Below are 44,223 nucleotides of genomic sequence, written 5' to 3' on the forward strand. Positions count from 1 at the left end.
GAGGCCCGGCTTCAAGCCGAACTCGATCGGCGCCAACAGATCAATGCCGCCATGTTGCGCATCCAACAGCGCGTGGAACGCAATTGGCTTAAGCCTCAGTCGTACCATGCCGGCCTATCTTGTATAATTCGAGTTCGGCTTGCTCCCGGCGGTAAAGTACTCGAGGCGACAGTGATTCGTTCGAGCGGCAACGCTGCTTTTGATCGCAGTGCGGAAGTGGCGGTGCACAAGGCATCGCCCCTGCCTATTCCAAGCGATCCGGAAGCATTTGCCGCCTTCCAAGAGTTCAACTTCTTGTTCAAACCCCAAGGTTGATGGAGAACATGCTTAAGTCTTTGCGCTCCGGCGCGTGTCTGATCTGGCTTCTTACAATCGGTTTCTGGAACTTAGCCCACGCGGTTTTGACGATCGAGATCACCAAAGGCATAGAAGGGGCGATTCCGATCGCGGTCGTGCCCTTTGGCTGGCAAGGATCTGGGCAATTGCCGGTGGAAATCGCGCAAGTGGTGCGCGAGGACCTAGCTCGCAGCGGCCGCTTCAAACCGCTGCCTCCCGACGACATGCTCACTCGACCGACATCCCCCGAGCAAATTCTATGGCCGTCTTGGAAGCTACTGGGCCAGGATTACCTGGTGATCGGCCAAGTCCAGCCCAACGGAGCCGACTCCTTCGCCATCGAGTTCCACCTCTTGGACGTATACACCGGCCAGGAACTAGTAAGTTATCGCTTTCCTGCGGCCAAAGATTTAAGGCGCGTGGCGCATAAGATCAGCGACATGATCTACGAGAAGATCATCGGCGAGCCGGGCATCTTCGCCAGCCGCATCGCCTATGTCACGGTGGTCCATCAAGGCCAGCGCAAGCTGTACAAGCTCCAGGTAGCCGACGCCGACGGCTATAACCCGCACACGATAGTCGTCTCGCCCGAGCCTTTGATGTCCCCCGCCTGGTCGCCGGACGGCAAGAAGCTGGCGTACGTGTCCTTCGAGGCCAGGCGCCCGGCCATTTACATCCAAACCTTAAGCACCGGCGCGCGCGACCAGGTCGCCCAGTTTCCTGGCATCAACGGCGCACCGTCTTGGTCCCCAGACGGGAGCAAGCTGGCGCTGACCTTGTCCAAAGACGGCAATCCCGAGATCTACGTGCTCGACTTGGCTTCACGCCAGCTTAGGCGCTTGACCGAAAGCGCCGCGATCGACACCGAACCGGCGTGGTCGCCGGACGGGCGATCCATCGCGTTTACTTCCGACCGCGGTGGCAGCCCGCAAGTGTATCTCATGCCAGCCTCAGGAGGCGCACCGCGGCGCCTGACTTTCCAAGGCAACTACAACGCCCGCCCGGTCTTCTCCAAAGACGGCAGCCGTTTGGCGTTCGTGCACGGCGGAAGCGGATACAAGATCGCGGTCTTAGACCTCAAAAGCAAGGCCATGAACGTCTTGACTTCAGGCCCCCTGGACGAATCCCCGAGTTTTGCGCCCAACGGCCGTATGCTCTTGTACGCCACCGGCGGCGAGGGGCGCAGGCAACTTGCCGTGGTCTCGATTGACGGGCAAGTGCAACAGCGCCTGCAAACGCAGGAAGGCGACGTCCAGGAGCCGGCGTGGTCCCCGTTCTGACAATCGATGCAAGAGGAGTAAGCGATGAAAAAACTGACGTGGTTTGTCTTGCTGTTGGCAATCGCGCTTTCCGCTTGTCGCAGCCCCGCGCCCAAGCAAGCGGCTGGCGCCGCCCCGGGAACAGCGGCGGCAGCCAAGGGCTTAGGCGAGGAGGAGACAGGCGGCGCCTTTGGGACGGAGGAAGAAGGCGCCTATGAACCGGGCGGCGCCGGCGGTTTGGGTGGCGGCGGCTACGCTGGACCCCAAGATGCAGGCCCCAGAGAAGGGCTTTTGGGTAAACGGGTGATCTATTTCGATTTCGACAGCGCCCAGATTCGCAGCGAATTCGTGCCGATCATCGAGGCCCACGCGCGCTATTTGGTCGCGCACCCTGAAGCCAAGGTCGTTCTCGAAGGGCACACCGACGAACGCGGTTCGCCCGAGTACAACATCGCCTTGGGCGAGGCGCGAGCCAAATCGGTGGCCAAGTTAATGGAACTCCAGGGAGCTTCGAGCAATCGGATCAACCTCCTCTCGTACGGCGAGGAAAAGCCGGTCGCGACGTGCCACGATGAGTCTTGCTGGAGCCAGAACCGGCGCGTCGAGATCGTCTACCGCGAGTATTGATGCGCATGCGCCGGCTGGGGTGGATTTTCGGGCTGGGGATGGCCTTTCTGGCCCAGGCGGGAGAAAAGGATTTGGAAGCGCGCGTGCAGATTTTGGAGCAGCGGCTTTCCAGCCGCGCGCTGGTGGAGCTGGTGCAGCAGCTGGATCAGCTCCAAGAAGAAATAAAGCTCATCCGCGGCCAGCTCGAAGAAATGCAGCAGGCAAGCGAAGACTGGGAACGCCGCTACGCGGATCTAGAGGCCCGCCTGCGCCGGCTGGAAGGCGCTCCTGCCCCAGCCACTCCTCAGGTCGGTTCGCAAACGCCACCAGAATCTGCGGCCCCAGGCCCGTCTGAGGCGCCGGCCGAGCAGCCCGCCCCGGCTTTGCCGGAAGACCCGCAGCAGGCCTACCAGAAAGCCTACGAGACTCTGCAGGCGGGTCTATACGACGAGGCGATCTTAGCGTTTTCCGCTTTCCTCAAAGCGCATCCCGACAGCGAACAAGCCGGCGATGCTTGGTATTGGCTGGGAGAGGCGTACTACGTCAAGCGCGATTTCGTCGGCGCGCGCCAGGCTTTTGAGCAAGTGATCGAGCGCTTCCCCGACCACGCCAAAGCTCCGGACGCGCTGCTCAAACTGGGTTATGTGGCGATCGACTTAGGGGATTGGCAGGCGGCGACCCATCACCTCAACGCCGTGATCGAACGCTTCCCCGGAACACGGGCCGCCGAGTTAGCGCGCGAACGCCTGGGCCGAATCCAATCCGAAACCGCTCGATAAGCTCTTGACTACCTTACGGGTTACGGAAATCTTTGCCTCCCTGCAAGGCGAGTCTCGCAGCCAGGGTTGGCCGACGGTGTTCGTACGCCTGACCGGCTGTCCCCTGCGCTGCGTGTGGTGCGACACGGCCTACGCTTTCCACGGCGGCAAGCGTATGTCTTTGGCCGAGATCCTCTTGCAAGTGGAGGCTTTTGGCCTGCGTCACGTCACCGTTACCGGCGGCGAGCCGTTGGCGCAACGGGGATGCCTGGAGTTGCTTGCGGCTCTAACCGACCGCGGCTTTGAAGTCTCGCTGGAAACCTCGGGAGCCTTAGATATTTCCGCCGTGGACGAGCGCGTGATCAAGGTGATGGATCTAAAACCCCCAGGTTCTGGCGAAGTCGGGCGCAACCGCCTGGAGAATTTAGCCTTCCTAAGCCCTAAGGACCAGGTAAAATTCGTGATCGCCGACCGCAACGATTACGAATGGTCCAAGGCCATGCTCAAAACCCACCGCTTGGCAGAGCGCTGCGAAGCTTTGTTCTCGCCGGCAGCCGGCAGATTGGAGCCGCGCGTGCTGGCGGAATGGATCTTGGAAGACCGCCTGCCGGTGCGCTTTCAGGTGCAGCTGCATAAAATTTTGTGGGGAGAGGAACCGGGACGTTGAGATGAACGCATCGCCCAAACCCGCCGTCGTTTTGCTCTCGGGCGGAATCGATTCGTTTACGACCTTCCTCATCGCCAAAGCGCAAGGGTTTCTCTGCCACGCCTTGAGCTTCGATTACGGCCAAAGGCAGCGCGCCGAACTCAAGGCGGCGGCGGCCATCGCCAAACAGTACGGCGCGGTCGCGCACAAAATCATCCGGATTGGCCTGGAGGCCATCGGCGGTTCGGCGCTGACCGACCCGGCCATCGCCGTGCCCGAGGCGCCGACCGAAGGGATCCCCGTCACCTACGTGCCGGCGCGCAACACCGTGTTTTTGGCCCTGGCTTTGGGTTATGCGGAGGCGCTCGGGGCCTTTGACATTTTCCTCGGGGTGAACGCGATCGACTACTCCGGCTACCCCGACTGCCGCCCTGAGTACATTCAAGCGTTTGAGCATCTAGCCAACCTAGCGACCAAAGCCGGGGTCGAAGGCGGACGGTTTCGGATCCACGCCCCGCTCATCCATCTGCGCAAATCCGAGATCATCCAGACCGGTTTAAAGCTCGGCGCGGATTATTCGCTGGCCGTCTCCTGCTACGCCGCAGACGATCAAGGCCGCGCCTGCAGCCGGTGCGATGCCTGCCGCTTCCGGATCCAGGGCTTTGCCGAAGCCGGAGTTTCCGATCCGACGCGCTATAGAGCTTAGCGCCGCCACTCGGCAATAAGCTTTAGGCACTCCTTGCGCACCGGGCACGGCTTGCGGCACAGAAACCGGACGTCGGTGCGGAAACAAACCGGTTTTTTGTCTTCGACCACAGGAGCTGGTTTAAAGGCCAAGGTAGGCTTCATGGACAAATCCTGGGAAAGGGAGTTGCTTTTTTACTTGCAATAGATGTACCAATTTTTGGCCTTGGGGATTTCGGCGTCCCTGCCGAGGATACGTTTCCTGAAAGCGCGTACGCCGGCCTGATTTAGTGCGGCATTTGCCTTAAGTTAAGGCAAATGCCTCAATGTTTAGAACGCCAGCCTCACCCCGCCGAACCCGGCGATGCGGCTTGTCGCAAAACCCAACGCCTCCTGATAGCGCTTGTCGAACAGGTTGTCCAGCCGCCCGAAGACCTCAAGGTATTGGTTTACGCGGTAGCTCGCCGCCAGGTTGACCAGGGCGTAACTGGCCAGGCGCACGCGCCGGGCCGGAAAGGCGTTGAAATCAAGATCGTCGCGCGTCCCCACCGCCAGCACGTTGAGGTGCAGGTGGGCGTTCTCCCAGAGTTTGAGATCGGCGTCGAAACTGCCCTTGTGGGAGGGGCGGCGCAGCAAGCGCTTGCGGTTCGGATCGTCGGTGCGGGTGTAGGTGTACGTGCCGCGCAAAGTGAGAAAATCCAAAGGCCGAACCTCGCCGTAGACTTCGACCCCCTCGCTTTCGGCAAAGCTACGGTTGACATAACCTTGGCCGAAGACAAAATCGATCAGATTGCGAAAATCGTTGCGGAAGTAGGTCGCCCCAAAGAGCGCGCGTTCGCCAAACAAAGTTTGGTCGATTCCCACCTCCCACCCGCGGCTGGTCTCCGGTTTTAAGGCCGGATTGCCGACCGGTCCGAAACCGGTATCGGGCGCAAATAGTTGAAACAGCGTCGGGGCTTTGAATCCCTTGCCGTAACTTGCGCGCAGCTTGGTGCCGGTCTCCGGCAAAAGCACCGCTTGCGTCAGGCGCCAGGTGACCTTGTCGCCGAAGTTTGCCGGATCGTCCTGGCGGAGGCCGGCGGAAGTGATGAAGCGCTCCAGCCACTTGAGGCGGTTTTCCAAGTAATACTGACGGGTGCTCATCCCACGCCGGGCGAGTTGGTCCGAGCGCAGGATTTCGAGCTCGTCGGCAAAGCCTACGAGCAAATCGTCTTCGGGCAGAGGATGGAAGGTGTTTTGGAAGTCCAGGCGCAGCTTTTCGCCTTGGAAGCGGGTGAAGCTGGAAAAGGGGTTGGCAGGATCTTCGGGGTTCCTGAAATTGCGGTCGATGAACGTGTGGGCAAGCTGCAGCTTCGGCTCCCACAGGCCATCGAACAGCGTGAGCCTGCCGCTTAGGCTGGAGAACACTTGGTCAGTGAAAGCGCGCGCGTTGGGGTCGTCGCACCGCGCCCCGCCGCAGTTGTCGACATCGGCCTCGGCGCGGCTGTAGCGGGTGGTGCCGTCCAGGGTCAAGCGTTCGCTTGGCGCAAAGCTAATCTTAGCCGAGACGGTGGTGTTGCGGTAGCCGTCGTCCTCGCGGTTGCCGGCAAAGTGGCGGTCGGCGGCGGAAAAACCGTGGGATTTGAGCTGCGAGGCCGTCAGGCTATAGCCAAAGGCGTCCAGCCGGCCAGAACTTTCGCCCAGCACGCGGTAGGTGCCAAAACTCCCGCCCTCGGCGCGCAAGGACGCTTTAGGTTTACCTTGACCCTGTTTGGTGAAGATCTGGATCACCCCGCCGATCGCGTCGGCCCCATACAGGCTACTTTGCGGCCCGCGCAAGATTTCGATGCGCTCGATGGCGTCCACCGTCAGATGGGCAAAATCAAACAGCCCGCCGGGATTGGCCGGGTCGTTGGCCTCGACCCCGTCGATGAGCACCAAAACGTGGTTGGAGTTGGCCCCGCGCAAAAACACCGAGGTCTGCTGGCCCAAGGGGCCGAGCCGCACCACGTCCAGCCCCGGCACCACGCGCAGGGCGTCGGCGACGGTATAAATCTGCCTGGCTTTTAGGTCTTCGGCGCTCAGGACGGTCAGACTGCTGCCAAGCTCGCGCCAGGGGGTCTTAAGGCGCGTGGCGGTCACGGTCAGGGTATCCAAAGTCGTCGCAGGGACGGAATCGGCCCACGCGGGGGCGACAAAGCCCACCCCCGCCAGAAGTAAGGCAAAGCGATGCATGGTTTCCTCCTTGCTGCGCCCGCCGCACAGCTTGAAGTTAAGGACACGGCAGAATCTGTCACCTACCGCCGGGCCGGTCTCCGGGCTCGTGAGCGGGAAATTCCCCAAAAGGCCGCCTTCCCAGGCGCAAAGCCCAGTGGCGTCTTGGCCTTGGTTAACTCACCTACCGTTGCGGGGGCAGCGCAGGCTTTAGACCTGACTTCCCGTTTCACCCTGTAAGGGCACCCGGCGGCGGAGATATTGTAAGCGCGGCGCGTTTAGACTCAAGCGGCGCCAAGCCCAGGAGGCGACCAAGATCAAGGCGGTATAGACCAAGGGAGCGAGAAGATACGGGCCAAGGTAAGGGAGGATCGAAAGCGCATAGGTTCTAAACCCGGTCGTGGCGAAATACCCCGAGAAGGCATAGAAGCTCAAGTTAGAAATCAAAAAAGCGAGCAAGGTCGAACCGGCGAGGATCCCAAAGATCGCGCCTGCACCACCTAACTTGCGGCCCAAACGCCCGCCGAGCCACAGCGTAGCGTAGGTGGGAACCAGAAACAAATACGCCGGCGTCACGCACCAGCCGCTCACCCCCCCGTAGCGGATGGCCAGCCAGTCGATCAGCCCGGCAGCCGCCACCAGAGCAACAAAGCCCCACCGCGGGGAACCCGCCAATCCCGCCAAGAAAAAAGCCGCCAGCGAGGCGTCCGGCAGGGTTTGCACGCTCCCGAAGTGATGAAAACGAGTGGCGGCCATCAGCGCCAAAGGCCCCCAGAAAGACCCAGTCCAAACTTCGACCAAGCGGGTCCGTTGCACGGCCAATCTCCGACTACAATTAAAAGTAAGCTTCATCATAATCGATTCGCCTGGGCAAGCAAGATGTTTAAAATCGGATGGATTGTCACTTTGGCTTTGGTCTGGCTGGCCTCCGCTTTAGCCGAGACCGCTATTCTCCCGGTCCGCCACCGCCTGCCCGGCGAACTGGTCCAAGCCCTTGCGCCCACCTTGGCAAAAACCGAGCGTTTGGTCGCCGTGCCCGAAGGCCTCTTCGTTCAGGCCAGCCCGGCGCGGATCGAGGAACTCAAAGGGCTGATCGCCGCTTTGGACCGCCCCCCAAAGCGCCTGACCGTCACCGTGCTGCAGACCGACCGCTTCAGCCTGGAAGAACTCAACGCCCAGGCGGGCATCGAGGCCGACCAAAACGCGCGCGCCCAAGCCAGGGTATACGAGACGCGCTCGCAAGGCAGCCTAGGCGCTAAGCAGCGCCTCGAGACCACAGAAGGCCAGCCGGCGTTCATCGCCGTCGGCCAAGAATTTGCAGTTCCCGTCATCCATTTATTCGGACCGCAGGCGGTCGGCGGCATCGAGTATCTTCCGGCCACCACCGGTTTTCAGGTGATACCTAAGTTGATCGGCTGCCGGGTGCGGCTTGAGATCTCCCCTTGGGCAAGGCGCCCTGGAGGCTTGGGCGGCGAGCTTGCGGTGCACGCGGCCAAGACCGTTCTCGAGGCCCCGCTCGGCCGCTGGGTGGAATTGGGCGCATCGGGGCTGGACGAAGACTTAAGCTCCACCGAAATTCCCGCCCACCGCTACCAGACCCAAGCGCGCTCTTTGCGCCTGTTCGTCAAAGTCGACGCTCCCGGAGGATGCCAATGAACTCCACCCTCAACCCCATCGGCAAGCTTTTAATCGAGCAAGGCGCGATCGCGCCGGAGCAGTTGCGCTACGCCTTGAAAGTGCAAGCCAAGCTGGAGGGATCTTATTCCCTGGTGCAAGTGCTCAAAGAGCTCGGCTACTTAAGCGAAGACCAGCTGCGCCAAGCGCTGCGTCAAGCGCCAAGCGCCCTCCCGCTAGGCGAGCTGTTAGTGGAGCTGGGGCTGATCCGGCCGCGCGAGCTGGAGGCCGCGCTCCAGCTCCAACAAGAGCCGGAAAACGCCGGCAAGCGCCTCGGGGAAATCCTGGTCGAAAAGCATTTCTTGCCTGAAGCCAAGCTCGTCGAGGTGCTCGCCGACCAACTCGGATTTCAGGTCGAAGAGCTCGAATTCACCGCGCTCGACCGCGGCCTGCTGGTCAAGATCACCCCCGAATGGTGCCAGCAACACCGGGCCGTTCCCGTCAGGACGCAAGACGGCCGGGTTGTCGTAGCGTTCCAAGACCCCTTAAACGCCAAGGCGCGGGACGAGGCCGAACGCGTCTTCGGCGCGGTGATTCCGGCGATCGCCACCCGCCGCGCCCTGGAGGCGGCGATCGCCGCCTTTGCCGCCAGCCGCAGGTTGCAAAAGCAACCCAGCGTCGAAGACGAGGCCACCGCGGTGCGCCTGGTCAACGAGCTGATCCTGAAAGCGCTCGAAGCGGGCGTCTCCGACATCCACATCGAACCCATGCGCAGCCAGCTGCGGGTGCGCTGGCGCCAGGACGGGGTGCTGATCGTGCACAAGGAACTGCCGCTCGAGCTGTTGGCGCCGCTCTCGGCGCGTCTGAAAGTGCTGTGCCGCGCCGACATCACCGAGCGCCGAAGGCACCAAGGGGGCGGGTTCGTGTTCGAAGACCCCAAAACCGGAGCAAGCTGCGACGTGCGGGTTTTGTTCTTCGTCACCGTGTTCGGCGAGAAGATCGTGCTTAGGCTGCTGGCGCGCAAGGCCGAGCTTTTGGACATCCGCGAGCTGGGCATGGCGCCCAAGATTTTGGCGCGCTTTCAGGAGGAAGCCCTGGACATTCCCAGCGGGGTGATCCTGATCACCGGTCCCACCGGTTCGGGCAAGACCACGACCTTGTACGCCTGCGTGCAGTACTTGAACGACCCGGAGCACAGCATCATCACGGCTGAAGACCCGGTCGAATACGTCATCGACGGCATCGGCCAGTGCTCGATCAACCCCAAGATCAACCTGACTTTCGAGGAAACCTTAAAGCACATGGTGCGCCAAGACCCGGACGTGATCGTGCTGGGCGAGGTGCGCGACCGGTTCTCGGCCGAGACCGCCATTCAAGCCGCGCTCACCGGCCACAAGGTGCTCACCACCTTTCACACCGAAGACTCGATCGGAGGCTTGCTGCGCCTGATGAACATGGAGATCGAGACCTTCTTGATCTCCTCGACCGTGGTCTCGGTGCTCGCGCAACGATTGCTCAGGCGCGTCTGCCCAAGCTGCGCCGAGCCCTATAAACCTACGCCGCACGAGCTTGGGCGCATGGGGCTCAAAGGAAGCGATACGGCGGGCGCCGAGTTCCGCCAGGGCAAAGGCTGCAGCCGGTGCCACTACAGCGGCTACCTCGGGCGGATCGGGGTGCACGAGCTGTTGGTGCTCAACGAGCCGGTCAAAGAAGCCATCCTGGCCAAGAAGACTTCCTCGGAAATCCGCAGGATCAGCGTCGAGACCTCCGGGCTGATCACCCTGCTCGAGGACGGCATCGCCAAGGCAGCGCAAGGCTTGACCACCCCGCACGAAATCTTAAGGTGTCTGCCGCGCCTGGGCAAACCCAGGCCGGTCAAAGAAATCCTGCGTTTGGTGGGAACTTTGGGAGAGAAGTGAAATGGAAGAAAAACCCCTAACCGAGCTTCTGGAGGAGCAGTTTGCCGCCTTGAGCAGCAGACTGCCGGTGTTCCATCCGGTGGCGTTGGAGCTGGAACGCCTCAAGAACGACGGGCGCGTCAGCATGGAGCAAATCGTCGCGGCGATCGAAAAGGATCCCACCTTAGCGGCCCAAGTCCTGCGCTTGGCCAACTCGGCCCTGTACCGGGGACTGGCCAAGGCCGACACCTTGAGCCGCGCGGTGCTGCGCTTGGGGATGAAGCGGGTAGTGAGCTTGGCGTTTGCGGCCTCCCAAAGCCTGGCGTATCGCGGTGAACGGCCGCCGTATCGGGAAATGCTCAGGCAGCTTTGGACGCGCACTTATCTTAGCGCCTGCGGCGCGCGCTTTCTGGCCGAGCGCCTCGGCCAAGGCGAGCGCGCCGAGGAAGCGTTTTTGGCCGGCCTGTTCCACGATCTAGGCGAGCTGTTCGTGCTGCGCGCGTTGGAGTGCCTGAGCGCAAAGACCGGAGAATTGACCCCAGCGCTGATCGAGGAAGCGGTGACGGCTTTGCACCCGCAGTTTGGCGCCAAGCTCATCCTCCAGTGGAACCTGCCGGAAGAATACGCGCGCATCGCCCGCGATCATCATCTGGAAGAACTGGCCGAAAGCGACTGGCTCATGGCCTGCGTGCGCCTCATGGACCTTGCCTGCTTAAAGCTCGGAGTCGGACCGGAGACAAAGGGCGAGGTTTCCCTGGCCGCCACTTCGGAGGCCGAAGCCTTAGGGCTCAAACCGATCACCCTGGCGCAGCTTGAGGTGTTCCTGGAAGAGCTTGCCGCAGACGCTCGCGGTTTAGCGCCAGCCACTGCAGGCCAAGAATCGGGATCCCCGAATTGATCCGGCCGCTTTCCACCATCGCAAAGGCTTCCTCGAAGCCAAATACGTGCACCCGAATGTCCTCGCCCTCGGCGTCTAGGCCGTGAATGCCTCCGGCTTGGGCGGCGTCCACCCGGGCATAGAACAAGCTGATCTTCTCCGAAGAGCCGCCGGGGCTGGTGTAGAACTCGGTAATCAACCTAAGCTCGATAGGACTGAGGCCGGCCTCCTCGAGCAGTTCGCGGCGGGCGACTTCTTCGGCGGTTTCGCCTTCCTCGATCGCGCCGGCGACGATCTCCAGCATCCATTTGGGATCGGCCTGCGGCAAGGCGCCGACCCGAAACTGCTCGATCAGCACCACTCGATCGGCGATGGGATCGTAGGCGACCACCGCCACGCAGTTGCCGCGGCAGAACAACTCGCGCGTGAGCACCTTGCTCCAGCCGCCGCGGAACAGGGTGTGGCGCAGCTTGAACCGGATAAGCCGGAAGAACCCCTGGTAGGCGACTTCTTCCGCTAGGATTTGGTAAAGATAGTCTTGGTTTGGCATCGCGTTCCTCGTGCGGGTTCAGACCGGACCGGGCAGGACGACTTCCCAACAGGCGCCGCCTAAAGGGCCATCAATATAGCGCAGCGTGCCGCGGTGGAGGCGGATGAGCTCGGCGACCACCGCCAGGCCGATGCCATGGCCCGGAATGGCCTCATCAGCGCGGATGCCGCGCTTTACCACTTCGCCGCGTAGATTTTCTGGAATCCCAGGACCGTCGTCTGCCACCGTCAGGCGCAAGCCGCGGCCCTTAGAGGTTTGGACGACCGCAACCGCCACTTGGCCGCGGCACCATTTGTAGGCATTATCCAGCAAATTGCCGAGCAGTTCATACAGATCGCCCTCTTCCAGAAAGCACTTGGCGGCTTTATCGCCTTTTAGAACGCAGCGCGCCTTTTTGTCGGCGTAGACTTTGTCCAGACTGGCGCAGATCCGCTCCAGCACCGGCCAGACCGGGATCGGCGTCAAGCGGCCGCCGCCGCGCACCGCTGCCCGCTGCAGCTGATAATCGACCAGCATCTGCATACGGTCGAGCTGCTCGCTCAAAATCGCCTGAACCTGCGGCGGCAACGGCTGATTCTGGCACAAACCCCGAAGCACCGCCAGCGGCGTCTTTAAACTGTGGGCCAGATCCGCCAGGCGCGCGCGGTAGCGTTCGAGATGGGCACGTTCGTTGCGAAGCAGAGCGTTGAGGTTGCTCACCAGGCTCGAAAGTTCTTTGGGATAAGGGCCTTCCAGATAGGTTTTGCGCCCCGTTTCGATCGCCTCCAGATCGGCGGCGACGGCGCGCAAGGGGCGCAGGCTCCAGCGCAGGACGCCGGCCTGAAGCGCGAGCAAGAGCAGGCCGCACCCCCCCAGCCAGCGCCATAAAGTCAGGCGGAAGCGGTCGACCTCGCGGGTGAGCGCGCCGGCGTCGGCGGCGACCGCCAATACCAAGGGAAAACGCCGGCGCCGGACAGTCTCCCAGGTGACGCCGTAATACAACACCCACAAGCCGGGCTCGCCGCGCTCGCGGACGAACAGGATTTTTCCCGGCCCCACGCGCTGGGGGGCCAGGTCGATCGCCAACGCCGAAGGGGAGCGCCAGAGAAGCTGGTCGCGCATGAAGATGAAACCATACAACCCCGACCCCGGGCTGGCGAAGCGGGTCTCCGGTAGGGTAAGGGAAAGCTTGAGCCGGCCCTTGCGGTCCAGATCGAGGGCGGCAAGCAAAGCGTAGACGTGAACTTTGAGCTGTTCCTGCATGGCTTTGCGGGCGGCCTCGCCGAAAGCGCGCTCGAGCGCGATGCCGGTCAGCCCCAAGAAAGCGATGAGCACGAATCCGGCGGCCAGCAGCAGGCGAAGTTGCAGGGAACCGCGGATCATGAGGGGGCAAGCGCCCAGCGGTAGCCGCGCCCACGCAAGGTCTCGATGGGTTTCAACGTCCCTTCCGGGTCGAGCTTCTTGCGCAGGCGGCCGACGAACACCTCCAGCACGTTGCTGTCGCGTTCAAAATCCTCGGCGTAAAGGTGTTCGGTCAGTTCGGTTTTAGAGATCACTTTACCGGGATGAAGCATCAAGTATTCCAAGACCTTGTACTCGTAGGCGGTCAGCTCCACTGGATTGCCCTCAAGACGCACTGTTTGCGCGACCGTATCCAATTCTATCGGCCCGTGGCGGATGATGGGGTGGGCTTGACCGGCGGCGCGCCGGATCAGGGCGTTGATTCGGGCCCATAGTTCCTCGTAATGGAAGGGTTTGACCAGATAATCGTCGGCCCCTGCCTCCAGCCCCTCGACCTTCTCCTGCCAGCGCCCGCGCGCGGTCAAAATCAGGATCGGGAAAGCTCGATTCTTAGCGCGCCACGTCCGGATCAAGTCCAGGCCGGAGCCGTCCGGCAGACCCAGATCGACCACGGCCACGTCGATCGGCCATTCCTCGCCTAGATACCGCCCTTCGCCGGCGGTCAACGCAATATCCACGGCAAAGCCCTTGCGCGCAAAGAAGCGCTGGAGCTGCTCGGCCAAGGGGCGCTCGTCCTCGACGATCAAGATCCGCATAGTTCATCCTCGCGATTTCCTACCCACCCTACTAGAATCGAGCGCTTGGACAATAACCCAACTTCTGCGCTTTACGCTATGCTGTAGGATAGTTCATAGCGATAAGGGGTGAATATGTTGGAATCAAACGGCGAGCGGCGCCAGTTTATGCGGATTAAGACCGGGTGTAAAATGACATATCGCTTCCCTCAGTCCGCCGAGGTCTTTGAGGCCACGTGCCAAAACTTAAGCGGCGGCGGGATCTCGTTTGTTTCTCCCCGTCCCATCGAGATCGGCAAAGCCTTAGAGATCAAAATCGCGCCGGCCAATCCGATCACTCCCCCCTTGGAAGCGTTCGTGGAAGTGCTTCGGGTGGAGGAACGCGACGGGGAATACGAAGTCGCGGCAGCGATCAAAGGCATCAAGAGCGAGGGCTAGTAAAAAAATCATGGGCAGGTATTTTGTCACCAAGGAGGTCCGGTTCTGCTACGGCCACCGCTTGCTGAATCATCCAGGCCGGTGCCGGCATCTCCACGGCCACAGCGTCAAGGCCGCGGTGACCGCATCCGCCGATCGCTTGGACGAACGCGGGATGGTGTGCGATTTTGGCGAACTCAAACAGGCGGTGGCCGAGTTCGTAAAGGAGAAGCTCGACCACACCCTGCTCTTGCACGAGGCCGACCCCTTGGTGCCTTTGCTGCGCGCAGCCGGCGAACGCTTCCTCGCGCTGCCTGAGCACCCTACCGCCGAAGTTCTGGCACGGCTGATCTTCGAGCACGTTCGGGCCAAAGGCTACCCGGTGGTCGAAGTGGCGCTATGGGAAACCGACGATTCTTACGCCTGTTATCGCGAGCCATTTTTACGCCATGCCTCGCCTGAAGCCCGCCAATAAATTCCGCAGCCTGCAGGAAATCTGCGAGTCGAACTACCGCAAGCTGCTGCGCCTGATTCCCCACCTGCCGCGCCTGTCGCAGAGGGCGGTGGCGCAGTTAGGAAACAAACCAACGCTGCACCTCGAACTGAAGGATAGAGGAAGGTACACTATGACCTTAGAGCTCAGCTACTGCCTGCGGCACGGCTCCCAGCCGGTGTTCGAACCGGCGCTGAAGTTTCGGGTGTATCTGGACGCGCGGATGGTGGAGGCTTTGGGCGATTGCGAACGGGCGATCCAACCGACGCCGGCCGGCCCGGAAGCTCTGGAGCGCAAATGGCTGCTTAATTATTTCTTAGCTAAATGGTTGGATCACTGTTTGTATCACGGCTATCGGTTCGCGGCGGTGGACGATCCGGCGTATGCCGATGTCTAGCGGGGGCAAGATGCAGCGTCGCCAATTCGTCAAACGGCTCGGGTTGAGCGCGCTGGCCGGCGCCGCCTTGGCGGCGCCGGCGGTGGTTGGGGCAGACCGGCCACTGCGCTGGAAGCTGGTGACCGCCTGGCCGAGGAATTTTCCGGGACTTGGCACCGGCGCCAACCGTCTGGCGCAGCTGATCACCGAGATGAGCGGCGGCCGGATTCGGGTTAGGGTGTTCGGCGCAGGGGAACTGGTGCCGGCGTTCGAGGTGTTCGATGCGGTCTCCCGCGGCACCGCGGAGATGGGACACGCCGGCGCTTATTACTGGAAAGGCAAGGGCGAGGCGTTTCAGTTTTTCTCGGCGGTGCCGTTTGGTTTGACGGCCGAAGAGGTCAACGCCTGGCTGTATTATGGCGGTGGGATGGCGCTTTGGCGCGAGCTTTACGCCCGCTTCGACCTGATACCGGCGGCGGCTGGCAACACCGGAACCCAGATGGCCGGCTGGTTCAACCGCGAGATCCGCTCCCTGGAAGACTTAAAAGGCCTCAAGATGCGCATCCCAGGCCTGGGCGGAGAGGTGCTCAAGCGCGCCGGCGGCACCCCGGTCAACATCCCCGGGGGCGAGCTGTTCACCGCTTTGCAGTCGGGAACCATAGACGCCACCGAGTGGGTGGGGCCTTACATTGACCTCGCCTTTGGCCTGCACAAGGCGGCCAAATATTATTACTATCCGGGGTGGCAGGAGCCGGGGTCGGTGATCGAGTGCTTTATCAATCGCCCGGCGTTCGAGCGCCTGCCCAAAGACCTGCAGCAGGTGGTGCTCGCCGCGTGCCAGGCCGCCAATTTAGACATGCAGGCCGAATTGACCGCGCGCAACCAACAGGCGCTGGAGACCTTGGTGAACCAGCATAAGGTGCAGCTCAAAGCGCTGCCGGACGAAGTGCTCAAGAAGCTCAAGGCGCTTTCCGAGGAGGTGGTCGCCGAGATCGCCGCCCAAGATCCTTTGGCGGGCAAGGTGTACGAGTCCTTCCGCCGCTTCCGCAGCCAGGTTTCGGCCTGGTCGGCGATCTCGACCCAGGCGTTCCTGCGCGCGCGCAGCTTGTAGCTCAAGCGCTCTGTTTAAGAAAGGTCAAGGCTTTTTCTAAAGCGGCCTTTTTGGCTTTGAGCTGTTCGCGGAAGTCTTGCGAATCGGTATCGGCGATCTCGTAGCGCAGATCCGAGAGGTAGCTTTCTAAGGTCTCGATGAGGTAGGCTTTCTCGGCCTCGTTTAGATCGAGCTGAATCATAGCGGTATTTCCTGTTCGATTGGAGTCGACACGTCTTTTTACCGCCCCAGAACTGGAATCGTCAACCGCAGCGAATGGGCATGAGAGAGAAACTAAGCGCGATCGTCGTGGAAACCGGCCCCGATCCTACGGCCTGTATCGTCTGGTTGCACGGCCTAGGAGCGGACGGCCACGATTTTGAACCCCTCGCTCGCGAACTCAAGCTGCCGGGCGCGATCCGCTATGTTTTCCCCCACGCGCCGATGCGGCCGGTCACCATCAACGGCGGGATGCGGATGCGGGCCTGGTACGACATCGTCTCCCCCGACCTTAGGCGCCACGTGGACGCCGCGGGTATCCGCCACTCGCAAGAGCTGATTCAAGCTGTGATCGAGGACCAGATTGCCGCCGGCATCGACCCCGGGAGGATCGTTTTGGGCGGCTTCTCCCAAGGTGGTGTGATGGCGCTGGAAGCCGGAGCCAGGCAAGAGCCGCCCTTGGCCGGCGTCGTCGCTTTGTCGGCTTATCTTGCGCTGCCCGAGGAGTTTCCGCAGGCTTCCCCGCACGCGCCGCCGATCTTGATGGCGCACGGCGACCAGGATCCGATCGTGCCGCTGGCTTTGGCCGAACAGAGCCGTCTGATTTTGGAGCATAAGGGGTATCGGGTGAGTTGGCGGGTTTTCCCCATGCCCCACTCGGTCTGCGCCGAAGAAATCGCTTGGCTTAACCGGTGGCTTGAGGCGCGTCTTTATTGATTCAAGCGCTGTTCGACCTTGCGCTTGTAGGCGAGTAGACAAGCGGTGTGGAGCAGGTCGGGGTGGGTCAGGCCAAGGACGCGGGCAGGCACGTTAAGATCGCTCACATAGCAAGGGTATTGCTCGCCGCTTTGGCGCAGCTTACGGATATAGCGCGCGGCCTCGGCGAAAACGCGCTCGCCCAGCTCTAGGGAGGAGAATACCCGCTCGTTGCACACCAAGGTAAACCTAGGCGGGCCGCCGGCGAGTTCCTCGGCGTACACCCGCACCTGAATGGCAGGCTCTTGGGGTTGAGGGGGATGCGCTGCTTTCATCTGCCAACTCTTAGGCTTGGCCTCGAGCCACGCATATTCGACGGCGCCGCCGGCCGGGTAGCGCCGCGCCAGCGCTTCGAGCAGTACGGCGTAGCGCTGCAGCACGATCTGCGGAGGAGCGCCGGGGCAGTTTTGCCGGTACAGCGCACCGCGCTCGTCGAGCACGAACACTTCCGTCCCGTTGGCGTAAGGCCTTAAAAACAACTGCACTTTGCCGGGACGGTTGTGGCGATACAGAAAAGGCAGCGGAGAATCTTGCATGGCCTGCGGGTCGAAAACCACCGGGGTAAAGTCCGCGCGCGCTGATCCCAAACTCTCTTCCAACGCCGCCTCGTCTTCGCACGGCCACCAGATTAGGCGCCCCTCGCGCAGGCAAAACACGTACAGACAAACCCCGCCGCGCAGGACAAACCAGCTCGCCGGATTCGCGCGCAAGACCTGACTTAAGTTTTGGTACAGATCGAGCACGCGCAAGGCCAAGGCCGGAGAAGAAAAACAGTGCGCTGCAAGCGCCATCTCTGCGCCGCCTTGTTCGTACAGGCGGCATAGGCAATCGAGCAGTCCTTCCAGCCCGTGGTAGCGATCGACCTGGATTTCCTCCCAAGAGTTGATGCTTAAGAGCTCCACATGCTGCACCAAGGCGCGGCGTTCGGCGCCGTAGCTTAAAGGGTCAAAGCGCTCGCTGGCGATGGAAAATCCGCCGCGCTGCGGGCGGGTGGGCGCGGCGAGGTTCAGAAACAGAGCGGCCGCTTGCAGGCGAGGCGGCTGACGATAAGCCGAAAGCGGCGCTTTTGACCGCTTCTCCAGCAAGCGGCGCACGTTCTGGTTGAGAAACCGCAACTCGGAAGTCGTCAGCGGCAGCGAGCCAGGATGCAGGGTCCACTGGGTTCCTGGGCGGTCGATCCCGTTCACCTGCGCCCAGGCGATCACTTGAACAAGGTGACTGGCCTGATACAGCGGGCGGCCGGCGTCCGCGTCGTCGCCGCGCTCGAGCCGCCAATACCAGCGGCCATCTAAAGCGCGCTCTCGGCGCACGCTCAAGGCAAGTTCAGGAAGACCGCCCTCCGGCACCAACCGCACGACGTCCACCTTGTTCGGACGCCGCTCTAGAGTCGCTTGCAGTTTGCGCCCGAGCAACAGCAGATCCTCGCCGGCAGGTTCGGCAAGGCCGTGTTGGAAGACGAAACGGCGCAGGCGCTGATAGTCTTGTTCGAGCGCTTTGACCAGAATCTGCCACTCTTCATCGGCTTGTTCGATCCGCTCAAGGCGGGCACCGGCCGAGCTGGCGAAGTTTTCCAACCCCAAGGCGGATAAAAGCGCTTTCCACTTGGAGCGGTGCTCGGGATGGTTCAGCGCCGGCGCGATCTTGTTGCCAAAACTGCGCCGCAGCAGCGGCAAAAGCTCGCCGCGCCCTCGCGCTAAGGCGCTTTGTTCGATGCGGCGGTACAGGCAAAGATAAGGGTCGAGCCGTTCGGCTTCCAACCGCCCGGCATACACTTCCGCCTTGATCCAGGCAGCAAGCCAATTCGGCTGTGGGTAAGCGGCGGCGTAATCGAGCAAGAGTTCGAGTTTAAGCAGTTCCTTATAGGGCGAGCTCAGCGCCTTGTACAAATGCCACAGGCCGGCGCTGACAAATTCTTCAGCCGGCACCCGCTCTAGCCCTCCCAGATCGATAACCGAGTCAGGATCGACAAACCGCCGCGCGAGCAGGTAATCGGCGTATCCGCGGTAGCGGTTTTCCTGTTCCGGCGGCACCAACCACCACAGCAGCTTGCCGCCGGCCAGATGCACCGCAGTGCGGTAGAACTCTTCCAAAAGCAGGCCGTGTTGGGTAGTGCCTGAGCTTTCCGCAGATAAAGGCTCCAACCGCCCTTGGCGGAAACCTTCAGGATCGACGAGAAAAAAATGCACCTTAAGCCCCTCCGTGCCCGCCCAGCTTGCGATGTCCTCGCACTTGGCGCGCAACTCCGCGCGCTCCTCTTCCTTGAGATCAGAGCGGTGGCAGACCCAGACGTCCAAATCGCTATGGTATGAGTAGGCGATGCTGCCGGCGCTGCCCATCAGAAACAAGCCGCGGATGGGAGGCGCCAGAACGGCTTTGCGCCGGTAGGCGAATCCTGGAGCCAGGCGCTGGGCCGCTTTGTGAGCGGTGCGGCTTACGGAGTAGGCGTTTATCCCCGCCGGGGCTTGGCCGCTACGGTAACCGGGCAGAGCCGGATGGTTGCAGTGCAACAGCAGCGGCAAAATTTCCAGGCAATCGCGTTGCCGCGGCGTCAGCCAAGCGCTTAAGTGGAGCAAGCGCTGCCGGTGAAGCTGAAGAAAGCGGCAGACCAATGCGCGAAGGTCCTTGCGGCTGATTTCCCCGCCGGGAGCGGCCAAGTGAATGGGAGGGTGAGATTGAGGCGCCAAGGGTCAGGACAATAAGGCGCTCAAGTCTAAGTCCTGATCTTCTTGCGCGCGCTTTAAGAGTTTACCCGGATCGTCGCCTTTTTCCCAGGCGGCAACGCCGCACCGGACTTTCTCGCCGTCCTGAAGCTGGAAAGCGGCGCGATCGCTCAACAGCTTGACCGCCAGTTGCTTGGCGTCGTCCAGCGAGGTCTCCGGCAGCACCAGCAAAAAGGTATTTGGCTCGAGCACGCCGATTTCGTCCGCCCAGCGCAGCTTGTCCTTGAGCGCCCGACCAAACGCCCGCAGCCGTTCCTGCCGGTACTCGGGCGCACCCTCGGCCTCTAGGGTTAACCGGATAACGGCGAGGGGATTGGCATAGCGGCGGCTGCGGCTGATCTGCCGATCCAACTCTTTGCGGATCGCCCGCTGATTCAGCAGGCCGGTGACCGGATCGGCGGTTTCCAAGCTCGCAAGGCGAGCGCGCAGCTCCGCGACGGTTTGCCTTAGCTCGATTGCCTCGGTGAGGTCTTGAAAATAGAGGACCTCGCCTGCGGCGAGAGCCACAAGGTGGCGCTGCAGCCAGCGCGGGCCGGCAGCCGTGGAGACTTCCACCAGCGTCCCTTGCCAGGCGGCCAACGGGGAGTCTAGCAGCGGCCGGCCGATCAGTTCGGCCTTGGTTTGACCCACGAGTTCCGCAAGCGCCTCGTTGAGCCAGGCAATGCGCCCTCTCTTGAGGACCAACACCCCGATGGGGGCCTTCTCCAACGCGACGACCAGATCATCCAAAGTAGCGGACATCGCTTCCTCTCCCACCTGACTGGATACTCACAGTATGGCACAATCGGCCAAGCTGAGATCAAAGGCTTAACCGGCGGCGGGCCTCCAGGATAGCTTGCCGGACCTGAGCGGGAGCGGTGCCACCGTAGTGGGCGCGGGAAGCTACCGACCCTTCCAAGGTCAAGACATCATAAACGTCCGCGTCGATTTTGTCCGACAAGCGCTGCAACTGCTCCAGGCTCAGCCCGGCCAGATCGCCGCCTTGCGCAAGCGCCAGGCGGACGGCGCGGCCGGTGATCTCGTGCGCGTCGCGGAACGGAACGCCCTTGCGGACCAGATAATCGGCCAGATCTGTGGCGGTGGCAAACCCACGCTCGGCGGCCCGGCGCATGTTCTCGCGTTTAGGCTGAAGATTAGGCACCAGATCGGCGAAGGCGCGCAGGCAGCTCAACACCGTATCTACAGCGTCGAACAGAGGTTCTTTGTCTTCCTGGTTGTCCTTGTTGTAAGCCAAGGGCTGGGCCTTCATCAGCGTCAAAAGCGCCATCAGATGGCCGTTGACGCGGCCGGTCTTGCCGCGGATGAGTTCCGGCACGTCCGGGTTTTTCTTCTGCGGCATGATCGAACTGCCGGTGCAGAAAGCGTCCGGCAGTTCGACGAAATCGAACAAAGGCGAAGTCCACAGCACCAGCTCCTCAGCCATACGCGACAGGTGGGTCATTAGTAGGGCGGCGCAGGCTAGAAACTCAATGGCAAAATCGCGGTCAGAGACGGCGTCTAAGGAGTTTGCGGCCGGCCGTTCAAACCCCAACAGCGCGGCGGTGTAAAACCGATCGATGGGAAAGGAAGTCCCGGCCAGGGCAGCGGCCCCTAAGGGCATCACGTTGACCCGCCGCCGGCAGTCGGCCAAGCGCTCGGCGTCGCGGCTTAGCATCTCAAACCAAGCCAACAAATGATGGCCGAAAGTGATCGGCTGGGCGACTTGGAGGTGGGTAAATCCAGGCAGGATGGTTTCCGCCTCGCGCTCGGCCACGTCCAAAATCGCGGTCAAAAGGCGCTTGAGTTCGGCGCCGATCCGGTCGATCTGATCGCGTAGCCACAGCCTCAGGTCGGTCGCCACCTGATCGTTACGCGAGCGGGCGGTGTGGAGTTTTTTACCGGCCTCGCCGATGAGCTCGGTAAGGCGCGCCTCGATGTTCATGTGCACGTCTTCCAGCGCCACCGACCAGGAAAACTCCCCACGTTCGATTTCGGAGGCGATCTGCTCCAGACCTTGGACGATCGCCTGGCACTCGGCTTGGGTCAACACGCCGACCTTGCAAAGCATCTTGGCGTGGGCAACCGAACCTTGAATGTCGTAGAGTGCAAGGCGCTTATCGAAGCCAACCGAGGCGGTAAACTCCTCGACGAAGCGATCGGTGGGCTGGGCGAACCGCCCGCCCCAGGGTTTGTCGGTGTCTGCCATGGCGATAGGCGAAAGCTTCAGAGGCAGCCATTATAACCAGCCGTCTGGACGTAGGGAACCTAGAGGCCGCTCACGGCCAGCTGCGCGCGAAATCAAATTCGATCAGGCAGTTGGACATTGGTCGCTGCCGGCATCGTGCTGTTTGATCAGGCGTCCCTGGTGGAGCTTGAAAATTTTGGCGACTGTGAGCTCGGGATAGATGAGCACGTAATATTTCACCGTTCCGTCAGACTTACTCGAACCTGCTCAGACATGTCCGAAGCTGACTTCCTGCTTCATCGAAGCTGGTTTCACTCCGATCGCAAGATCAAGGTTCGCGCATGCGCACCCAGCCGAGCTTGGGGATGCGAATGCGCGAGCCTTCGACGCGGAACTGTTCATTAGTAAGCGTAAAGCGGTCGTGCTTGCCCTTTTTGCGCAACTTCGGATAACGTGTGCGACCAACAATGCGTCGCCCAGCGGAAGAATCGCCTGTTGCGGAGTGCATTTAGTGACTTCCAGCATCCAGGGAAATCGCTCGCGCTTGATCGCGTTGAGTTACCGACATAGCGCCGCTTCGGTAGGTTTGGGTAAAGCTGGGTTGGCTTTCCATGCCTCATACTGCCTGCCCCATTCGACCCGCGTCCAGTTGTAGGCAAAGCGCGCCACGCCGCACGCTTTTTCGAGAATAGGTTGCTTGTACGTTATTGGGCGCAAGCGCAATCTTGTGAGCAAGGATCATGTTTGCGCCTACTCAACCGCCTTCCTTACGCCCTCGATGAGCTTTTAGTTCTTGCAGGATCGGCTGCCGTAGAGCCTGGCGCTAAATACCGTGATGATCTCCAGCACGTCCTTGGCCAAATCTTCCTCAAAACTCGTCTCTTCGCCTTGATTCAGAATAACCACCTTGACGTTTTTTGCCTCGCAAAGGGCAAACACCAGTTCCGCGCCAAACCGTAACAGCCGATCCTTGTGGGTGATAACTAGCCGCCCAACATCCCCGTCAAGAATGGCATTGAGTAGCCGTCTAAGTCCTTTCTCGAAAGTCCTGCGAAACCTGAGAACGAATTTGCTCCTGCGATGACTGAAGGATGAATTGTTTGCGGAGGAGAAAGAAAGGGAAAGCAAGCGCACTCGACAGATTGGTTTTGGCGACGACCTGTTGGCAGGGCGGGTGTTGAGCGAGCATTGGCTGCTCAAGATCGAGCGGCTGATCGACGGGTCTGCCTTCGAGTGGCCGCTGGGCAGTCTCTATAGCCATACCGGCCGTCCCTCGCACCCGCCGCTGGTCATGTTCAAGATGCTGCTGCTTGAACAGTGGTTTAATCTGTCGGATGCCGAAGTCGAAGCCCAGACGCGCGTGCGCATCGACTTTCTGTGTTTTCTTGGTCTGACGCTCACCGATCCGGTGCCTGACGAAACGGCGCGGGTGCGCTTTCGGCAGCGCCTGATAAGGCTATGAACCGGCGCTGGAGTGTGGTGCGCTCGGCGGTCGAATGGATCTTTGCCGACGGGAAGTGCCGGCGCTCGATGGCTCGCTGCCGTGATGTCGGCCTGGCAAAGACTCAATTGCACTTCTCGCTGCTGGTCATGGCCCACAACATGCAACGCCTGGCGGTACTGTGGGGATAGGTGCGCCCAAACATCGGCAAACGGGCAGGACATGCCCCAATCAAGGACCTTTCCGCCTTCGATTCGACCCCACTGCCCCGAATTCAGACTGTCTCGTACGTCCGTCATGTCAAATCGCTTAAATCAACACCGTTTCGCAGGGGTTTCAAATTCATTTTCTAGAAACGCGCGCGCGAGAGAGAGAGACCGAGCCCAACCCCCACCCCCTCGTTTCAACCCGAAGCGCTAAGGCCTTCCCTGGCCTGGAAGGGCTACAAACCACCCTCCAGCGCTCTGGAAGAAATTGCGCTTGCGCCGGAGACCTCCTTGTCTCCGTGCTCAGCGCTCTGAACTAAAAGCTCTTAAACAAAACGCTAAGCAGAAATCGCCTTGAAAGCCTCTCAGAAGCCCTCAGAGACGCGAAACGGCCCTTCCCCCTACCCCACTACTTTTTCTTACCCTACCCAAAAAATCGTCTCTACTGGCTTCTAAATGGCTCAGAAGACCACTCGACCATGTCGAACGCCTTTTCGCCAAAAGCCTACACCCGCCTTTGGGCGAACTGGAGGCCAATGCCCAGAGACCCAAGCCGAAGGCTGGGTAGGTTTCGATCCTTTCCAGGGAGGAGTGGGCGATGCCGTCTTGAGGCGCTCGGTCTTAAACCGGAGGTTAGGGTCGATTCGACGGCGCCGATGAGGGGTTCAAGGGCTTCCGCCGCAAACGATGTAACGTAACCCCGCTGCCGGCGCTGCCGGACGATGGCGTGCAGGCGCTTGTCGATTTCCCCTCGGACGCGGGAATTTCCCGCTTCTCCCCACCCCGCCGGCTGTCCAGGCTCCCCCAGGCGCGGATCAGCACCCGATCCCCAAACAGGTCCCGGCCAACCCAAACCAGATACCAACGCCGCTTTTCCGGGTGGATCCAGCGCCAAAGGATCGGTTCAGTCCAGTTCCCCATCGAACACCGGCCCCTCGTGGGCGTCGATCCGAAAACGGCGCTTTACCCCCTCCCGAGGCATCCGCAGGCGTTCTTCGGCGGGGTCGGGGTAAATCGGCGTCCTTTTTTCTCCTCCGGCCGGGCCAAGGATTGCCTGTTGGCTGCCGGCCAGCGTTTGACTCAAGACCGCGTTCTCGCGCTCCAAAAGGCGCAACTGTCCCCCGCCTGGGCCTGTTCCTGGCGCAAGCGGGCGTTCTCGTCTGGGTGGTGCTGCAAGGCGATCGTGTGTTCCAACAGCGCGCGGCGCAGTTCCTCGCGCTGGCCCTCCTGCCGGGCCAGGCGAAAGCGCTCGGCTAGGGCCTTGAGCACCTCGCCGATCAGGCGGCGGTTGTTCACCCCAGGCGCGTGACGACCAAATCGATGGTGGGAAAGCGGGCCTTGTTTAGGAAAATCGCATCGCAGACTGCCAACGCGCGCTCGCGGGTGCGCGTGGGCGGGGTTTTATTCCCGTCCAAGGGTACTACAAATTTTTCGAGGTTATGAGATTTCTGCGATTGCCCTGACAGTGGGGGGCTGTAAAAAAAATCATGACCTTCAGAGAAAAGACAGAGAAAAGAAAATGGAAAAAGAGAAAAAACTGGGCCTTGCTCTCTCTGGCGGCGGCTTCCGGGCCGCCCTTTTCCATCTTGGCGTCTTGGCGGCGCTGGCCGAAAGGAGATTGCTTTCGCGGATCGAAGTAATCTCGACCGTCTCCGGCGGTTCGATCGTCGGCGCCTGCTACTACTTAAAGCTCAAGAAGCTCCTTGAGGGAAACCACCCGAAGTTTCCCGAGCCGACTCATGAGGCCTATGTCGGCATCGTCCAAGAACTTACCAATGAGTTCCTCGAGGCGGTCCAGAAAAACCCTCGCCTCCGGCTCTTTGGCTCCCTCTTTTCCAACTTCAAGATGGGCCTGGAAGAATACACCCGCACCCACCGGCTTGCCGAGCTCCTAGACGAGCACTTCTTCTACCCCATCGCCTGCCAGAAGGGCATCTTACTTAAAGATATCCACATTTTTCCTCCCGATCTTCCCAAGACCTTCGACGTCCGCCAGGAAAACCTAAGGCGAAAATTCAAGATCCCGATCCTGATCATCAACGCCGCCTGTCTCAACACCGGCCACCCCTGGCACTTCACCGGCGCCTGGGTCGGGGAGACACCGCCGAAGCGGGAGTGCATGAAGGAAATCGACACCAACGTCCGCCTGCCGCGCCTCAAATTCGATGGAAGCTGCCACAAAGAGGACGACTGCCAACGTCCTCCCTGGCCCAAGGACGTGGGCTCAGTCCGAGAAGTGCTCAACCGGCTCAAGCTTTCCGAGGCGGTCGCCGCCTCGGCCGCTGTCCCCGCGATCTTTTCCCCCTTGACCCTCCGGGGGCTCTACCAAAATCGGAGAGGGGAAGAGATCGTGGTCGAGCTCGCCGATGGCGGGGTCTTCGACAACCAGGGGGTAGGGGCCCTTTGCCGGGAGAAGTGCACCCATTTGATCGTGAGCGACGGTTCTGGCCAGCTCGAAGACCAACCCCTCCTCAGCCGGCGGGCCTTTGAGGTAGCCTCAAGGGCCAACGATGTGATGATGGACAAGATCCGGGAGGAGATCTACTGCCGGGTCCGGCAAGAATTCCAGTGCCAGAGGCTCTTCTTTTTCCACCTCCGCCAAGAGGTTACATCGACCCAAAGCCTTCCCAAAATCCCTGGCCCGGTCGACCGTCCCGGAGGCATGGTCTATCGCCTCTCTTGCCTTCGGACCGATCTCGACAGCTTCTCCGAGGCCGAGGCCTTTTCTTTGATGTATCAGGGCTACACCCTGGCTTTGAGCCAACTTCTGGAAGAAGCGTGGGAGAACTACTCGCCCAAGGAGGAGTGGAACTTCCTGGCGATCCGGGATGTGCTCGAGAAGAGACCCTGCTGGCTCATGAGGCGGCTCGAGGTGGGGCGCTACCAGTTCTTCAAGCCCTTCCGCCTCCTCGCCGAGGAGCACCCCTGGCTCAAGTGGGCAGGTGCCGCCGCTCTGTTCTTCTCTCCGTTCTTCTTTGTCGCTCTCCTCTGGTGGCTCCGGGGCCTTTTCCTCAAGGTCCCAGCCTGGCTCTTGCTCCTGACTCTGCTCTTCCTCCTGCTCTTCTTCCTGCCCCTCGACCTTTGGTTTCGCAAATACAAACCCTTGCGCTTCCTGGGCGCCCTCTTTCTTGGGCCTCTGGCGCTTATTTTCCTCACGCTGGTCGGAATTTGTCTCTGGCTCTGGCGCCAGACCGCCGACCGGCTCTTTCTCTATCTCGCAAGAGTGAAAGGCTAGCGGAAGGTTGAGCCAGCCGTCCTGTGTCCGTTAAGATCGTTAGCGTACTATCAGCGCCGGTTGCGTGGTCGCCGGCGCTCGCGCACAAAGGTGTCAGTTTTTTTTACAAAAAACTCAAATTTGTCTTGGCCGGAGTGATCAGAAAGTTTCATAAATCAATACCTTAGGTGATATTGGCATGAGTTTTGCGTAAAAATATTAGGCAGGTTCGTGTCTGCCTACAGAAGAGAAATGCGACTAACTGTTGCAACTACCCAGGAGGGACTGACATGAAAAAAACGTTGACTGTCACTTGCCTGTCCCTGTATCTCACGGCGCCGGCCTTGGCGCTGCCATCGAACGGGGACTTTGAGACAGGGGATTTCACAGGGTGGAGCGGAGATCTCGTCTCCACCGGCCCCGTCGATCCAAACCTAGACCCCCACTTTTCGATTGTTCCCCACGCCGGTCCCAGCTCCAGCTACGTGGCCCAGGTGCAAAACGACGACACCGACTGGCTGGCCACCCTGTTTCAGGTCTTTACCCTGGACAGCCTGCCAGGACCGGGCTGGACCATGGACATCACCTTCTGGATCCAGTGGACGCCGTCAGATAGCACGCAGGACACCCTACAGGTCCAGCTTTACGATTTGGGTATTACGGATACGGTGGACCTGTTAAGCGGCGTTTCCAATGCGGACCTTTTAGGGGGCACTTGGGTGACCCAGGACATTACCCGCTTTGCCCGGACTTGGGGAGGCCAGAATGTGGAGCTGGCCTTTACGCTAAGTGATTTCGATCTCTTCACTCCAGATACCTTGTGGCTCGATGGGATTTCTATCAACCAACGTGCGCCCGGCTCGGTTCCGGAACCGACCAGCCTGGTTCTCTTGGGAAGCGGAATTTTGGGTCTTGGAGTGAAAAGACTCAGGAGGCCTTGAGGGAGAGGGGCGACGCTCAGTTTCGGAGCCGGCGGCTCCGACATCGCCATGCACTCTTGAAAGGAGGTAGAGATGAAAAAAGTCAAAGCTTATTTCCGTTTTGTGCGCTATCTGGTCCTAGTTGCCTTGGGGGTGGAGCTGGCCACGTTCACGGTCGACGCTGCCGCTATGGCGGTGGAGGCCGGTCCCACCACCTGGGCCAAGACCTATGACACGTCAGCCGGCGAGGAAGCCTTCGCCGTCCAGCAGACCTCCGATGGGGGCTATGTGCTAGCCGGTTGGACCAACTCACGTGATGCGTGGGTCCTAAAGATGGATGCAACGGGCACTATCCAGTGGCAGAAAGCCTATAGCGCGGTTCCCGGGAGTCGGGATCTAGCGTCTTCTATCCAGCAGACCACAGACGGGGGCTACATCGTCGCCGGTTTTACCGATGCCTTCGCATATTATGGAGAGGTTAACAACCTCTTGGTCTTCAGGCTGGACGCAGATGGCAATGTGCGGTGGATGAAGGTCTATGGTTGCGCCTTCACCTCGTCCTGGGGAAACGCCGTCCACCAGACCTCGGATGGGGGCTACATCGTGGCGGCTGGAACCCATTGCGGCACGGGTTATTATAAGGCCTGGATCCTAAAGTTGGATGCCGATGGAAATATCCAGTGGCAGAGGGCTTATGGCGGTATAGGCTATGATGGGGCTGGCGACATCCAGCAGACCTCCGACGGGGGCTATGTGGTGGCTGGTCAGATAGGTTTTCAATATGGAAACGAGGGTGCCCAGAACGCCTGGGTCTTCAAACTCGATGCAGACGGGGACATGCAGTGGCAGAAGGCCTATGGCGGGTTAGGTAGAGATTATGCCTCCTCCATTCAGCAGACCCCGGATGGGGGCTACATCGTAGGGGGTGCAACGCAGTCCTTTGGCGCAGGCGATTGGGATGCCTGGGTCCTGAAATTGGATGCCGCTGGCAATATCCAGTGGCAGAAGACCTATGGCGGACCGGCCAGCGATTCGGGTAACGCCGTGCGGCGGACTGCCGACGGCGGCTATGTGGTGGCAGGGCATTCTTATTCCTTTAATCACGGAGGTGGCGCAACAGACAGCGATGCTTGGGTCTTCAAACTGGATGCAACTGGCGATATCCAGTGGCAGAAGGCCTATGGCGGATTGGCCGTGGATCAGGCCAATGCCATCCAGCCGACCTCCGACGGCGGTTACATTGCAGTAGGTCGCACTTGGTCTTTTGGCGTAGGTGTTGTCTCGGTCCTGAAACTGGACAGGAACGGAAATATCTGGGGTTGCACCTCTGACCTGTGGATGGATACCAGCGCCACTCCTGCGGCCTCGTCGGCGACTCCAGAGATACCCGCTGCCCCCCTGGTGTCCATCTCTTACCTCAATGTCAACTCCGTGAGTATCACCCCCATGGACACCGCCGCCACTGTGACAACCCAGTGTGAAGGCACACCGCCGACCCACACCCTCACCGTCACCAAGGCGGGCACAGGCAACGGCACGGTGACCAGCGATGATGGAGGCATCAACTGCGGTAGTGATTGCAGCGAGGCCTATCCCCAAGGCACCGTCGTCCCCCTCACCGCCAGCCCGGATCCAGGTTCCACCTTTGCCGGCTGGAGTGGGGATGCAGATTGTTCTGATGGGGTAGTCACCCTGGACGCCGACAAGACCTGCACCGCTGAGTTTATTGGCTCCTGGGTCGATATCACGGATCGGCTCAATATCACCTACTCCACCCGACCCCTTTACGACAGAATTCGCCGGGTTTTCTTCATCCAGGTCGCGGTGGAGAACCTAGGGGATGCCATCGCAGGGCCGGTCCGGCTGGTGATTACCGACCCGAGCATTTCAGTGAAGCCAGGGGTTGGAGTGGGACGCGACCCGGACGGCTACACGGAAGCGGGCGATCCCTACTTCATCATCGTGCCGGAAGAAGGCGTTCTTGGTGCAGGCGAGAGGCATAACCTGAGGATAAACTTTGAGCTTCAGAGAAGGCCGCTCACCTTCGGAATAAAAGTAGAGGTAGAGCAGCTGCCGCTGCTGCACTAAGCGGCAGAAAAGAGATCGGCGCTGCAGGCCATGTTTTCATGATCTGCAGCGCTGGGACAGCCTGATTGCGGCTGTTTCAACGAGTACAAATCCAGCCGCAACGTGGTCCAGCGGCCCATCGACAACAGCGTCCCTAGCCGCGCTAAACACTTTAGAGAAAGCGCGGCGCCGCTTTTCTCAAAGCTCAAATCGCTTTCCATGAAAATGGCATCTGGAAAGGGGGCGCGCTTTGCCTACAATTGGGCGTGGGTCGAGTAGCAAAAGCAATGAGGAAGCGTTTAAACGCTCATCGACAGCAAGAGCTTCTTGTTGGCCAGTTCCGGTTCCGGCCGATCCATGGGTCCCTTACATCGCGCTCCACAGCAGGCGAACTCCGTAAGCAGCCATCTGGCGGTCGCCGCTGACCAGGATCAGGTTGTCGTTGCCCGCCTGGGCCACCAGCAAGCGGTCGAAAGGGTCGCGGTGGTGCATGGGGAGGTTGCCGAGGGCGAGGATGTGCGTCAGGCGGATCGGCAGCGGCTCGAACTGGTTGGCGGCCAGGATGTCCTCGAAGTCCTCCCGGGGGAATTTTATCTTCCCCAGTTGCCGCTTGACCGCGATTTCCCAGGCGCTGACGTGACTGACATAAACCTCGTTCTCGGGCAGGGTAATGGCGTCTCGGGCCGCCTCAGGCAAGGCCGGATCGTCCGTCAGCTACCAGATCAGAGCGTGGGTGTCGAGCAGCAGCCTCACTTTGCTTTCCCCGGCGGGAACAGTTCGCTCCCGTAATAGGCGTCGATCACTTCCTTGGGCGTCTGGTCGAAGTCCTTCTCGACCCGGATCTTGCCTTGGAGGCCGCCGGGCCGGCGGGGAGTATGCCATTTGCGGGGCGGACAGAGTCTGGCGACCGGTTTGCCGCTGCGGGCGATGATGATTTCCTCGCCCCGCTCGACGGCTTCGAGCAGTCTGGAAAAAAGGGTCTTGGCGTAGTGGATGTTGACCTGCTGCATGGAGTGGATCCCGGTTTTTTCACCTAGACTAAGTCTAGGTCTTCCTATGGAGCGGGGCAAAAGGTTTTTCACCGCAGCAATGGCAGCGTGGGGAAAAACCGGATCGTGGCGCCCTTCGAGTTCGTTCAAGGCCTGCGCTTCATGGATTCGTCCGGGAGGCCTGGTTAGTCCATCCCCAGGAAGACCGCCAATGCCCGATTGACCTCGACCATCGTCCGGTCATCGAGACGCCCGATTACCCGGCCCACCTTCTCCCTGGGCACCGTCAGAATCTTGTCCACCGTGATCTGACTCGGCTTCTCCAGGCCATTCCTGTCGTCCGGGAACACGCCCAACCGGAAAAACACAACCGTGTGCAAGTCCTTAGCGAGCAGTTAAAAACCCTTCCGACTATCCGGCGGCGGCCCTAGTGGTATGCCTATCTTCATCGACTCCCGAGTCGCGATCCGGCCCAAGCGGCACGACGACTGGACCGTAGTTCCCAACCTTTGAGGAGCTATCGTGGGCCCGCCGTCGCGCCGAAGACTCCGGCGCTGGCGGAGGTGGTGCGGATAGCGCAGGGGCCTTTGTAGGATAGTCCCCGTGGATTTGCCCGCAAATTACCATGACGTCGGGCCGCACTACGGTGTCTTCGGAGACAATCCAGTCGGTCTCGTCCAGCACCAGGCAATCGGAACACGCCTCAAGAAGCTCGGCAAGCTGACGGCTGATGGCCATACTCAGTGCCGCTGGTGGGAAACGGTCGGACTGGGAGCCAATAGGGAATGCCTCGGATCCGCTCCCATTCCCCCCCAATGACGGAGGCTATGGTGTAATGGGGGAGAAGTTTAGGTCGAATCATGGCGAAAATCATTTATACTCGCAAGCGGCGCAAATTGAAAACGTTTCACCCAGTGTACGCAAAATTGCCTTTATTGACTAACATCCGCGCCTTGATCATCGACATGGACGGGGTGCTGTGGCACGGCAATACCCCCCTTCCGGGCTTGAAAGAATTCTTTACCACCCTGCGCGCCTTGAGGCTTTCCTTCATCCTGGCGACCAACAACGCCAGCGCCACGCCGGAAAGCTACGTGGCCAAGCTAAAGCGCATGGGGGTAGAAGTGGGTCCAGAGGAAATCCTCACCTCCGGCATCGCCACCGCCTGTTATCTGGCCGAACGCTACGATCCCAAAACCACGCGCGTGTACGCCATAGGCGAAGAAGGCTTGCTCGGCCCCTTGCGCGAGGCGGGCTTCACCTTGACCAAGAGCCATAAAGAAACCCGAGACTTCCGCGCCGACGTGGTGGTGGTGGGCAAGGACGAAACCCTGACCTGGGACAAGCTCGCCACCGCCACTTTGAACCTCAACTTGGGGGCGGCGTTTGTCGGCACCAACGCCGACACCACCTTCCCGACCGAGTTTGGCATCACCCACGGCAACGGCGCCATCCTCGCGGCTTTGACCTGCGCCACCGGGATCGAGCCTTTGATCGTCGGCAAACCGGAACCGATCATGTACCAACAGGCGCTTTCCCGCCTCAAACTCGAACCGCAGCAGGTGGTGGCGGTCGGCGACCGGTTAGAGACCGACATTTTGGGCGCAGTCCGCGCCGGTATTCCAAGCCTCTTGGTCCTCAGCGGCATTTCGCGCGCGGAGGATTTGGCCGCCGTCGATTACCGCCCGGATTGGATCCTGCCCGACATCCGCGCGCTGACAAAAGTATTGCGGGAAACCCGGGAATCGAGTTGAATGGGGCAAAGAGCGCGAGGAGGAGAGCGATGAAAAAGTTTCTCAACCACGTCGACACCTTGCTCGAGGAGAGCCTTAAGGGGTTTGCCAAAGCCCACGCGGATCTTATCGAACTCAACCCCAAACCCTGCTTTATCAAGCGCAAGCATCCGGCCACCTCCCCCAAAGTGGCGGTGATCTCCGGCGGTGGGTCGGGGCACGAGCCGCTGCACATCGGCTTTGTCGGCAAGGGTATGCTGGATGCGGCCTGTCCTGGCCAGGTTTTCACCTCGCCTACGCCGGACCAAATGCTCGCCGCTGCTCGGGCGGTGGAAAACGGCCGCGGCGTGTTGTTCATCGTCAAGAACTACGCCGGCGACGTGATGAACTTCGACATAGCGGTGGAGATGCTCGACTGTCCGGTCAAAGTGGTCTTGGTGCAGGACGACATCGCCCTACCCAAGGAGCACGACATCGGCCGGCGCGGCGTGGCCGGCACGGTGATCGTGGAAAAGATCGTGGGCGCCGCGGCTGAAGCGGGCGCCGATCTTGCTAGCTTAAAATCTTTGGGCGATAAGGTCGCCGAACGCACCGCCACCCTGGCTGTGGCCTTGAGCGGCTGCAACGTTCCGGCCTTGGGCGGCCCCACCTTCACCTTGCCGGCGGACAAGATCGAACTGGGCGTAGGCATCCACGGCGAACACGGGCGCGAGCTCATCGATTTCACCAACGCGACCGAAATCGTGAAAATGCTGGCCGAGGCGATCGCCGACGAGCTCAAACCCGCGCGCGGCCAGCCCGTCTTGTTGATGGTCAACGGGCTGGGAGCGACCACCTTGATGGAGCTGTATCTGGTCTACGAGTTGGCGTATGAATTCTGGCAGCAGCGCGGCCTCGAGATCCGCCGCTCGCTGGTAGGCAACTACACCACGGCGTTGGACATGGCCGGCTGCTCTTTGAGCCTGACGCTGCTCGACGAGGAACTCACCCGGCTGTGGGACGCTCCCGTCCACACCCCGGCGCTGCGCTGGGGCTGCTGACTAGGGCGTCGGCAACGGCGCAGATCATAAGCTGCGCGGTCCGGGCGCCGGCATCGACGATGCCGCGGGCGCGCTCGCCCAAGTAAGAGGCGCGGCCTTTGCTGGCAAGCAGCTCGCGGGTCGATTCCATCCCCCGAATGGCCGCGGCTTTGACTTGGGCGGCGATCGCTGGCGCGGAGGCCGAAGACTGCGCGGTGGCGAGCAAAGCCTCTGCGGTAGGCTGCAGCGTATCGACCAAGGTTTTTTCGCCCACCTGGGTCTTGCCGCGGCGTTTGACCGCCTCCACCGCTTCAGAGAAGGCTCGGGCAAACGCCTCAAGCTCTAAAGAAGCCCTCTGAAGCGCTTTACCTAAGGAGAGAAACAGCGTTCCGTAAAGCGACCCGGAGGCCCCGCCCACCGTGGACATCAGCGTCGTGCCGAGCTGGATGAGCGCCGCACCCCAATCGCTCGCCTGCGCCAGTTGTTCGCGCTGGTCGCGCAAGGCTTTCAAGCCGCGCCTTAAGTTGGTGAGGTGATCGCCGTCGCCGAGCGCGCGGTCAAGAGCGGAAACTTCCTCGGCGTGGGCCTCGATGGCTTGAGAAGCGGCCTCGATCAGGTCCGGCAAAATGCAGGGCTTAAGGTCCATGGCAAAACTCCTTCAGATCACCCGACGAGCGCGTAGCTTAGCAGCTAAGCTCAATCGACCGCAAATGCGCGGCGCTCAGAACCCGACCCGCACGCCTACCTGCGCGCCGCGTCCCGGTTCGGGCGCTACGGTGCGCAGGAACGAGGTCGAATTGCGCACGGTCTGGTCGAGCAGATTGGTGGCCCGGGCAAACAAGGCAAGCTCAAGCCGCTCGTGGGTAGGGAGGCGGTATTCGCCGCCTAAGTTGAGCAAAACGTAGCTCGGGGTAGGCGCTTCGCCAGCCCCGGGATGATCCTGGGGTTCGGCGCGGGTCAGGCGCAGGAAGACCTCGCCCCGCTCGGCGCGCCATTTCACCTCGAACCCATAGCGCCACGGCGGCATCCTAGGCACGTCGCTCCCGTCCTGGAACCTTGCGCGGGTGTAGTCGCTGAACAAGATCAAGTCGAGCTCGCCGTAGGCGGTGACCAGCAGGGGAAAATCGAGCTTTGCCTCAAAGCCTTTGAATATCGCGTCTTGCTGCGCGGCGGTCAGGACAGGCAGGCCCGATTCCTCATCCTTGCGGCCGGTGTTGCGGAAAAAGATGAAATTGCCCACCCAGTAGTGAAAAACGTTGACCTCCGCGGTCAGTTTGGGGTGCTCGAAGCGATAGCCCAGTTCGAGCAAGTTGGAATGTTCTAGGTTTAAGCCCGGATCGCCGATCTCGAACGCTTGGCTGGCTTGATGGACGCCGAAGGAATACAGCTCCTGCGGCGCCGGCGGGCGCTGCGTGGAGGTGAACGCCAGGGTCAGGCGATGGTGCTCGGCGGCGTTGAAGCTCAGGCTGGCCGCGCCGCTGACCGGCAGATCGCGCCTTAACCCAAAGCCTTGGGCTTGGGTCTGCAGGTGTTCCACCCGCGCGCCGAGATCCATCTCCCACGGCCAAAAATCCAAATGCTCGTGGACGAACGCGGCATAGCTCTCGCGCTCGGTTCGCGGAACCACCGCCTCCTCGCCCCGCGCTTCAAGGCCGGCGTGGTGCACCTGCAGGCCGAAGCTGCCGCGCGCAGGCCCGAGCGGAACGTGGTTGACCTCCAGGCGGCTTTCGTGGTTTTTCTGGGTCCACAGCGTCCCGCGCACGCCGCCTTCCATTTCCAAATGGCGGTAATCGGCGTGGCTGTAAGCCAAACGCACTTCTTCCGCCCAGCCCCACGGCGAGCGGATTCCCGATCGAAAGTCATGGCGATTTTGTTTGAGCGCGATGTGGATCTTGCCGTGCGCAGAGTTCTGATCGTGCTCGGGATCCATATCGCCTCCAAATTCGGCCAAGAAAGGGACGCCGTAGGTTTTCTCCAAGCGCTGGAGGCTGGCGCCGACAAAGCCCCAATCTTTTACCCAAGAGAGCCCGACGCTGCCGCTGCGATCGTCGCCATCGGTTCCCGCGAGCCTGCCCGAGCCGGTGGCGAGATCGCCGCGCGCCCGCCGCACGCCGTCCGCGCGCAACACCCAGGGTCCCCATCCGAAGGTCAAGCGCGCGCTGCCGGCGTGCTCATCGGCGGTCGAATCGTATTGATATCCACCCTGGCCGCTAAGCGGCTGAGTAGAGCGCTGCTCGGGGATGCGGCCGTCGAGCACGTTGATCAGGCCACCGACGATGCCGCTGCCGTAACGCAGCGCCGCCGGGCCGTGCAGCACCTCGATTTGCTCGGCGAGCAAAGGCTCCACACCGAGCGCGTGGTCGGGGCTGATCTGGGAGAGGTCGTTGACGCCCAGCGCGTTCTGCAGCACCCGGATTCTGGGCCCGCTCTGACCGCGGATCACCGGCAGACCCACCCCGGGCCCGAAGGACTGATTGGCAAAGCCTGGCAGTTGCTCAAGCGCTTCCCCCAAAGTGCGGCGCAAGCTATGCCGGAAGACTTCTTGTTCCAACAGCGTGCGCCCAGCGCCGCGTTCATGGGCCGCGGTGACCGTCAGCGGGGTCAGTTCGACCACCGTTTCGCGAGCGATCGCCGTGCCGCCCAAAATTCCAAGCGCCAACAACGCGGGCTTGAGCCTCTGCATGATCCTTCCATCCATCTTTACGATATGTTATATCGTAACTTTAATTGCGATAACAGATCAACGCTTTTTGCTCGGTTCTGTCGCGAGAGGCTTTGTGCACTCGGCGCACAGGCCGGCGATCTCGATGGCCTGCTGCTGGGGCAAAAAGCCGACTTGCTCGAGGGCATCGGTCACAGCGGTCATAACGCCCGGGGCGGGCAATTCCGCCACTTTCCCGCAGCCAGTGCAGATCAACAGCAGCACCCGGTGCGGGCGATCGCCGCAGCCGCAGCCGATGAAGGCGTTTTGGCTTGCGAGTTTGTGGATCAGCCCCTGGGCGAGGAGAAACTCGAGCGCTCGGTAGACGGTGGCCGGTTTGGCCGAACGCAGGGGTTGGATCCGACCGAGCAGGTCGTAGGCCTTGACCGCCCGGTGGTCTTCCCAAATCAGTTCTAACACCCGGCGCCGCAGAGGAGTCAGGCGCACGCCCCGCTCCCGGCAGAGTTTCTCAGCCAGGCTCAAGGCTTCCTGAACGCAGTGCGCGTGATCGTGCAAAGGTTTAACCATCGGGTCATCCCTCGTCCCCAGGAGGACGGGTCGGCCATTCTTCTAGGCATAAGGCCAAAGCCTCCTGCCATTCCGGCAAGCAGACGCCGAAAACCTCCTCAACGCGCGCCGTATCTAGGACCGAATACGGGGGGCGGCGGGCCGGGGTAGGGTAGTCTTGGGTGGCGATGGCCTGAACGCGCGCCGCGTTCTCCGGCAGGATTCCAAGAGCAATCGCCTGGCGGCGGATCTCGCAGGCGAAACCGTGCCAGGTGGTCTGGCCGCGGCAGGTGAGGTGATAGGTGCCGGTGGTTCCCCTTAAAGTTAAGCGCGTCCGGGCCAGCATCAGGGCGGTGGCGGCGGCGATCATTCGGCTCCAGGTGGGGGCGCCGCGTTGATCGGCTACCACCCTGACCGACTCGCGCTCCTGCAGCAGGCGGAGCATGGTCTTGAGGAAATTTTTGCCGCGGTGGCCGTAGACCCACGCCGTGCGCAAGATCCAATGATCAGCGCCGCTGGCGCGGATGGCTTCTTCGCCTGCCAGTTTGCTGCAGCCATAGACCGAACAAGGGCCGGTAGGATCGTCTTCCCGGTAAGGGCGGTCGCGATCGCCGGCAAACACGTAGTCGGTGGAGTAATGGATCAACCCGGCGCCAAGGCGCTTGGCTTCCTCGGCGAGCAGGCCGGGGGCAATGGCGTTAACCCGATAAGCCAAGTCCGGCTCGGATTCGGCCCGATCCACCGCGGTGTAGGCCGCGGCGTTGACAATGAGGTCCGGGCGGACCTGGCGCACAGCGCGGGCGACAGTGTGACCATCCGCCAGGTCGATCGCCGGCTCGGTGCGGCGGTCTAGGGCGATGACTTGGCCTAGGGGCCGCAGGCAGCGGCGCAATTCGAACGCCAGTTGGCCCTCGCGACCGATGAGCAACACCGTGGGCATAAAACCTCCGTGAATCCAGCCCATTTTAAAGGGAAACGCAAAGGGTGGTAAACTAAGATACGCATGTCCAGACCGTACACGGCGCTCATCGATTATCACCGGCGCACCAAGCACCACTTCCACCGCTATGCTGCCGGGCCAGGCTACCTCGATTGGGACACCCAGCCGGAACCGTTTCGGTACTATCAGGGCGCGCCGCGATTGCCCCTGCGCCGATACGAGGCGGACCCCAACGCGCCTCCTGCGTTCGACGCCCTGTACGGGGAAATGCCTAGCGCGCCGGTGAACGCCAAGACGCTGGCCGATTTGTTTTTCCACAGCTTTGCCTTATCGGCCTGGAAGTCGGCGGGGGGATCGCGCTGGGCGCTTCGGTGCAATCCTTCCAGCGGCAATCTCCACCCCACCGAGGTTTACCTTTTGACCGACGCGGTCGCCGGTCTGAGCCAACACCCGGCCCTGTTCCACTATCAGCCTTACGATCACAGCCTGGAGCTGCGCGCCGAACACTTAAGTTGCGACTGGGCGGGGCTGATCGCACCTTTGCCGAGTTCGGCAGCGTTGGTGGGGCTGACTTCGATTGTCTGGCGCGAGAGCTGGAAGTACGGCGAGCGCGCGTTGCGGTATTGCCTGCTGGACTTGGGCCACGCGCTGGCGGCTTTGGCTTACAGCGCCGCGTGTTTGGGTTGGTCCGTCGCTTTGCTCCCCGAGGTGGCGCCTGAGAAACTGGCGCAGCTTCTCGGTGTCGACCGGCAGACCGGACCTGAAGCCGAACATCCCGATTGCCTGGTGGCGGTGTTTCCCGAAGGCCGTGTAAACTGGCCGGCGGTGGCCGATTGGCGACTGGACGCGGCCAAGGTGCAAGAGCTTGCCCGCCATCTTAGACCCAACCCTCCGAACGTTTTAAGCCCCTCTCATCGGCCTTGGCCGATTCTTGAGGAAACGGCCAAGGCTTTGCATTGCGAGCGTATCGAAATCACCCCGCCCTCCGGCCGGGCCATTCCACCGCTGCCGCAGCGGCCAATTGGGGCGCGCTGGCTGATTCGTCAGCGCCGCAGCGTGCAGCGGATGGACAGGGTAACGCCCATAGCTTGCGCCGATTTTAAGCGCCTCGTCTTCAGGCTGTGGCAGGGCGGGCTGCCGGTGGCGGCCTTAGGAAGGGAGCCTGCGGTGCACCTTGGGTTTTACCTGCACCGGGTGGAAGGTCTGCCGGCGGGGTTGTATTTGCTGGCGCGTTCTGAGGCGGGATTGGAGCTATTTCGCCAGGCAACGAGCCGAACCTGGCGGTGGCAAAAACTTACTATCTTCCCGGAGGAACTGCCGTTTTATCTTTTGGCTGAGGGCGATGTTCGCGAACTGGCCAAAGCGCTCAGCTGCCACCAAGACATCGCCGCCGACGGCGCGTTTGCAGTGTCGATGCTGGCTGAGTTTGAAGGGCGCCTGAAGCGGTCGGGATGGGAGTACGCCCGCCTGCACATGGAGGCTGGGGCGTTGGGGCAATTGCTGTATTTGGAAGCCGAAGCGGCGGGCCTGCGCGGCACGGGAATTGGGTGTTTTTTCGACGACCCGGTGCACGAGTTGTTCGGCTTGTCCGATGAGGTCTTGCAGGTGCTGTATCATTTCACCGTAGGCGGCGGGTTGGAAGACCCAAGGCTTGAGCGCCTCGATGCCTATTACTATCTCTGAATTGTTTGGGTACGGATCGCTGCGCTCCAAGCGCCTCAGAAGACGGCTGCTTGGCCGGGAGATCAAGACCGTTCCGGCTTGGCTCGAAGGATTTGCCAGCGTGCAGGTGGCCGGTTCCCCATACCCCGGCCTGGTGCGTGCTCCGGGCCAGAAAACCGTAGGGGAACTGCTGCTTGGGCTTAGGCCGCGTGATCTAGAACGGCTGGACCGCTACGAAGGAACAGAATACGAGCGGCGGCTGGTTTGGGTGCAAGCGCAGGGCAGAAAGCGTCGCGCTTGGGTATATTGCTGGCGCGACCGGCGACGGCTCGCGCTAAAGAGCCGACTCTTGCGGCTGCCGCGCCTGCCGGTTCTTTCAAAATAAGCTTATGCTTGTTTTGCCAGAAAAAACTTGGCATTATTAAAAAATTTATGTTCACAATTGGAGGCTTTATGCGTAAGTTGTCGGCTGTCTTTCCCTTGCTGGTTTTGGTTTGGTCCGCGTCGGCCACAGCTCATGGCCCAGTGCGGCAGAAAGTCGAAGAAAAGGTGACCATCAACGCTCCGGCAGAAAAGGTGTGGGAGACCGTCAAGGAGTTCTGCAGCATCAAACAATGGCACCCTAAGGTCAGCGACTGCACCGCTGAAGGAGCCTCTAACAAGAAGTACAAGCTCACCCTGAGTGGGGGCGGTTGGGTCGTCGAAGAGTTGAAAGGCCGTAACGACGCCAAGATGGCGTATTCCTACAAATTCAACGTGGACGATATGAGCGCTGCCAAGACCATCGTCCACGCCAGTCAAGAAATCCAAGTGCCGGTCTTGCCGGTGGCAAACTTCTCCGGCAGCCTCGAGGTAAAAAAGCAAGGCGACAAAGCGGTAGTGATCTGGAAGGGGGCTTTCTACCGCGCCTATATGAACAACAACCCGCCGCCGGAGATGAACGAGGAAGCCGCCATCCGAGCGATTACCGATTTCTTTCGCAGCGGTTTGGACAATTTAAAGCAGTTGTTGGAGAAACCTTAAAGCTTATGTCCCGGTCTCCCTGGCTGTCCACCTTAGCCGCACCCGTCGCCTTGGCGTTTGGGGTTAGCCTTGCGCAGGCGAAGCCCTACGCGTTCATTACTAACCAAGGGGAAGACAGCGTATCGGTCATCGACACGGCCCAAGACCGCGTAGTCAAAACCTTAAAAGTAGGCTCCAAGCCGGCAGGGGTCGCGGTCAGCGGGGACGGTCGCACGGTCTTGGTGACCAATTCCGCCGGCAAGGACGTCACCCTGATCGACGGCGAAACCCTTGCCGTGATGGGCTCCATCCCGCTCGGTGAGGGCCCGTTGGGGGCAGCGGTCGATTCTACCGGCAAGCGCGGTTATGTGGCCGATTGGTATGAACACTACGTCAGCGTTCTGGACCTTTCGGCGCGTAAGGTCCTCGCTAAGATCCCGGTGGGCAAATCTCCTTCCGGACTGGTCGTGAGTTCCGACGATCGGCGGGTATATGTCGCCAATCGCGACAGCGATTCGGTCTCCCTGATCGACGCTAAAGACCTGAAAGTCCTTGCTACCCAGACGGTAGGTCAGCATCCTTTCGGGATTGCCCTGGACGAGGCCAGAAACCGCTTGTATACCGCCAACGTTTTAAGCAACGACGTGAGCGTGTTGGAAGCTTCGACTTTAAAACCGATCCAAACCCTGCGCGTGGGCGAGCGCCCTTACGCGCTCGCTTTGGCGGATGGGGGCAGGCGAGTGTTCGTTACCAACCAGTACGACGATACCGTCTCGGTAATCGACGCCGAACGGCTGGAGGTAATCGATACCCTGGAGGTAGGCGAATACCCGGAAGGGATCGCCGCCCACCCCGATGGCCGTAGGGTATACGTGGCCAACTGGTTCAGCAATTCGGTGTCGGTGATCGATGCGGTTAAATTGCAGCTCTTGACAACCATCCCTACCGGGGATGGCAGCCGGGCTTTCGGTCAGTTCATCGCCCCGGTGAGCCAAAGCGCGCCCATTCCTTCAACAGCACGCACATCCAAGACCCGGCCACCTGCTCAAAGCGGCTAGGCTCTCGCTTGGACTTGAATCGGATAATCAAAACTTTATAATTTAAAAATTCAGCGCCGGTATAGCTCAGTCGGTAGAGCAACTGATTCGTAATCAGTAGGTCAGCGGTTCGAGTCCGCTTACCGGCTCCATCCCTAAACCCGCCTTGCGGAGCTGTCTTCGTCGGCCAAGCGTAACTCTACATAAGCTTGGCGGATCCGTTCGCGGCCGTAAATCCTCTCCAGTTGGCGGAGGGTAAAATGCGCTTGGGCAGTTTTCTGAAAGTGGTCCATGAATATGAAATTGATGGCTGCGCCGCTGACTGCGCCAATGGCAGGGAGGGTTTGCAGGGCAAATTTTTGCGTGACTTGGACGCTAAAGCGCTGGGCGATGGCGTCAATGAGCTTGATCAACACTGGGGCGCTTTCCTTAGCTAGGCCTTTTTTCATCAGGTGTCTTAAAGATTCCTCCAAGGCTTTAGCCAAAGCCGCACGCACCGCATAATACCCAGTTTCGGCAGCATCGCCGGTTTTTGCTTTGCCCCCTAAGGCAAAGACTTCCAGACACGCCAACTTGGCTTCCGGATCGCGCAAGTCTTCGCCCAACTCCCGCGCAGTGGCAGCGATGGCGCGCAGCATCAAGGTCGCCGAAACAGGAAGCTCTAAAGCCAAGCTCGGAAGGCCGAAGCTCCCACCTAAGGCTCCGCTCAAACCCGCCAAAACTTTGTGAGCCGAGTGGGAAATTTTAGCGCTTGGCAAGGTCCAAAGAGCCACTTCCCAAGCTCTGCTAAGCGCTTCCCGAGTTAAGTAGTTGATCGGTTTGACCCATTCCTTGGGGAGATGCGCTAGGGCGCGTTCGACCGGCATGCCAATGGAATTGGAAAGACGCGCCACCAAGCCGGGATTTTCCAAGAACCGCATCGCCTCCGCCAACCTTTGATAATCTGCAGCGGTCAGCGGAGCACGCTGCCACTGGATCCAATTCGCCGGCAAGGCGACGATTTCGTTCATGACTGCCTCTCAGAAGGATCCAAAGCGCTTACATCGGGATTAACCGATAAGTCGGCTCGTAATGATCGGCCAACCGCATTCGTTTTTGCGCCACCAAATCGGCGAGAAGTTTCTCGAGCGGCCTTAAGATCTTAGCCTCGCCCCGGATTTCAAACGGTCCCTTCTGTTCAACTTGGGTTATCCCTTGTTCCTTGACGTTGGCGGCGACGATGCCGGAAAACGCCCGCCTAAGCTCCGCCGCCAATTCATGCGGCGGCAGATCCGAGCTCAGGCGCAAACTTGCCATCGCCTCGTGGCTAGGTAAAAAGGGCTTCTGGAAAGCGGGGGCGATCGTCAGCCGCCAGTTAAAATAATAGGCATCGTGTGTATGATGGCGATAACGATGCACCTCATCCAGCCCCTGGCGCATGACACGCGCGACTTCTTCAGGATCGCCCAGGACGATCCGATAACGCGCGCGCACCGACTCTCCTAAAGTCGCACGCAGAAACTCGTCGATACGGCGGAAATAATCGGCGCTTTCGATCGGACCCGTGAAGACTAAAGGAAAGGGCAGCTCGGCATTGGCCGGATGCAGCAATATCCCTAAGATATACAGAATTTCTTCGAAGGTGCCCACTCCGCCGGGAAAGACGACGACGCCGTGTCCAACCCGCACAAACGCCTCTAGGCGCTTCTCGATGTCGGGCATCACGACTAAAGAATTGACGATAGGATTAGGGGGTTCGGCGGCAATAATGCCCGGCTCTGAAATTCCTAAATAACGTCCATCATAGATGCGTTGCTTGGCGTGTCCGATCGCGGCGCCTTTCATCGGTCCTTTCATCGCTCCCGGACCACAGCCGGTGCAGATGTTTAGGCCCCGCAGCCCGAGTTCGTAGCCAACCCGCTTGCTGTAGTCGTATTCGACCGCACTTACGGCGTGACCACCCCAACAAACCACCATATCCGGAGGCTGTTTTGGAATTAGCGCCTGCGCGTTGCGCAGGATATGAAACACCGCATTGGTGATATCGCTCGATCGATTCAGGTCGAACGCTCCGCTTTCAACGATTTGTTGATTGGTGTAAACGATATCGCGCAGCACCGCAAATAAATGCTCGCGGATGCCTTTGATCATCTTGCCATCTACAAATGCCGAAGCCGGTGCGTTGACCAGTTCCAGTTTAATACCGCGTTCCTGTTGCCGGATGTAGATTGCAAAATCACGGTAGCGCTCAAACACTGCTTTGGAGTTATCCACGGGATTACCGCAGTTGAGAACAGCCAAAGCGCACTTGCGAAAGGTTTCAAACAATTCGGTATGCGCGCTGTCGAGCAGACGGCTGATTTCCTTTTTGGACAGGATCTCCAAAGGGCCATCCGGAGCTACTTGGATTGGTCCTTCAACCAAGGATAACGCCGGTTGATTTAGGGTTTGGACGGTCATCAAGTCCAATTAACCTGTGGATAACTCTGTGGAAAAACGCTCGGTGGATAGCCTAGAATTGACGGCCACACGGACGTTATACCTGAAACGTCTCCCGACGCCGCTCACGCACAGAGATGGCCGCCAAATCGCGTAGCTCTTCGGCGAGCAGATCGATCACATCTTCCATAGCAAGGATACCGACCAACGCTCCCGCCTTGTCTACCACCGGCAAGCGGCGTATCCCAAAAGCGCGCATTCGCTCAGCAGCTGAAAAAATTTCTTCAGTTTCACCGATGGTTTCTACCCCTACGCTCATCACATCGGCTATTGCTAGATGGTGAGGATCCAATCCTTGAGCCAACACTTTGACTACCATGTCCCGGTCGGTCAAGATTCCGATCGGAATGCATTTGCCGTCGCGCTCCTCTACTACCACCACATCGCCGACGTGGTATTGACGCATGAGCCTAGCGGCGAAAATCAAAGGTTCATCGCGTTTTGCGATGACCACCTCCCGGCAACAGACTTCGCCGATCATCATCGTTTTCCCCAAGTAGAGATATTCCTCTAACAAAAGAGGTTATACGCGAAAGCACGCTAACTTAGAAGGAAAACCATAAAAGAATGCCAGCCCTTATTTTATACAAGGGCTGGCTAAGATAGGAAAAATTGAATCCTAAATCAGGAAGAGTA

The 44,223-nt window shown here is 60.5% G+C and carries 47 protein-coding genes, 1 tRNA gene, 1 pseudogene and 1 riboswitch; of the genes and pseudogenes, 26 read left to right on the top strand and 23 right to left on the bottom strand.

The genetic code is table 11. The features are described from left to right. From tolA to queC, 6 genes are all read left to right on the top strand, one after another. Positions 1 to 315: cell envelope integrity protein TolA (gene tolA, locus ACYQ3M_RS10560; protein ID WP_460036049.1), on the top strand; the 315-nt coding region annotated here is incomplete at its 5' end. An 8-nt stretch (positions 316 to 323) separates the two neighbouring features. Continuing rightward, positions 324 to 1,616 (top strand): Tol-Pal system beta propeller repeat protein TolB, encoded by a 1,293-nt coding sequence (gene tolB / locus ACYQ3M_RS10565; RefSeq protein ID WP_460036050.1) that lies wholly within the window; start codon positions 324 to 326, stop codon positions 1,614 to 1,616. 24 nt (positions 1,617 to 1,640) lie between these two features. After that, positions 1,641 to 2,222, top strand: coding sequence for a peptidoglycan-associated lipoprotein Pal (gene pal / locus ACYQ3M_RS10570; protein WP_460036051.1), 582 nt, complete (start codon positions 1,641 to 1,643; stop codon positions 2,220 to 2,222). Further along, complete coding sequence (gene ybgF, locus ACYQ3M_RS10575) at positions 2,222 to 2,980, top strand: tol-pal system protein YbgF (RefSeq protein WP_460036052.1); 759 nt, start codon at positions 2,222 to 2,224, stop codon at positions 2,978 to 2,980. The genes pal and ybgF overlap by 1 nt, the downstream gene beginning before the upstream one ends. A 4-nt stretch (positions 2,981 to 2,984) precedes the next feature. Next, positions 2,985 to 3,626: a 7-carboxy-7-deazaguanine synthase QueE gene (gene queE / locus ACYQ3M_RS10580; RefSeq protein ID WP_460036053.1), complete on the top strand. Its 642-nt coding sequence runs from the start codon at positions 2,985 to 2,987 to the stop codon at positions 3,624 to 3,626. A gap of 1 nt (position 3,627) precedes the next feature. Then, positions 3,628 to 4,311: a 7-cyano-7-deazaguanine synthase QueC gene (gene queC, locus ACYQ3M_RS10585; protein WP_460036054.1), complete on the top strand. Its 684-nt coding sequence runs from the start codon at positions 3,628 to 3,630 to the stop codon at positions 4,309 to 4,311. Here queC and ACYQ3M_RS10590 read toward each other — a convergent pair. Both ACYQ3M_RS10590 and ACYQ3M_RS10595 read right to left on the bottom strand, forming a co-directional pair. Further along, entirely contained in the window at positions 4,308 to 4,454 is a 147-nt protein-coding gene (locus ACYQ3M_RS10590) for a hypothetical protein (protein ID WP_460036055.1), read from the bottom strand. The two genes, queC and ACYQ3M_RS10590, sit on opposite strands and share 4 nt — an antisense overlap. A 165-nt stretch (positions 4,455 to 4,619) precedes the next feature. Continuing rightward, on the bottom strand, positions 4,620 to 6,503 hold the full coding sequence (locus ACYQ3M_RS10595) for a TonB-dependent receptor plug domain-containing protein (RefSeq protein ID WP_460036056.1): 1,884 nt from the start codon (positions 6,501 to 6,503) through the stop codon (positions 4,620 to 4,622). Positions 6,504 to 6,557: 54 nt separating this feature from the next. Further along, positions 6,558 to 6,747, bottom strand: a riboswitch (cobalamin riboswitch). A 614-nt stretch (positions 6,748 to 7,361) separates the two neighbouring features. Here ACYQ3M_RS10595 and ACYQ3M_RS10600 point away from each other — a divergent pair. From ACYQ3M_RS10600 to ACYQ3M_RS10610, 3 genes are read left to right on the top strand one after another with little or no spacing between them, the layout of a single operon-like run. Further along, positions 7,362 to 8,138, top strand: a complete 777-nt coding sequence (locus ACYQ3M_RS10600; protein ID WP_460036057.1) for a hypothetical protein — start codon at positions 7,362 to 7,364, stop codon at positions 8,136 to 8,138. Beyond that, positions 8,135 to 10,015 carry a GspE/PulE family protein gene (locus ACYQ3M_RS10605; protein WP_460036058.1) on the top strand — a complete coding sequence of 627 codons (1,881 nt, stop codon included), beginning with the start codon at positions 8,135 to 8,137 and terminating at the stop codon, positions 10,013 to 10,015. The genes ACYQ3M_RS10600 and ACYQ3M_RS10605 overlap by 4 nt, the downstream gene beginning before the upstream one ends. Position 10,016: 1 nt before the next feature. Then, positions 10,017 to 10,892: an HDOD domain-containing protein gene (locus ACYQ3M_RS10610; protein ID WP_460036059.1), complete on the top strand. Its 876-nt coding sequence runs from the start codon at positions 10,017 to 10,019 to the stop codon at positions 10,890 to 10,892. Here the strand turns inward: ACYQ3M_RS10610 and ACYQ3M_RS10615 are convergent. Genes ACYQ3M_RS10615 through ACYQ3M_RS10625 form a run of 3 tightly spaced genes read right to left on the bottom strand, consistent with a single transcriptional unit; the run spans position 10,792 to position 13,457 of the window. Beyond that, the gene (locus ACYQ3M_RS10615; RefSeq protein ID WP_460036060.1) at positions 10,792 to 11,421 is read right to left on the bottom strand and encodes an NUDIX domain-containing protein; all 630 of its coding nucleotides are present in this window, start codon (positions 11,419 to 11,421) and stop codon (positions 10,792 to 10,794) included. The two genes, ACYQ3M_RS10610 and ACYQ3M_RS10615, sit on opposite strands and share 101 nt — an antisense overlap. An 18-nt stretch (positions 11,422 to 11,439) precedes the next feature. Continuing rightward, positions 11,440 to 12,783: an ATP-binding protein gene (locus tag ACYQ3M_RS10620; RefSeq protein ID WP_460036061.1), complete on the bottom strand. Its 1,344-nt coding sequence runs from the start codon at positions 12,781 to 12,783 to the stop codon at positions 11,440 to 11,442. Beyond that, complete coding sequence (locus ACYQ3M_RS10625) at positions 12,780 to 13,457, bottom strand: response regulator transcription factor (protein WP_460036062.1); 678 nt, start codon at positions 13,455 to 13,457, stop codon at positions 12,780 to 12,782. Before ACYQ3M_RS10625 ends, ACYQ3M_RS10620 begins: the two co-directional genes overlap by 4 nt. A 114-nt stretch (positions 13,458 to 13,571) precedes the next feature. On the opposite strand from ACYQ3M_RS10625, the gene ACYQ3M_RS10630 reads away from it, so the two are divergent. From ACYQ3M_RS10630 to ACYQ3M_RS10645, 4 genes are read left to right on the top strand one after another with little or no spacing between them, the layout of a single operon-like run. Further along, complete coding sequence (locus ACYQ3M_RS10630; RefSeq protein WP_460036063.1) at positions 13,572 to 13,874, top strand: PilZ domain-containing protein; 303 nt, start codon at positions 13,572 to 13,574, stop codon at positions 13,872 to 13,874. Positions 13,875 to 13,884: 10 nt separating this feature from the next. Then, on the top strand, positions 13,885 to 14,328 hold the full coding sequence (locus ACYQ3M_RS10635; protein ID WP_460036064.1) for a 6-pyruvoyl trahydropterin synthase family protein: 444 nt from the start codon (positions 13,885 to 13,887) through the stop codon (positions 14,326 to 14,328). Next, positions 14,303 to 14,743 (top strand): DUF1249 domain-containing protein, encoded by a 441-nt coding sequence (locus tag ACYQ3M_RS10640; protein ID WP_460036065.1) that lies wholly within the window; start codon positions 14,303 to 14,305, stop codon positions 14,741 to 14,743. Before ACYQ3M_RS10635 ends, ACYQ3M_RS10640 begins: the two co-directional genes overlap by 26 nt. Next, positions 14,730 to 15,833: a TRAP transporter substrate-binding protein gene (locus ACYQ3M_RS10645; RefSeq protein ID WP_460036066.1), complete on the top strand. Its 1,104-nt coding sequence runs from the start codon at positions 14,730 to 14,732 to the stop codon at positions 15,831 to 15,833. Before ACYQ3M_RS10640 ends, ACYQ3M_RS10645 begins: the two co-directional genes overlap by 14 nt. Before the next feature lies 1 nt (position 15,834). Here ACYQ3M_RS10645 and ACYQ3M_RS10650 read toward each other — a convergent pair whose 3' ends face one another. Beyond that, positions 15,835 to 16,014, bottom strand: a complete 180-nt coding sequence (locus tag ACYQ3M_RS10650; RefSeq protein WP_460036067.1) for a hypothetical protein — start codon at positions 16,012 to 16,014, stop codon at positions 15,835 to 15,837. A gap of 80 nt (positions 16,015 to 16,094) precedes the next feature. On the opposite strand from ACYQ3M_RS10650, the gene ACYQ3M_RS10655 reads away from it, so the two are divergent. Continuing rightward, positions 16,095 to 16,748, top strand: coding sequence for an alpha/beta hydrolase (locus ACYQ3M_RS10655; RefSeq protein WP_460036068.1), 654 nt, complete (start codon positions 16,095 to 16,097; stop codon positions 16,746 to 16,748). Here the strand turns inward: ACYQ3M_RS10655 and ACYQ3M_RS10660 are convergent. The 4 genes and pseudogenes from ACYQ3M_RS10660 to ACYQ3M_RS10675 form a co-directional block, all read right to left on the bottom strand. Beyond that, entirely contained in the window at positions 16,742 to 19,471 is a 2,730-nt protein-coding gene (locus ACYQ3M_RS10660) for a class I adenylate cyclase domain-containing protein (protein ID WP_460036069.1), read from the bottom strand. The genes ACYQ3M_RS10655 and ACYQ3M_RS10660 overlap by 7 nt on opposite strands. Before the next feature lie 3 nt (positions 19,472 to 19,474). Beyond that, the gene (locus tag ACYQ3M_RS10665; RefSeq protein WP_460036070.1) at positions 19,475 to 20,248 is read right to left on the bottom strand and encodes a GGDEF domain-containing protein; all 774 of its coding nucleotides are present in this window, start codon (positions 20,246 to 20,248) and stop codon (positions 19,475 to 19,477) included. A 58-nt stretch (positions 20,249 to 20,306) separates the two neighbouring features. Then, complete coding sequence (argH, locus tag ACYQ3M_RS10670) at positions 20,307 to 21,692, bottom strand: argininosuccinate lyase (RefSeq protein WP_460036071.1); 1,386 nt, start codon at positions 21,690 to 21,692, stop codon at positions 20,307 to 20,309. Between the two features lie 765 nt (positions 21,693 to 22,457). Beyond that, positions 22,458 to 22,715: pseudogene (locus tag ACYQ3M_RS10675) on the bottom strand (recombinase family protein); the annotation flags it as partial. A gap of 52 nt (positions 22,716 to 22,767) precedes the next feature. On the opposite strand from ACYQ3M_RS10675, the gene ACYQ3M_RS10680 reads away from it, so the two are divergent. Together ACYQ3M_RS10680 and ACYQ3M_RS10685 are read left to right on the top strand one after the other, a co-directional pair. Beyond that, positions 22,768 to 23,133: a transposase gene (locus ACYQ3M_RS10680; protein WP_460036072.1), complete on the top strand. Its 366-nt coding sequence runs from the start codon at positions 22,768 to 22,770 to the stop codon at positions 23,131 to 23,133. Then, positions 23,130 to 23,303 carry a transposase gene (locus tag ACYQ3M_RS10685; RefSeq protein ID WP_460036073.1) on the top strand — a complete coding sequence of 58 codons (174 nt, stop codon included), beginning with the start codon at positions 23,130 to 23,132 and terminating at the stop codon, positions 23,301 to 23,303. The genes ACYQ3M_RS10680 and ACYQ3M_RS10685 overlap by 4 nt, the downstream gene beginning before the upstream one ends. 919 nt (positions 23,304 to 24,222) lie before the next feature. Here ACYQ3M_RS10685 and ACYQ3M_RS10690 read toward each other — a convergent pair. Genes ACYQ3M_RS10690 through ACYQ3M_RS10700 form a run of 3 tightly spaced genes read right to left on the bottom strand, consistent with a single transcriptional unit; the run spans position 24,223 to position 24,733 of the window. Further along, positions 24,223 to 24,402: a hypothetical protein gene (locus ACYQ3M_RS10690; protein WP_460036074.1), complete on the bottom strand. Its 180-nt coding sequence runs from the start codon at positions 24,400 to 24,402 to the stop codon at positions 24,223 to 24,225. Continuing rightward, a complete protein-coding gene (locus ACYQ3M_RS10695; protein ID WP_460036075.1) occupies positions 24,399 to 24,614 on the bottom strand; it encodes a hypothetical protein in 216 nt (71 codons plus the stop codon). Before ACYQ3M_RS10695 ends, ACYQ3M_RS10690 begins: the two co-directional genes overlap by 4 nt. Then, a complete protein-coding gene (locus ACYQ3M_RS10700) occupies positions 24,611 to 24,733 on the bottom strand; it encodes a C2 domain-containing protein (protein WP_460036076.1) in 123 nt (40 codons plus the stop codon). The genes ACYQ3M_RS10695 and ACYQ3M_RS10700 overlap by 4 nt, the downstream gene beginning before the upstream one ends. Before the next feature lie 104 nt (positions 24,734 to 24,837). Here ACYQ3M_RS10700 and ACYQ3M_RS10705 point away from each other — a divergent pair, with 104 nt between their 5' ends. The 3 genes from ACYQ3M_RS10705 to ACYQ3M_RS10715 all read left to right on the top strand — a co-directional run bounded on the left by ACYQ3M_RS10705 (position 24,838) and on the right by ACYQ3M_RS10715 (position 29,540). Next, the gene (locus ACYQ3M_RS10705) at positions 24,838 to 26,553 is read left to right on the top strand and encodes a patatin-like phospholipase family protein (protein ID WP_460036077.1); all 1,716 of its coding nucleotides are present in this window, start codon (positions 24,838 to 24,840) and stop codon (positions 26,551 to 26,553) included. A gap of 269 nt (positions 26,554 to 26,822) precedes the next feature. Beyond that, positions 26,823 to 27,473, top strand: a complete 651-nt coding sequence (locus ACYQ3M_RS10710; RefSeq protein WP_460036078.1) for a PEP-CTERM sorting domain-containing protein — start codon at positions 26,823 to 26,825, stop codon at positions 27,471 to 27,473. 72 nt (positions 27,474 to 27,545) lie between these two features. Then, the gene (locus ACYQ3M_RS10715; RefSeq protein ID WP_460036079.1) at positions 27,546 to 29,540 is read left to right on the top strand and encodes an InlB B-repeat-containing protein; all 1,995 of its coding nucleotides are present in this window, start codon (positions 27,546 to 27,548) and stop codon (positions 29,538 to 29,540) included. Positions 29,541 to 29,885: 345 nt separating this feature from the next. On the opposite strand, the gene ACYQ3M_RS10720 is transcribed toward ACYQ3M_RS10715, so the two are convergent. Genes ACYQ3M_RS10720 through ACYQ3M_RS10730 form a run of 3 tightly spaced genes read right to left on the bottom strand, consistent with a single transcriptional unit; the run spans position 29,886 to position 30,888 of the window. After that, positions 29,886 to 30,215 (bottom strand): type II toxin-antitoxin system VapC family toxin, encoded by a 330-nt coding sequence (locus ACYQ3M_RS10720; RefSeq protein ID WP_460036080.1) that lies wholly within the window; start codon positions 30,213 to 30,215, stop codon positions 29,886 to 29,888. A 53-nt stretch (positions 30,216 to 30,268) separates the two neighbouring features. After that, positions 30,269 to 30,658, bottom strand: coding sequence for a type II toxin-antitoxin system Phd/YefM family antitoxin (locus ACYQ3M_RS10725; protein ID WP_460036081.1), 390 nt, complete (start codon positions 30,656 to 30,658; stop codon positions 30,269 to 30,271). A gap of 35 nt (positions 30,659 to 30,693) precedes the next feature. Then, a complete protein-coding gene (locus tag ACYQ3M_RS10730) occupies positions 30,694 to 30,888 on the bottom strand; it encodes a type II toxin-antitoxin system PemK/MazF family toxin (protein WP_460036082.1) in 195 nt (64 codons plus the stop codon). A gap of 480 nt (positions 30,889 to 31,368) precedes the next feature. Between ACYQ3M_RS10730 and ACYQ3M_RS10735 the strand changes: the two genes are divergently transcribed. Beyond that, entirely contained in the window at positions 31,369 to 32,262 is an 894-nt protein-coding gene (locus ACYQ3M_RS10735) for an HAD-IIA family hydrolase (protein WP_460036083.1), read from the top strand. 29 nt (positions 32,263 to 32,291) lie between these two features. After that, positions 32,292 to 33,281 (top strand): dihydroxyacetone kinase subunit DhaK, encoded by a 990-nt coding sequence (gene dhaK / locus ACYQ3M_RS10740; RefSeq protein ID WP_460036084.1) that lies wholly within the window; start codon positions 32,292 to 32,294, stop codon positions 33,279 to 33,281. Here dhaK and dhaL read toward each other — a convergent pair. The 4 genes from dhaL to rfbD form a co-directional block, all read right to left on the bottom strand. After that, entirely contained in the window at positions 33,226 to 33,906 is a 681-nt protein-coding gene (dhaL, locus tag ACYQ3M_RS10745) for a dihydroxyacetone kinase subunit DhaL (RefSeq protein ID WP_460036085.1), read from the bottom strand. The genes dhaK and dhaL overlap by 56 nt on opposite strands. 75 nt (positions 33,907 to 33,981) lie before the next feature. Then, on the bottom strand, positions 33,982 to 35,943 hold the full coding sequence (locus ACYQ3M_RS10750) for a TonB-dependent receptor (RefSeq protein WP_460036086.1): 1,962 nt from the start codon (positions 35,941 to 35,943) through the stop codon (positions 33,982 to 33,984). Positions 35,944 to 36,000: 57 nt separating this feature from the next. Then, positions 36,001 to 36,489 carry a transcriptional repressor gene (locus tag ACYQ3M_RS10755; protein WP_460036087.1) on the bottom strand — a complete coding sequence of 163 codons (489 nt, stop codon included), beginning with the start codon at positions 36,487 to 36,489 and terminating at the stop codon, positions 36,001 to 36,003. A gap of 4 nt (positions 36,490 to 36,493) precedes the next feature. Then, the gene (gene rfbD / locus ACYQ3M_RS10760; protein ID WP_460036088.1) at positions 36,494 to 37,408 is read right to left on the bottom strand and encodes a dTDP-4-dehydrorhamnose reductase; all 915 of its coding nucleotides are present in this window, start codon (positions 37,406 to 37,408) and stop codon (positions 36,494 to 36,496) included. A gap of 63 nt (positions 37,409 to 37,471) precedes the next feature. On the opposite strand from rfbD, the gene ACYQ3M_RS10765 reads away from it, so the two are divergent. From ACYQ3M_RS10765 to ACYQ3M_RS10785, 5 genes are all read left to right on the top strand, one after another. After that, positions 37,472 to 39,091, top strand: coding sequence for a SagB/ThcOx family dehydrogenase (locus ACYQ3M_RS10765; RefSeq protein WP_460036089.1), 1,620 nt, complete (start codon positions 37,472 to 37,474; stop codon positions 39,089 to 39,091). Further along, entirely contained in the window at positions 39,072 to 39,455 is a 384-nt protein-coding gene (locus ACYQ3M_RS10770; protein ID WP_460036090.1) for a gamma-glutamylcyclotransferase family protein, read from the top strand. Before ACYQ3M_RS10765 ends, ACYQ3M_RS10770 begins: the two co-directional genes overlap by 20 nt. A 68-nt stretch (positions 39,456 to 39,523) precedes the next feature. Further along, positions 39,524 to 40,093 (top strand): SRPBCC family protein, encoded by a 570-nt coding sequence (locus ACYQ3M_RS10775; RefSeq protein WP_460036091.1) that lies wholly within the window; start codon positions 39,524 to 39,526, stop codon positions 40,091 to 40,093. 5 nt (positions 40,094 to 40,098) lie between these two features. Further along, on the top strand, positions 40,099 to 41,130 hold the full coding sequence (locus ACYQ3M_RS10780; RefSeq protein WP_460036092.1) for a YVTN family beta-propeller repeat protein: 1,032 nt from the start codon (positions 40,099 to 40,101) through the stop codon (positions 41,128 to 41,130). Positions 41,131 to 41,185: 55 nt separating this feature from the next. Further along, positions 41,186 to 41,261 (top strand) — tRNA-Thr (locus tag ACYQ3M_RS10785). A 3-nt stretch (positions 41,262 to 41,264) separates the two neighbouring features. On the opposite strand, the gene ACYQ3M_RS10790 is transcribed toward ACYQ3M_RS10785, so the two are convergent. From ACYQ3M_RS10790 to ACYQ3M_RS10800, 3 genes are all read right to left on the bottom strand, one after another. Next, the gene (locus tag ACYQ3M_RS10790; RefSeq protein ID WP_460036093.1) at positions 41,265 to 42,119 is read right to left on the bottom strand and encodes an EcsC family protein; all 855 of its coding nucleotides are present in this window, start codon (positions 42,117 to 42,119) and stop codon (positions 41,265 to 41,267) included. A gap of 28 nt (positions 42,120 to 42,147) precedes the next feature. Next, positions 42,148 to 43,548: a nucleotide 5'-monophosphate nucleosidase PpnN gene (ppnN, locus tag ACYQ3M_RS10795; protein WP_460036094.1), complete on the bottom strand. Its 1,401-nt coding sequence runs from the start codon at positions 43,546 to 43,548 to the stop codon at positions 42,148 to 42,150. Between the two features lie 76 nt (positions 43,549 to 43,624). Beyond that, positions 43,625 to 44,071 carry a CBS domain-containing protein gene (locus ACYQ3M_RS10800; protein ID WP_460036095.1) on the bottom strand — a complete coding sequence of 149 codons (447 nt, stop codon included), beginning with the start codon at positions 44,069 to 44,071 and terminating at the stop codon, positions 43,625 to 43,627. Positions 44,072 to 44,223 lie beyond the last annotated feature (152 nt).

Source organism: Methylothermus subterraneus (genome assembly GCF_054656915.1).

Coding starts and splice junctions, on each gene's coding strand:
- ACYQ3M_RS10775 (WP_460036091.1), top strand. CDS start 39,524: ATGCGTAAGTTGTCGGCTGTCTTTCCCTTGCTGGTTTTGGTTTGGTCC.
- ACYQ3M_RS10800 (WP_460036095.1), bottom strand. CDS start 44,071: ATGATGATCGGCGAAGTCTGTTGCCGGGAGGTGGTCATCGCAAAACGC.
- ACYQ3M_RS10600 (WP_460036057.1), top strand. CDS start 7,362: ATGTTTAAAATCGGATGGATTGTCACTTTGGCTTTGGTCTGGCTGGCC.
- ACYQ3M_RS10635 (WP_460036064.1), top strand. CDS start 13,885: ATGGGCAGGTATTTTGTCACCAAGGAGGTCCGGTTCTGCTACGGCCAC.
- ACYQ3M_RS10640 (WP_460036065.1), top strand. CDS start 14,303: ATGCCTCGCCTGAAGCCCGCCAATAAATTCCGCAGCCTGCAGGAAATC.
- ACYQ3M_RS10610 (WP_460036059.1), top strand. CDS start 10,017: ATGGAAGAAAAACCCCTAACCGAGCTTCTGGAGGAGCAGTTTGCCGCC.
- ACYQ3M_RS10750 (WP_460036086.1), bottom strand. CDS start 35,943: ATGCAGAGGCTCAAGCCCGCGTTGTTGGCGCTTGGAATTTTGGGCGGC.
- ACYQ3M_RS10705 (WP_460036077.1), top strand. CDS start 24,838: ATGGAAAAAGAGAAAAAACTGGGCCTTGCTCTCTCTGGCGGCGGCTTC.
- ACYQ3M_RS10685 (WP_460036073.1), top strand. CDS start 23,130: ATGAACCGGCGCTGGAGTGTGGTGCGCTCGGCGGTCGAATGGATCTTT.
- ACYQ3M_RS10595 (WP_460036056.1), bottom strand. CDS start 6,503: ATGCATCGCTTTGCCTTACTTCTGGCGGGGGTGGGCTTTGTCGCCCCC.
- pal (WP_460036051.1), top strand. CDS start 1,641: ATGAAAAAACTGACGTGGTTTGTCTTGCTGTTGGCAATCGCGCTTTCC.
- ACYQ3M_RS10625 (WP_460036062.1), bottom strand. CDS start 13,457: ATGCGGATCTTGATCGTCGAGGACGAGCGCCCCTTGGCCGAGCAGCTC.
- ACYQ3M_RS10770 (WP_460036090.1), top strand. CDS start 39,072: ATGCCTATTACTATCTCTGAATTGTTTGGGTACGGATCGCTGCGCTCC.
- ACYQ3M_RS10645 (WP_460036066.1), top strand. CDS start 14,730: ATGCCGATGTCTAGCGGGGGCAAGATGCAGCGTCGCCAATTCGTCAAA.
- rfbD (WP_460036088.1), bottom strand. CDS start 37,408: ATGCCCACGGTGTTGCTCATCGGTCGCGAGGGCCAACTGGCGTTCGAA.
- ybgF (WP_460036052.1), top strand. CDS start 2,222: ATGCGCATGCGCCGGCTGGGGTGGATTTTCGGGCTGGGGATGGCCTTT.
- ACYQ3M_RS10630 (WP_460036063.1), top strand. CDS start 13,572: ATGTTGGAATCAAACGGCGAGCGGCGCCAGTTTATGCGGATTAAGACC.
- tolB (WP_460036050.1), top strand. CDS start 324: ATGCTTAAGTCTTTGCGCTCCGGCGCGTGTCTGATCTGGCTTCTTACA.
- ACYQ3M_RS10710 (WP_460036078.1), top strand. CDS start 26,823: ATGAAAAAAACGTTGACTGTCACTTGCCTGTCCCTGTATCTCACGGCG.
- ACYQ3M_RS10655 (WP_460036068.1), top strand. CDS start 16,095: ATGAGAGAGAAACTAAGCGCGATCGTCGTGGAAACCGGCCCCGATCCT.
- dhaK (WP_460036084.1), top strand. CDS start 32,292: ATGAAAAAGTTTCTCAACCACGTCGACACCTTGCTCGAGGAGAGCCTT.
- queC (WP_460036054.1), top strand. CDS start 3,628: ATGAACGCATCGCCCAAACCCGCCGTCGTTTTGCTCTCGGGCGGAATC.
- ACYQ3M_RS10715 (WP_460036079.1), top strand. CDS start 27,546: ATGAAAAAAGTCAAAGCTTATTTCCGTTTTGTGCGCTATCTGGTCCTA.
- ACYQ3M_RS10620 (WP_460036061.1), bottom strand. CDS start 12,783: ATGATCCGCGGTTCCCTGCAACTTCGCCTGCTGCTGGCCGCCGGATTC.
- dhaL (WP_460036085.1), bottom strand. CDS start 33,906: ATGGACCTTAAGCCCTGCATTTTGCCGGACCTGATCGAGGCCGCTTCT.
- ACYQ3M_RS10790 (WP_460036093.1), bottom strand. CDS start 42,119: ATGAACGAAATCGTCGCCTTGCCGGCGAATTGGATCCAGTGGCAGCGT.
- argH (WP_460036071.1), bottom strand. CDS start 21,692: ATGGCAGACACCGACAAACCCTGGGGCGGGCGGTTCGCCCAGCCCACC.
- ppnN (WP_460036094.1), bottom strand. CDS start 43,548: ATGACCGTCCAAACCCTAAATCAACCGGCGTTATCCTTGGTTGAAGGA.
- ACYQ3M_RS10650 (WP_460036067.1), bottom strand. CDS start 16,014: ATGATTCAGCTCGATCTAAACGAGGCCGAGAAAGCCTACCTCATCGAG.
- ACYQ3M_RS10590 (WP_460036055.1), bottom strand. CDS start 4,454: ATGAAGCCTACCTTGGCCTTTAAACCAGCTCCTGTGGTCGAAGACAAA.
- ACYQ3M_RS10605 (WP_460036058.1), top strand. CDS start 8,135: ATGAACTCCACCCTCAACCCCATCGGCAAGCTTTTAATCGAGCAAGGC.
- ACYQ3M_RS10665 (WP_460036070.1), bottom strand. CDS start 20,248: ATGTCCGCTACTTTGGATGATCTGGTCGTCGCGTTGGAGAAGGCCCCC.
- ACYQ3M_RS10780 (WP_460036092.1), top strand. CDS start 40,099: ATGTCCCGGTCTCCCTGGCTGTCCACCTTAGCCGCACCCGTCGCCTTG.
- ACYQ3M_RS10615 (WP_460036060.1), bottom strand. CDS start 11,421: ATGCCAAACCAAGACTATCTTTACCAAATCCTAGCGGAAGAAGTCGCC.
- ACYQ3M_RS10735 (WP_460036083.1), top strand. CDS start 31,369: ATGGCGAAAATCATTTATACTCGCAAGCGGCGCAAATTGAAAACGTTT.
- ACYQ3M_RS10755 (WP_460036087.1), bottom strand. CDS start 36,489: ATGGTTAAACCTTTGCACGATCACGCGCACTGCGTTCAGGAAGCCTTG.
- ACYQ3M_RS10765 (WP_460036089.1), top strand. CDS start 37,472: ATGTCCAGACCGTACACGGCGCTCATCGATTATCACCGGCGCACCAAG.